Annotated in this window: 51 protein-coding genes (1 of these 51 running past the window's edge); 32 read left to right on the top strand and 19 right to left on the bottom strand. The window is 48.1% G+C overall.

What is annotated here, in order from left to right:
- Positions 1 to 112: 112 nt before the first annotated feature.
- Positions 113 to 511, bottom strand: coding sequence for a VOC family protein (locus tag ACYVEA_RS13870; protein WP_461114025.1), 399 nt, complete (start codon positions 509 to 511; stop codon positions 113 to 115).
- A gap of 224 nt (positions 512 to 735) precedes the next feature.
- Here ACYVEA_RS13870 and ACYVEA_RS13865 point away from each other — a divergent pair, with 224 nt between their 5' ends.
- Together ACYVEA_RS13865 and ACYVEA_RS13860 are read left to right on the top strand one after the other, a co-directional pair.
- Positions 736 to 1,095 (top strand): nuclear transport factor 2 family protein, encoded by a 360-nt coding sequence (locus ACYVEA_RS13865; protein WP_461114024.1) that lies wholly within the window; start codon positions 736 to 738, stop codon positions 1,093 to 1,095.
- 895 nt (positions 1,096 to 1,990) lie between these two features.
- The gene (locus ACYVEA_RS13860) at positions 1,991 to 2,146 is read left to right on the top strand and encodes a hypothetical protein (protein ID WP_461114023.1); all 156 of its coding nucleotides are present in this window, start codon (positions 1,991 to 1,993) and stop codon (positions 2,144 to 2,146) included.
- 152 nt (positions 2,147 to 2,298) lie between these two features.
- On the opposite strand, the gene ACYVEA_RS13855 is transcribed toward ACYVEA_RS13860, so the two are convergent.
- Entirely contained in the window at positions 2,299 to 2,559 is a 261-nt protein-coding gene (locus ACYVEA_RS13855) for a hypothetical protein (protein WP_461114022.1), read from the bottom strand.
- Positions 2,560 to 2,850: 291 nt separating this feature from the next.
- On the opposite strand from ACYVEA_RS13855, the gene ACYVEA_RS13850 reads away from it, so the two are divergent.
- Positions 2,851 to 3,090 carry a hypothetical protein gene (locus tag ACYVEA_RS13850; protein WP_461114021.1) on the top strand — a complete coding sequence of 80 codons (240 nt, stop codon included), beginning with the start codon at positions 2,851 to 2,853 and terminating at the stop codon, positions 3,088 to 3,090.
- A gap of 126 nt (positions 3,091 to 3,216) precedes the next feature.
- Here ACYVEA_RS13850 and hemF read toward each other — a convergent pair whose 3' ends face one another.
- The 3 genes from hemF to ACYVEA_RS13835 all read right to left on the bottom strand — a co-directional run bounded on the left by hemF (position 3,217) and on the right by ACYVEA_RS13835 (position 5,590).
- Positions 3,217 to 4,158: an oxygen-dependent coproporphyrinogen oxidase gene (gene hemF / locus ACYVEA_RS13845; protein ID WP_461114082.1), complete on the bottom strand. Its 942-nt coding sequence runs from the start codon at positions 4,156 to 4,158 to the stop codon at positions 3,217 to 3,219.
- Positions 4,159 to 4,251: 93 nt separating this feature from the next.
- Positions 4,252 to 4,878, bottom strand: coding sequence for an AlbA family DNA-binding domain-containing protein (locus tag ACYVEA_RS13840; protein ID WP_461114020.1), 627 nt, complete (start codon positions 4,876 to 4,878; stop codon positions 4,252 to 4,254).
- Positions 4,879 to 5,113: 235 nt separating this feature from the next.
- On the bottom strand, positions 5,114 to 5,590 hold the full coding sequence (locus tag ACYVEA_RS13835; RefSeq protein WP_461114019.1) for a hypothetical protein: 477 nt from the start codon (positions 5,588 to 5,590) through the stop codon (positions 5,114 to 5,116).
- 524 nt (positions 5,591 to 6,114) lie between these two features.
- On the opposite strand from ACYVEA_RS13835, the gene ACYVEA_RS13830 reads away from it, so the two are divergent.
- On the top strand, positions 6,115 to 7,131 hold the full coding sequence (locus ACYVEA_RS13830) for a bile acid:sodium symporter family protein (RefSeq protein ID WP_461114018.1): 1,017 nt from the start codon (positions 6,115 to 6,117) through the stop codon (positions 7,129 to 7,131).
- Positions 7,132 to 7,137: 6 nt separating this feature from the next.
- Here the strand turns inward: ACYVEA_RS13830 and ACYVEA_RS13825 are convergent, their stop codons facing one another.
- On the bottom strand, positions 7,138 to 8,838 hold the full coding sequence (locus tag ACYVEA_RS13825; RefSeq protein WP_461114017.1) for a glycosyltransferase family 39 protein: 1,701 nt from the start codon (positions 8,836 to 8,838) through the stop codon (positions 7,138 to 7,140).
- Positions 8,839 to 9,257: 419 nt separating this feature from the next.
- On the opposite strand from ACYVEA_RS13825, the gene ACYVEA_RS13820 reads away from it, so the two are divergent.
- The 4 genes from ACYVEA_RS13820 (at position 9,258) to ACYVEA_RS13805 (ending at position 12,311) form a co-directional block, all read left to right on the top strand.
- On the top strand, positions 9,258 to 9,662 hold the full coding sequence (locus ACYVEA_RS13820; RefSeq protein WP_461114016.1) for a hypothetical protein: 405 nt from the start codon (positions 9,258 to 9,260) through the stop codon (positions 9,660 to 9,662).
- Between the two features lie 110 nt (positions 9,663 to 9,772).
- Positions 9,773 to 11,197 carry a GH1 family beta-glucosidase gene (locus ACYVEA_RS13815; RefSeq protein WP_461114015.1) on the top strand — a complete coding sequence of 475 codons (1,425 nt, stop codon included), beginning with the start codon at positions 9,773 to 9,775 and terminating at the stop codon, positions 11,195 to 11,197.
- Between the two features lie 307 nt (positions 11,198 to 11,504).
- Positions 11,505 to 11,894, top strand: coding sequence for a hypothetical protein (locus tag ACYVEA_RS13810; RefSeq protein ID WP_461114014.1), 390 nt, complete (start codon positions 11,505 to 11,507; stop codon positions 11,892 to 11,894).
- Between the two features lie 210 nt (positions 11,895 to 12,104).
- The gene (locus tag ACYVEA_RS13805) at positions 12,105 to 12,311 is read left to right on the top strand and encodes a hypothetical protein (protein WP_461114013.1); all 207 of its coding nucleotides are present in this window, start codon (positions 12,105 to 12,107) and stop codon (positions 12,309 to 12,311) included.
- A 156-nt stretch (positions 12,312 to 12,467) separates the two neighbouring features.
- Here the strand turns inward: ACYVEA_RS13805 and ACYVEA_RS13800 are convergent, their stop codons facing one another.
- Positions 12,468 to 13,160 (bottom strand): hypothetical protein, encoded by a 693-nt coding sequence (locus ACYVEA_RS13800; protein WP_461114012.1) that lies wholly within the window; start codon positions 13,158 to 13,160, stop codon positions 12,468 to 12,470.
- 510 nt (positions 13,161 to 13,670) lie between these two features.
- On the opposite strand from ACYVEA_RS13800, the gene ACYVEA_RS13795 reads away from it, so the two are divergent.
- Positions 13,671 to 14,453: a carboxypeptidase-like regulatory domain-containing protein gene (locus ACYVEA_RS13795; RefSeq protein WP_461114011.1), complete on the top strand. Its 783-nt coding sequence runs from the start codon at positions 13,671 to 13,673 to the stop codon at positions 14,451 to 14,453.
- Between the two features lie 78 nt (positions 14,454 to 14,531).
- On the opposite strand, the gene ACYVEA_RS13790 is transcribed toward ACYVEA_RS13795, so the two are convergent.
- From ACYVEA_RS13790 to ACYVEA_RS13765, 6 genes are all read right to left on the bottom strand, one after another.
- A complete protein-coding gene (locus tag ACYVEA_RS13790) occupies positions 14,532 to 15,422 on the bottom strand; it encodes a sugar phosphate isomerase/epimerase family protein (protein ID WP_461114010.1) in 891 nt (296 codons plus the stop codon).
- Positions 15,423 to 15,514: 92 nt separating this feature from the next.
- Positions 15,515 to 16,243: a DUF72 domain-containing protein gene (locus ACYVEA_RS13785; protein WP_461114009.1), complete on the bottom strand. Its 729-nt coding sequence runs from the start codon at positions 16,241 to 16,243 to the stop codon at positions 15,515 to 15,517.
- Positions 16,244 to 16,274: 31 nt separating this feature from the next.
- Positions 16,275 to 17,219, bottom strand: a complete 945-nt coding sequence (locus tag ACYVEA_RS13780) for a DUF6624 domain-containing protein (protein ID WP_461114008.1) — start codon at positions 17,217 to 17,219, stop codon at positions 16,275 to 16,277.
- A gap of 318 nt (positions 17,220 to 17,537) precedes the next feature.
- Positions 17,538 to 18,839, bottom strand: coding sequence for a PQQ-dependent sugar dehydrogenase (locus ACYVEA_RS13775; protein ID WP_461114007.1), 1,302 nt, complete (start codon positions 18,837 to 18,839; stop codon positions 17,538 to 17,540).
- A gap of 172 nt (positions 18,840 to 19,011) precedes the next feature.
- On the bottom strand, positions 19,012 to 20,724 hold the full coding sequence (locus ACYVEA_RS13770) for a GMC oxidoreductase (protein ID WP_461114006.1): 1,713 nt from the start codon (positions 20,722 to 20,724) through the stop codon (positions 19,012 to 19,014).
- Between the two features lie 122 nt (positions 20,725 to 20,846).
- A complete protein-coding gene (locus ACYVEA_RS13765; RefSeq protein WP_461114081.1) occupies positions 20,847 to 21,362 on the bottom strand; it encodes a gluconate 2-dehydrogenase subunit 3 family protein in 516 nt (171 codons plus the stop codon).
- A 449-nt stretch (positions 21,363 to 21,811) separates the two neighbouring features.
- Between ACYVEA_RS13765 and ACYVEA_RS13760 the strand changes: the two genes are divergently transcribed.
- The 7 genes from ACYVEA_RS13760 to ACYVEA_RS13730 all read left to right on the top strand — a co-directional run bounded on the left by ACYVEA_RS13760 (position 21,812) and on the right by ACYVEA_RS13730 (position 30,220).
- A complete protein-coding gene (locus ACYVEA_RS13760) occupies positions 21,812 to 23,278 on the top strand; it encodes a S41 family peptidase (protein ID WP_461114005.1) in 1,467 nt (488 codons plus the stop codon).
- A 324-nt stretch (positions 23,279 to 23,602) separates the two neighbouring features.
- Complete coding sequence (locus ACYVEA_RS13755; protein ID WP_461114004.1) at positions 23,603 to 24,694, top strand: Kelch repeat-containing protein; 1,092 nt, start codon at positions 23,603 to 23,605, stop codon at positions 24,692 to 24,694.
- 2 nt (positions 24,695 to 24,696) lie between these two features.
- Positions 24,697 to 25,059 carry a DUF4907 domain-containing protein gene (locus ACYVEA_RS13750; protein WP_461114003.1) on the top strand — a complete coding sequence of 121 codons (363 nt, stop codon included), beginning with the start codon at positions 24,697 to 24,699 and terminating at the stop codon, positions 25,057 to 25,059.
- An 11-nt stretch (positions 25,060 to 25,070) separates the two neighbouring features.
- Positions 25,071 to 26,432, top strand: coding sequence for a DUF4270 family protein (locus ACYVEA_RS13745; protein WP_461114002.1), 1,362 nt, complete (start codon positions 25,071 to 25,073; stop codon positions 26,430 to 26,432).
- 348 nt (positions 26,433 to 26,780) lie between these two features.
- Positions 26,781 to 27,044 carry a hypothetical protein gene (locus ACYVEA_RS13740; protein WP_461114001.1) on the top strand — a complete coding sequence of 88 codons (264 nt, stop codon included), beginning with the start codon at positions 26,781 to 26,783 and terminating at the stop codon, positions 27,042 to 27,044.
- 21 nt (positions 27,045 to 27,065) lie between these two features.
- A complete protein-coding gene (locus ACYVEA_RS13735; protein ID WP_461114000.1) occupies positions 27,066 to 27,476 on the top strand; it encodes a hypothetical protein in 411 nt (136 codons plus the stop codon).
- 377 nt (positions 27,477 to 27,853) lie between these two features.
- Entirely contained in the window at positions 27,854 to 30,220 is a 2,367-nt protein-coding gene (locus tag ACYVEA_RS13730; protein ID WP_461113999.1) for a gliding motility-associated C-terminal domain-containing protein, read from the top strand.
- Between the two features lie 6 nt (positions 30,221 to 30,226).
- Here ACYVEA_RS13730 and ACYVEA_RS13725 read toward each other — a convergent pair whose 3' ends face one another.
- From ACYVEA_RS13725 to ACYVEA_RS13710, 4 genes are all read right to left on the bottom strand, one after another.
- Positions 30,227 to 30,826, bottom strand: coding sequence for an HD domain-containing protein (locus tag ACYVEA_RS13725; protein WP_461113998.1), 600 nt, complete (start codon positions 30,824 to 30,826; stop codon positions 30,227 to 30,229).
- 98 nt (positions 30,827 to 30,924) lie between these two features.
- A complete protein-coding gene (locus tag ACYVEA_RS13720; RefSeq protein WP_461113997.1) occupies positions 30,925 to 32,127 on the bottom strand; it encodes an efflux RND transporter periplasmic adaptor subunit in 1,203 nt (400 codons plus the stop codon).
- Between the two features lie 46 nt (positions 32,128 to 32,173).
- Positions 32,174 to 35,401 carry an efflux RND transporter permease subunit gene (locus ACYVEA_RS13715; protein ID WP_461113996.1) on the bottom strand — a complete coding sequence of 1,076 codons (3,228 nt, stop codon included), beginning with the start codon at positions 35,399 to 35,401 and terminating at the stop codon, positions 32,174 to 32,176.
- A 97-nt stretch (positions 35,402 to 35,498) separates the two neighbouring features.
- Positions 35,499 to 36,932, bottom strand: coding sequence for a TolC family protein (locus ACYVEA_RS13710; protein WP_461113995.1), 1,434 nt, complete (start codon positions 36,930 to 36,932; stop codon positions 35,499 to 35,501).
- A 417-nt stretch (positions 36,933 to 37,349) separates the two neighbouring features.
- Between ACYVEA_RS13710 and ACYVEA_RS13705 the strand changes: the two genes are divergently transcribed.
- From ACYVEA_RS13705 to ACYVEA_RS13670, 8 genes are all read left to right on the top strand, one after another.
- The gene (locus ACYVEA_RS13705) at positions 37,350 to 38,195 is read left to right on the top strand and encodes an Rpn family recombination-promoting nuclease/putative transposase (RefSeq protein WP_461113994.1); all 846 of its coding nucleotides are present in this window, start codon (positions 37,350 to 37,352) and stop codon (positions 38,193 to 38,195) included.
- Between the two features lie 66 nt (positions 38,196 to 38,261).
- Positions 38,262 to 38,564: a DUF1330 domain-containing protein gene (locus ACYVEA_RS13700; RefSeq protein ID WP_461113993.1), complete on the top strand. Its 303-nt coding sequence runs from the start codon at positions 38,262 to 38,264 to the stop codon at positions 38,562 to 38,564.
- A 65-nt stretch (positions 38,565 to 38,629) separates the two neighbouring features.
- Positions 38,630 to 39,625: a lipid A deacylase LpxR family protein gene (locus ACYVEA_RS13695; protein WP_461113992.1), complete on the top strand. Its 996-nt coding sequence runs from the start codon at positions 38,630 to 38,632 to the stop codon at positions 39,623 to 39,625.
- 84 nt (positions 39,626 to 39,709) lie between these two features.
- Entirely contained in the window at positions 39,710 to 40,291 is a 582-nt protein-coding gene (locus ACYVEA_RS13690; protein ID WP_461113991.1) for a hypothetical protein, read from the top strand.
- 444 nt (positions 40,292 to 40,735) lie between these two features.
- Positions 40,736 to 41,503, top strand: a complete 768-nt coding sequence (locus tag ACYVEA_RS13685; RefSeq protein WP_461113990.1) for a MerR family transcriptional regulator — start codon at positions 40,736 to 40,738, stop codon at positions 41,501 to 41,503.
- A 123-nt stretch (positions 41,504 to 41,626) separates the two neighbouring features.
- Complete coding sequence (locus tag ACYVEA_RS13680) at positions 41,627 to 42,220, top strand: hypothetical protein (protein ID WP_461113989.1); 594 nt, start codon at positions 41,627 to 41,629, stop codon at positions 42,218 to 42,220.
- Between the two features lie 166 nt (positions 42,221 to 42,386).
- Positions 42,387 to 43,064, top strand: coding sequence for a response regulator transcription factor (locus ACYVEA_RS13675; RefSeq protein WP_461113988.1), 678 nt, complete (start codon positions 42,387 to 42,389; stop codon positions 43,062 to 43,064).
- The gene (locus ACYVEA_RS13670; RefSeq protein WP_461113987.1) at positions 43,061 to 44,326 is read left to right on the top strand and encodes a sensor histidine kinase; all 1,266 of its coding nucleotides are present in this window, start codon (positions 43,061 to 43,063) and stop codon (positions 44,324 to 44,326) included. Before ACYVEA_RS13675 ends, ACYVEA_RS13670 begins: the two co-directional genes overlap by 4 nt.
- Positions 44,327 to 44,331: 5 nt before the next feature.
- Here ACYVEA_RS13670 and ACYVEA_RS13665 read toward each other — a convergent pair whose 3' ends face one another.
- The gene (locus ACYVEA_RS13665; protein ID WP_461113986.1) at positions 44,332 to 44,829 is read right to left on the bottom strand and encodes a DinB family protein; all 498 of its coding nucleotides are present in this window, start codon (positions 44,827 to 44,829) and stop codon (positions 44,332 to 44,334) included.
- A 202-nt stretch (positions 44,830 to 45,031) separates the two neighbouring features.
- Here ACYVEA_RS13665 and ACYVEA_RS13660 point away from each other — a divergent pair, with 202 nt between their 5' ends.
- Positions 45,032 to 46,000 (top strand): NAD(P)H-quinone oxidoreductase, encoded by a 969-nt coding sequence (locus ACYVEA_RS13660; RefSeq protein ID WP_461113985.1) that lies wholly within the window; start codon positions 45,032 to 45,034, stop codon positions 45,998 to 46,000.
- 14 nt (positions 46,001 to 46,014) lie between these two features.
- Here the strand turns inward: ACYVEA_RS13660 and ACYVEA_RS13655 are convergent, their stop codons facing one another.
- On the bottom strand, positions 46,015 to 46,338 hold the full coding sequence (locus tag ACYVEA_RS13655) for a hypothetical protein (protein WP_461113984.1): 324 nt from the start codon (positions 46,336 to 46,338) through the stop codon (positions 46,015 to 46,017).
- Between the two features lie 416 nt (positions 46,339 to 46,754).
- Here ACYVEA_RS13655 and ACYVEA_RS13650 point away from each other — a divergent pair, with 416 nt between their 5' ends.
- From ACYVEA_RS13650 to dgoD, 7 genes are all read left to right on the top strand, one after another.
- Complete coding sequence (locus ACYVEA_RS13650) at positions 46,755 to 47,198, top strand: cold-shock protein (RefSeq protein ID WP_461113983.1); 444 nt, start codon at positions 46,755 to 46,757, stop codon at positions 47,196 to 47,198.
- Between the two features lie 328 nt (positions 47,199 to 47,526).
- Positions 47,527 to 48,567, top strand: coding sequence for a LacI family DNA-binding transcriptional regulator (locus tag ACYVEA_RS13645; protein ID WP_461113982.1), 1,041 nt, complete (start codon positions 47,527 to 47,529; stop codon positions 48,565 to 48,567).
- 66 nt (positions 48,568 to 48,633) lie between these two features.
- Entirely contained in the window at positions 48,634 to 49,878 is a 1,245-nt protein-coding gene (locus ACYVEA_RS13640) for a mandelate racemase/muconate lactonizing enzyme family protein (protein WP_461113981.1), read from the top strand.
- A 197-nt stretch (positions 49,879 to 50,075) separates the two neighbouring features.
- On the top strand, positions 50,076 to 53,225 hold the full coding sequence (locus tag ACYVEA_RS13635; protein WP_461113980.1) for a SusC/RagA family TonB-linked outer membrane protein: 3,150 nt from the start codon (positions 50,076 to 50,078) through the stop codon (positions 53,223 to 53,225).
- Positions 53,226 to 53,315: 90 nt separating this feature from the next.
- Positions 53,316 to 54,851 (top strand): SusD/RagB family nutrient-binding outer membrane lipoprotein, encoded by a 1,536-nt coding sequence (locus ACYVEA_RS13630; RefSeq protein ID WP_461113979.1) that lies wholly within the window; start codon positions 53,316 to 53,318, stop codon positions 54,849 to 54,851.
- A gap of 143 nt (positions 54,852 to 54,994) precedes the next feature.
- Positions 54,995 to 56,350, top strand: coding sequence for an enolase C-terminal domain-like protein (locus tag ACYVEA_RS13625; protein WP_461113978.1), 1,356 nt, complete (start codon positions 54,995 to 54,997; stop codon positions 56,348 to 56,350).
- A 145-nt stretch (positions 56,351 to 56,495) separates the two neighbouring features.
- Positions 56,496 to 57,671, top strand: the 5' portion of a protein-coding gene (gene dgoD / locus ACYVEA_RS13620; protein WP_461113977.1) for a galactonate dehydratase. Its footprint extends 72 nt past the window's final position; the window shows 1,176 of its 1,248 coding nt (coding positions 1-1,176); it begins with the start codon at positions 56,496 to 56,498; its stop codon lies off the right edge, out of view.

Below are 57,671 nucleotides of genomic sequence, written 5' to 3'. Positions count from 1 at the left end.
AGGCCGTAGCATCCGCAGCAACAGGTCAGACACCTTTCTGTAGCACAGCTACTCAAAACTAAAGCGTCCGAATTCAAACCATGGATTCGGACGCTTTATATTTAGTTAAAGATTAACTGTTCTGTTCATTATTCTCAACTATTGACAAAATATTACCCGATGGGTCGGTGAACCAGGCGATGGTTGGCCCCTGTCCACGAACAATACCTTTTTCGTCGGTTTTAATTTCGCCGTCGTATTGCTCAAACGCAATGCCAAGTCCTATCAACTCATCGACCGTTTTGTCAACATCCGCTACCGGAAAATTAAGAACCGTAAACGAGGCTGGCGTATGGTCAGGCTTGGGATAGATCATAACAATACCGCCACCACTAATATGCAGGGTTAATAACGATGAACCCTGCATTGGTTCTTCGCTAACCTCCAGCCCAAGCGTCTGCTGATAAAACTCTTTTGCTTTTTGCAGATCATTTACCGCAAAACTGCTAAATGCTTGTGTGTTCTTAAACATACTATTATTGTTTATGTCGCTAATCAAATACCTGATCAGGCAAACAAATTTACTCGTATTACGTCGCTGGATAAGGGGGTAAATGCGGCAATATAAGGACGGAATGACGGCAACATAGCTACCGTTTTATCAAGCAAAACCTATATAATCTCAACTTTCGCCGACGCTAACTGTCGGATGATTCACCGTATTTTTGACTATATAAATAGATACTGATGTATAGTATGAATTACCGCGAACTACTTAACCGCGCCTATCATGCGTTCAACGCCAGAGATATTGATGCTGTGCTGGCGCTAATGCATTCCGACGTTGACTGGCCGAACGGCTGGGAGGGTGGTTACGAACACGGGCATGATGCAGTACGAACGTACTGGACACGACAATGGCAGCAACTCGATCCCTATGTTCTCCCAACTTCATTTCAACTGGGGCCTGACGGAAGAATCGAAGTTGTAGTTCATCAGGTTATCAAAGATCTGGCAGGGCAAATTCTGGCCGACACTCAGGTCAAACATATATATACGCTAAAAGGAGGAAAAATAGCGAGAATGGATATTGAACACATTGAAGACAATAGCTAAGCCATAAATAGACATAATAACTGTCGACTACGTTATTTAATTACGGCTTCTAACGTTCTATAAAAATGCGGGCATTATCCTGCCAATCGAAGCCCTGGAGCCACCTGTTATATCCTCACATTACCTCCGTTGGTGGCTTTACAATGGTCACGAACAAAATACCTCCCAAGTCACATAAGCCAACATTTCCCAAACATCGGCTTGATCATAGCCGTAGACTGATAGCAAGCAGACCATTGCAAATACCTCATTATCAAACTTTCACCTCCATACGCTTTCTTATTTAAGCTCAACTTGCTTTACTATTTTCAGAGAAGCATTAAGTTTAATAGAATTGGCAAACTGGGAGATCACCGTAAAGGGTAGGGCTTGGTATCCAGGCAAGCGAATGTATACGGTTAAAATAGGACTAGCTAATCATTTATATCATAAGTGATCTTATGCTGATCAAATGATCACTTCCCTCCTGCCCTACCTCACTTGTTACCAAATACTGATGAGTCGACTTGCTTGGATAGATTGTAAGTTGAACGTATTGGAACAAGTTGCACAACTTCTTTGATGCAGAAGGAGTCTTGTGAGATCAAAAATTAGACAGATAGTAGAAAACGACTCACAATTATCATTACTTTCTAATGCGTATATTGAATACAGTGAGTTAATGAAACTATCGAAATGAAATCTCAACAGGGTGATGGTATATACTATGTTCAGTCTGTCGAGTTGGCCTTTTCAGTATAATATTGCCTCTTAAGAGATTTTTTTAGCATTAGCGAACCAATTGAGCATCTTACCTACCAGTTTAGGAGTATGTATAACCGTTTATAGAAAAAGCCTGGATGATGATTCAAGCTTGCCGTACTTTTAAACTTAATCGCTATACGAACTACTACCGATGAGTAAACCTGTACTGATAACGCTGCTGGCGGCTTTAGCCATGCTACCTTTTTGTCTACTTGGTTACCTCAATTCGTTTGTGATGACACCAATGTGTTTATTCCTATTGTTGTGTCTGTTAGTACTGGAAGCCCAAAAAAAGCAGGGAAAATGAAAATTATTCCTCTATCATAAATGCGTTACTACTGTTGTTCGAAGGAAGCTTTATCACGCATCAACGCCATAGCTAAACTAGCAAGACGTCGAAATCTGCATCACAGTTGCAACTGTGATGCAGATTTCGACGAGCAAAACATATGCTGTTAGTTAAGCAAAGTCATACACTCTCACATCTTCCTTAGCAGACTCATCGTTTTTTTCGAGGATGTCAAGCACGGCATTGGCGAAGGCAACTTTATCCGACTTTCGGTACTGCTCAACTCGAACCGCACCAGAAGGTGCTTTGAAGTATCGGTTAACTTTTTGGCAGGCTGCCCACACTTCAGGGTGCAACTTGATTTTATACTGGCGGATAGGTGTGTCAGCACTGAACCAGAGATTCGCGATATTTTTTACTATCAGTTTCATTACATTACAGAGCCCTTTGTTCGCAGAGAAACGTTGAATTTCTTACAATGTTATAAAAAATATTTGGTATTAATCAAAGTTTAATCTTTTATATAGAAAGAAATAGGGCCCTAAAGCCGTTTTTTCACCCTAAATAAGTATCAAAAACAATGGAATAGTATCATTATCAGGCTCATACGAACTATGCCTTTTAACTATAGAAAAATCCTCGGTTTTCATTAATCTCGAGTGAATATATTCAGCAGATCAGTCGTATTTCCTACCTTTACCGACCCAACTTAATGCAGACACATGACTAACAACAAAAAGGAAATTGAACTAGCGAACGAGCTAACCCATAATGTTAACGATGCCTTGAACAGAAAAATTGAAGAGCGGTTCCGGGCAGCGCTGTTCCTGGCTGACCCCAGTTTAAACATGGATACGGTCGTCGTGATCAGCAATGTTGAGAACGATAATGAGCTAACCGTTGATGGTGTAGACGACGATACAATTGACAAGGCAATGGCTATTTTTGAAGCCGAACAGTAGTAAAAAAGGCCCGGCTCAAACGGCCGGGCCTTTATATAATCCCATAATATAGCTTACACCTAGTCTGTACGCCACGGTCAGAAACTACGTTGCAAAGAGAGAAGAAAAAGGTGTAGCGTGGATTAACTACGTCCACGTTACACCTTTTTTGAGCAAACCTATTGTTTGCTCTTCGTGACTACCGGGTTCAGGTCGGAAGTCGTATGCCCAGTTAGCCTGAGGAGGCATGCTCATCAGAATAGATTCAGTCCGACCGTTGGTTTCGAGGCCGAATTTGGTACCCCGGTCCCAAACTAAATTAAACTCAACGTAACGTCCCCGACGTAAAAACTGCCAGTTTTTTTCACGTTCACCAAACGGCAGACTACCATTTTTCTGTATAAAGTAGGTGTAGATGGGCGCGAAGGCGTTGCCTACATCCTGCACAAAAGCGAATAGATCTGCTTTATGCGCAGCATCAGTCGGCTTCAGGTAATCAAAGAAAATGCCCCCGATACCCCGTGTTTCCTGGCGGTGCGGAATGTAAAAATAATCATCAGCCCAAGCCTTGAATGTAGGGTAGTGAGCTGGATCGTGTCGATCACATACCATTTTAAGATATTGATGAAACCAGCGGGCATCTTCGTCTACGACGTAGTGGGGCGTTAAATCAATGCCACCACCAAACCAGCTTTGACCGGTGCTCATCTCAAAATACCGAACGTTCATGTGAATAATCGGCACCATCGGGTTTCGCGGATGCAATACAATCGAGACACCCGTTGCATAAAAGTGGGGTGTAGCCTCTCCCCGCTGATCCATCAGATTAAGCGAACGTAGCGTGGCTTCCGTGGCTTCACCCTGAACAGCCGAGAAGCCAACACCTCCCTTTTCGATAACGGTTCCATTGGTGAGGGTACGTGAGCGACCACCTCCCCCACCCGGACGTTCCCAGGCGTCCTCCCGAAATTGTACTGACTGCACTTCTCCCTGACCATCCGCCTTTTCTAATGCCTGACAGATGCGATCTTGCAGGTCCATAAAGAAAGCCGTGATTGTTTCTTTTGTAATGAGTTGTTCCGAAGTCATCATGGTGACAAATTTCGCAGTTTTTTATCAGGGTGATATAGAAAGCGCTTCTTAAATAGACCGAAAGGAGTCTTCACCGGACTATAAAACCAACTATTCTGTTAGCTTCAGTGCATAGCGCACGGGACGCGATTTGTCAATCAGGAGCAATAGGCCCTGTTCGGCAAGTTGACGCAGGAGCTTGCCAGCCCGGTAAGCAGAAATATTGATTAGCCTGGCAAATTTGTCAGCCGTAACATCGTCATTTTTCCGTAGGTACTGAATTAACGTACGCGCCATTGGTGATTTAACAAATTCGGCATTGGCTACTTCCGGCGCTATAATCAACTTGTTTGTGGGTACCGATTTATCTTTTGCCCGGACATAGATTGTTCGCTTTCCGGCTTCATTTACTACGTAGTGCGGCTTCTCATTGCTTTCCGAAACACTGACTACCAACACGGTTCGACCGTCGGGGGTTAGCGTTTCATAGCTAATCGAGAGGGCTGGTTCAATTAATCGGTCGGTTGCATCTTCAATCTTACCCACTTCTCGAAACTCCGATGGTACACCCACGATTTTCCCATCATCATTGACGCCGATAAGTATGGTTCCCCCTAACGTATTAGCAAAAGCAGCTAATGTCCTGGCAATACGGTGCGACGACGAAAGATGCCGTTTGAACTCTAATCGTATATTTTCTTTCTGAGCAATAAGTTCTTCGAGTTGATCGCGGGTCATAATCAGGTAACCGGAGCTTTAGCCATTTGTTGTCTTCAATTATAATTTTTAGACTAAAATATCCACAAAGATAACATGTGAGTTTTCACTATAAACAGATTAATGATGTCAAATTCAGTCGTATAAGATTACTATATACCGTGGAAAATAAAAAAGCGGACAACTCGTCCGCTTTTTTATTTTCCAAAATAGCTACAGCACAAAAAAATCTATATGTAGCTAGTAAATAGCTTTCTTATTCAACTATTTTAGGTTTGCGACCACGGGGCTTACCTGTATATTCAGTTTTTGGGCTTTCATTGGCTAATTTCAGTTCATATCCTGTTACGCCTGCGCTGTACTCAAAGGATTTGACCGTAAACGTATGCTTTGTATTTGCATAGTCGATACCCCCTTTTTGTAGAATATAAGGCAATGCAACACCATAGCTTTTAGCCGCTTTCTCCAGTTCAAATGTCTCTTCTTCGCCTTCGGTACCTGGAATTAGATAAAGGGATTTAATTTTCCGTTTTCCTTCCTGAGTACCTATTTTAAATTGATTGCTTTGCGGATCTAAACCTAATTGAGCGATCGTTTTATCGGGGAATACCAGCTTTCCCGTTGACGAGATATAACCAGTAGCGGGAGTTGTCTTAACCTCTTTTTCCTTTTTATTCTTCTTAGATTCGCTGTTCTCATTAGGCGAAAAGAACCGAATTTGCTTAGCTTTCATTCGTTAATTTATTTATTGTTCTTAAAGTATCTCAAGCGCAAATATAGTGAGTCTGATTACCAAAAAAACATTTTATAATACATAAGTTAAAATATGTCAAATTGAGACTCAGATTTCACTATTCTTCTCTATAAACAATACAGTTAACGTACATCATATCTATACCTGGAAAAAATTCCTATAGAGTTTCACTTTACTACACAGAAAGTTTATTTAATACTAGAAATTTCCTTATTTATTCGCTCCTGGTAATTCAGGTAGCTTATCGGTGCCAACAGACGATACATACTTTTAGTGGCGCATAACTACTAGACATAAGCACGGCATATTTCATTTCGAACGACCAATTTCTTACAATAGAAAACAACTTCCATTCTGGTTAGCAACCTGTTTCTTTACCAATCTCCCACTAATTGCAAATGACATCTAAACGATCAATGTTGAACGCGTCTTCGCTACTGTAGCCGTGCCGGATGGTTGCCAATAAGCTAAACGAAAGTCGATCAATGCCGGTTACTATTCATATGGCAAAAATTACGTTAAGCTCTTTACTGGCTCGGGTTGGACTGGATTGGTTTATAATCGCTCTGGTGAGCATGATTGGCCTGGCCAAACTCTGGCCCGGACCCGGGATTCAGGAAGGGCCATTTTCATTGTCGTCTCTGGCGAATTTTGGCGTAACGATGATCTTTTTTTTCTACGGCCTGAAGCTGAATTTTGCTCAGCTTCAGGCTGGTCTTCGTAATTACCGACTTCATTTAGTCATTCAACTTACTACGTTTATCATTTTCCCGGCTGTGGTGCTGGCTGCCAGAGCGTTGCTGATGACGCCCGACACTACGTTGCTCTGGTTGGGTATATTTTATGTAGCCGCATTGCCATCTACAGTTTCGTCATCCGTAGTGATGGTTTCAATCGCAGGCGGCAATATTCCAGCGGCCATTTTCAACGCCAGTATTTCCAGCCTGATCGGCGTTTTTGTTACACCTTTATGGATGAGTTTTTTACTGGCTAATACCAGTGGGCAATACGATGTTGCGGGCGTCATTGGCAAATTGACGATACAAGTCATTGTGCCGGTTATGTTGGGTCTCCTCCTCAATCGCAGACTGGGCTGGCTTGCTGAGCGAAACAAAGCATGGTTACGCTATTTCGATCAGCTCACCATTCTCGTTATTGTCTACACAGCCTTTTGTGAGTCCTTTTCACGCAATTTATTTGCGAAATATTCGGCAGGAGATTTACTGTGGCTAGCGGGTCTCCTGCTAGGTTTGTTTTTCCTCATGTTCGGCCTGATTACCTTATTCGGTAAGTGGCTTGATTTTGACAGAGAAGATCTGATAACTGCCTTATTTTGCGGTTCTAAAAAGTCGCTTATCCAGGGAACGGTTATGGCAAATATGTTATTTGCGGGCAGCATTGCCGGTGTCGTGCTACTACCCATTATGATCTATCATGCGCTCCAGCTTATTGTAGCCAGCATACTGGCGCAGGGAAGTTTAAAAAGCCCGGGTATTTTTCGAGATTATTCGAAGACCTGATATACACTAACTGGTCGATTTCAGGGGTGCTCGCCCGTTCTTCTTGCCGATAATAACATGCGTCATGCCCCAGGGAAGCCAGCTGTCGACTTTATGTTGCTGAAAAAGAGAATAACCGGGCAGCACGCTGGCCCCCACCACATACGTATCATCATGAACCCACCACCAGCTTTTGCCGGGGGCAGGCTTGAATCTACTCTCATATAAATACCACCCATTGAACTCAAATCCGCCGTCGATCTGAGTCGTTAATACGCCTTCCTTCATCAGATTACCCAGGGCTTGCCAGCGAACGCGGTTCCAGGCCAGGTAGTCATGCGTACCTGCGACACTGAACAGGGCATAACCGACAAATAGACTCATTGATAAATAAAGCGGCAAACGCCGTGGGCGATCCGTCTGATTTTCACCAAAATTTTGCTGGACAATGTGAACCAGCACGATTATTAATACGGGCAATAGCAATAGATAGCGATCAAACAAGCCCTGCAAACCCAGTGGAAAAAAGTAGACTCCACCAACCGAAACCATAAGAATTCCGATCGTACGTTGAGGTACACTAAAGGGCCAACGAGCTAAATACTTTACCGCTCGGATCATATAAAAAAGTAGACCAACGCTACCCAGTAAACTAAAGATTGTGACGCATACGGTTATAAAATAGAGTAGACTGGGGACCGGAAATCCATATAAACGAAAATAAATATCGCGCAACAAAACGGGTCCCAGGCCAAATGCACTTATCGTATTCCACCAGATCGGCATGTTCATACCATCGAAAAAATAATGCCAGAGACTAACAACGATACCTGCCAGTAAAAGCCAGAGGCCAATATTTTTTCGGAAAGCTGATTGACTGCTTTTTGTCAGGAGAAGCAAAAAGTATGGGAACATGAATAAACCCAAATACATCAGCGCAATGAATGTATTGTGGATGAAGCCCGAAATAAGTTGCAGTTTATAATAACTCAGGTGTAAAAAATTGTTCGCCTGTGCATTATATACGTGCCCCGTACCTTCAAGTACATGCTCAAGCCATTTCTGATAAACTGCCTGAACCAGTACCCCTGTAATCGCACTCCCAAAGGCCACTACCAGACTCTTGATCGAGAAATTCTTTCGGGCAACGTAGGCCACGCTAAATCCTACAAAAAGTATAATCCCAAACTGCCGGATTAATAGCGCAACAACGGCCAGCAGAAGACCAATAATCAATTGACGGGTCGAATCCTGTTTTAAGCCCGTTACCAGATAAGACAACGACCAGACAGTCAGCGCGTAAAACGGGACATCGGTCATAAACGTAGCCGATAAATTTAAATATAAGGGATTCACCAGTGTGAGAAGCGTACCGATGAAAGCGGTTTTCCGGCTGTCGGTTGCTTTATCAAGCAATTGATACGTACCCCACAATCCAAATAAACCGGCTACCAGTGTGGATATACGAAGGGCTGTAAAAGAAAAGCCGAAGGGCAAACAGAATAAAGCGCCCCACCCTATTTGAGCAATTAGATTGACAGCGGTCCAGCTTGAAAAGAAAAAAGTGCCTTTTTCAACCAACACTTTCACGGATTGAGCATACGCCCAGTCATCGTTGAAAGGGAATTCACCAACTGGATTTATTAATACCGCCAGAAGCGCCCATAGCAATGAAATAAATAGTAATTGTTGTTTTTTACTCGACAAAAAATTAAAAACACTTGTCATAAAATACTCGAATGAGTCTACGATTTTCGATAAACGTGGATCTGACTAAAAGCAAGGTTGTTGATACTCAACTTGATTAGTCTTTTTCAATTTCTTAATCGGGCAAGATAGACTGAGTTCCACAACCCACCTAATGACCGGGTATCCTAACTTGCGAAAGTAGACGCTACACGAAGGAGTTACAAACCTACTATTGGCGGCAAAGATAACTACTACGTATCCTTTGCTCTTTATTATTTGGCAAGTTTATGGTTTTACGATTTTCTGGACAGCATAAAAAAACGGCATTCGGTAACAGCTTACCCACGTTTAGCCAGCAAAAAACGGCATTCAGCAATAAGGGCCTATGCCCTTGTTAAACGCAGACGCCCCGTTTGTCTCTAACGATCAGTTAACCTTAAAAAAAACAACAACTGACCATGAAAAAGACAATCGCTGCCGCCCTGACTCTCTTCACCTTAGCAACTGGTGTAACCTTCGCACAGGGAGTCTATTCAAGACCTTTCGACAATCGTACCAATCAATATGGCGGTCAACGTAACGACCGTGATCAGTATCAGGATGAGGTGAAAATTGACCGTATCGATGCTATTGTTGGTCTGTCGCGCCGTCAGGAAAAACAACTACACAAGATCGAAGATAACTACGATCGTATTATGTCGACGTCCCGCATGACACCCGATGGCCTGCGTCAGCTTCAACTCCGTAAACGTCAGGATATGCTGGCCGTACTGACTTCGACGCAACGTGACCGATTATTCGCGGCTCAGCAAAGCGTGCCTTATAATAGAAACCAACCCGCTCCTTACGGCCGTCGTGGCTAGGTCCCTCTGAATCCTTTGCTTTCCCCAGTCCGGTATGTTAAATTATCGGGTTGGGGAATTTCCTTTTCAGCTATGCCTTACTTTTACGCGCTAGCCAGCCACGTAACGTAGTGACGAACTCCTCTCTCTCACCAACCAGCTTTCCGACGTTCAACCGCCATGATTTTGGTTCCGATTTTATCTGGGGCACCGCCACCGCTGCCTATCAGATTGAAGGAGCCGTCGACCGCGACGGGCGTACACCCTGTGTATGGGATACGTTCAGTCGGCAGAAAGGTAAAATCAAAACCGGCGAAACAGCCGACATTGCCTGCGAATTCTACGATCGGTACGAATCCGATCTCTTGATTCACAAAGAGTTAGGGTTAACCGCGTTTCGGTTCTCGCTGTCGTGGTCGCGTATTTTGCCCGATGGCGTCGGTCCGCAGACTGGGGGACGTATCAATGAAGCCGGTTTGGCGTTTTATGATCGGCTTATCGATCATTGCCTTGCGCTGGGCATTACGCCCTGGATCACCCTCTATCACTGGGACTTACCGCAGGCGCTCGAAAACAAAGGGGGCTGGCCGAACCCAAAAATTGTCGATTGGTTTGCTGACTTTGCCGACGTTTGCACCAAAGCTTTTGGTCATAAAGTACAGCACTGGATTATCCTGAACGAACCATTGGCCTTTTCCATCCTGGGTTATTTTACCGGCCAGCACGCACCCGGCCGGAGGAGTTTCCGAAACCTGCTTCCTGTCATTCACCATACCACGCTGGCGCAGGCAGAAGGGGGTCGGGTGGTTCGACGGAACGTCGCGAATGCACACGTAGGTACTACGTTCTCCTGTTCACCCGTTGATCCATTTACGCCCAGCGACCAGGCCGCAGCCAGCCGCGTTAATGCACTCATGAATCGGCTTTTCATTGAACCCGCCCTTGGATTGGGGTATCCGACCAAAGAACTGCCCTTTCTGGCTGGGATTGCCAAAAAAGTAGCCCGGCCCGGCGACATGGATCGATTAGCGTTCGACTTCGACTTCATTGGATTACAGCATTATTTCCGGGCGGTGGTCGAACAGTCTTATTTTATGCCTTATCTCTGGGCAAAAGATGTTTCGCCACTCCGGCGGAGCGTCCCTACAATTACCGAAATGGGTTGGGAAGTCTATCCCGAAAGCATGTATCGGGTTATTAAACAATTCGGCCAGTACGAAGGCATCAAAAAGATGTATATCACCGAAAGTGGGGCGGCCTTTTATGACACCGTTCAAGATGGTAGGGTGAATGATACGGCACGGGTTGACTATCATCAGAATTATCTGCAAAATGTCCTGCGGGCTAAACAGGAAGGTTTCCCGGTAGACGGATATTTCGCCTGGACGTTTCTGGATAATTTCGAATGGGCCGAAGGCTACAGACCTCGTTTTGGATTAGTATATGTTGATTTTCGCACGCAGCAACGTATCGTGAAAGCATCAGGCCGCTGGTTCCAGCAATTACTGACTGATCAGTCAATAGTTAGTTCAATAAGTAATTTATCGGGTCAATAAATCAGTTAGCGTTAGTTTTAAACCCTTAAGTCCATTTCAACTAATTACTAATTAGTTACAAGTAGGCTTATATGTTTATAATCGATATTTATATAAGTATTTACATCCGCTTGCGACCAGTCATTGCTAGTTTATAGCCATACTTTTGATTCATTCTATATAAACGAATACATCTTATTCTATTAAATTTTATCGTAGTTTCGAGCCAACTAACCTTTTGGTAAATAGTGCTTTACTTTCGGAGTTTTAAGTAAACTTCCCCAAAAGCATTAGGCACAAAAAGACGTTTCGTAACAAAAACTGGGCTATGACTAAATCTAAAATAGTTAACTCGCAACATGAAAATAATGAAACTGATCTTCAACGTATGATAAGTGATTGGGTTGATGCGATGAAGGCTTTTAATCAATGGAATGATAAACTGATTAGCCTACTTGAGGCTCATTCTCTGACGCATGAAGATGTAATTAACCCCCTCGGTAAAATCGGCAATCAACAGGCGATGACAGATCTCATGCAACTACGTCTGGCTTTAGTAGATGTACTGGAAAATCTTCTAATGGATGTAAGTAGTATAAGTGAAGAACATGAAACGGTATTAAAAATAAAAAAGCTTAAAAAGCAAACCCAAACCATTCAGCAATGGAACAAAAAGATTCGGCGGGCTCTTAAAATAAACTGCGGTGGGATAGCCTGAATTTTCCCTAAAAAAACAAGTATAGATCCACGAAACGTCAAAGCTTAGCGCGCATTTCTGCTGGTATCAGCGACGCTACTATTCTAATCATTAGCCCGATTTATAATTTTTTTTAATAAATAGAACGTTCCTATACTTATTTTTAAACAAATAGATTGAACAGTCGTTTGAAGCTGTGTTAAAATTTACTTTTCTATCTGGAGCCAAACGATGACCCAATCAAAGAAAAATGTCAATATTTTATTAGAACAATATGTATTTGAAGTTGCTGCCAGATTCATAGATGAGGCATCTCCAGAAGATCAAACCAGATTAATGAATCTCCTCAATACGATTGAAAAGTCCTCCCGAATTACAAACAGCCAGCTTGAAAGTTCGAAGGAAATGGGAGCTAATCGTCGTCCGAATCTTCAATGATACGTTTAATATTCTACTAAGTCGAGCCGATTGTTATTCATGTATCAGCCTTAAGTAGATGTGATATAAATGTAGTGCTTCTACAACTGTGGAACGGCTTTTAATAATTCCGTCCAGAACAACGTATTAGCCTGACACCCAAATAGGCAATCGACTCTATTTTTTTATTCTATATACGACACCAGCCCGCCAGAATTGAGAGTAAACTTTCGCATCCGTGTAGCGATTAGCTAAATAATTCGATAAGCCGTAAGAGTAACCCACACTTAATCCGAACGCCCGGTAATAGCCCGTCAGGTTCAGGCGTGGCCGAAAATCTACATCAGGTATTCGCTGGCTTGGCGCTGCCGGTGTTGGAAAGGATGAATTGTATGTATCCAGCGTCCAGGATTCCCGACTACGTAACCCAATAGCAGCGTCTAAACCAAGTGTTGCATCTACAGAAAACCGTGCATCACCAAATCGCTTTCCCACGAATGGACTCAGATTGACGTATTGATTCTGAAGACTACCGCGTCCATTAGTTGGGCTATTTGAAAAATCTCCGATTATTTTCGTTATGGCAACGCGGCTGGTTAGTTGTTCATAGCCCGCCTGAATTCCATAAATCAGCTTACGTTTCGTTACCGATTGAATTTGCCCGGACAAGCTGTAACTGGCCCCACTGGCACGACCATACGGATTACTGATAAAAGAATTGCCATTGGCGTTCAATCCCGTTTCATTGACCGAGTTTGGTCCCCGGTATGAAAATAAACCCGAACCCACCTGTATCGAAGCTTCAATACGTTGACCATAACTGGCAATACTAGCCGCTGCAAGTCCGATCAGGCATAAAATTTTTTTCATGTGTAATTTAGTTAAGGCGCTTGTTTTACAACAGACTGTTGCTAGCAGGAAAGAGTTGTAATCAGGCTTTTACTGAAGCTGTTTAAACGTTCGAATTTACCCTGCTAAACAGGAGTATTTTTTGTCCTGCTTCCTGCATCAGCAGGATAAAAAATACTCCTGTTTTAGCGAGTGTCTAAAGATATTCCTTTAGGCGTGTAAATCTTCTTTTCATCAGGCTGTTTGACCCCTAAATCCTCTAAAGGAGACTTTGCTCATCGTCAAGCAAAGTCTCCTTTAGAGGATTTAGGGGTCAAACAGCTTAAAAACTAATTTTTAGACAACCCTTTACACGTACAAAAAAATTAAAACAGCTTCACCAATAAAAACCAGAACGGCAGGCATTTTCGCGCTTAAGGAGTTGTGCGTAAAATTTAAAAAACCCAGTTAGTCACCTTTAAAAATCAATTGTAAATTTATTCATAATTTCACAGGGATAGTTTACTGGATTAGTGCTAAACTGGTTTAGATATGCAGAGCCTTACTATTCAGATTCCGCAGCCCTGCCACGAACGCTGGGACGATATGCAGCCGCATGAACAAGGCCGCTTTTGCGCAAACTGTCAGAAAATGGTAGTTGATTATACGGCCCTGTCTGATCGGGAACTGGTGAAGCTGCTGACCAAGCCTCTGACAACCAGTTGCGGGCGATTTCGTGATGAGCAACTAAACCGCCCATTACTAGTCGCGAACCCGGTTGCTACGTCTGTTTGGCGGCAATGGCTCGGGTTTCTTACACTGAGTTTATTTGGTTGGCAGACAGCACGTGCTCAGCAAAGCCAAACCGATCGTTCATCGCGGCCAGTCGCGGCACAACAGGCATCTATAAAAGTAGAAGCGGCTGTCAAGCCAATTCCTGTTCGAACCACAGTTGGCCCAGAAACAATGTCGGTTATTGCGGGAAAGGTCATAATGACAGATTCAAGTGGCAGCCCATTGCCTGCACCATATGCCCATGTATTTATTGACCAACCCGGCCATAAATGGCAAGCCTCCACAGATAGCACAGGTGCCTATAAACTCCTGCTACCAACCAGATTGCTAACGGGTCACTTAACTGTCTATGCCCGCACGCCCAACCGCTGGCAGGGCAACATTACATTTGATGTATTAACATCCGCACCAATAATCACCCTGAACGATCTTGTTATAGAGGAAAAACCAGTGCCTATCAAAGCTATAACCGGTGGTGGGATCTGCTTACTACAAACCCCTTCCCGCTGGCAAAAATTTAAGCGTAGACTATTTCACTGACTGGCCGGGTATTGAAAATACATAAGCCGCGGAGCATGAATGTATTTTTCATGCTCCGCGGCTTATGCGCTACGTCTGTTATACCGTCAGTTTCTCAATGTTCTTGTAGCTGATGGCGATAGACTCGAGTGGCGGAAGTTTGCAGACGTCCTGCTCCACAAAGTAGTGTGTCATGCCTGCGGTTTTCTTGGCATCGAAAATACGCTGGAAGTTAATCGAACCTGTCCCTACGGGAGCAAAAGCGCGTTGCGGTGTTTTTTCCATGTCTTTTACATGCCAGAGCGGGAACCGACCGGGATTCTTCTTGAACAGTGCAACGGGGTCCTGATTCGCGAAGGTTGCCCAGTACAAATCCAGTTCGAGTTTCACCAGATTCTTGTCGGTGTTGCCCAGCAGCACGTCGTACGGTACTTTCCCACTCAGTGGCTTGAATTCAAAATCGTGGTTATGGTAGCAGAATTGAATGCCAGCCGCTTTGCACACTTCCGCCGATTTGTTGAACAGGTCAGCAAAGCGCATGTAATCGTCCAGCTTGGTACGTTCTTCGGGGAACAGATAGGCGCAGACCATGTATTTCTGACCAATAGCAGCGGCATCATCAACGGCCCGTTTCCAGTCGTTGGTCAGGGTGCCTTTCATGTTAGGCATCGTTTTGCCCGTCGTGTAGTGGCCGCTGGGCGCTACCATGCCCAGTTCTTTCAGCAGTGCCGTAAACTCTTTTGGTGTTTTGCCGAAGAACTTCCCATCCGAGTAACCAAACGGCTCGACTTCTTTATAGCCAATCTTAGCTACCTGTTTAAGGGTGCCGACGGGATCTTTTGCCATCAGATCACGGAGGGTATACAATTGTAACCCGACTTTTTTGGTCGATGCGGCAAAAGCATCCAGTTGAGGCAGAAAAGCCGCCGACGCAGCTAACGCCCCCAATTTCAGAAATTGCTGGCGGGTAATTTTAGGAGACTGATTCATGAGACTGTAGAGCCGGTTAATCGACAACGGGCAGAATACCCGCGCTTGTAGTGGCTAAAGATAGAGAACGATTCGGTTTACTGTTTCCGTCTCTATTGACCAAGTATCCACCGTAGTGTTTCCGCATTCCGTACCGCATTGCCGCCACCATCGTTGTTGAAATACACAAACACCTCTTTCCCCATGCCTCCCCACTCCCGAATGCGATCGGCCCACCAACGCAGATCCGTATCGGAATATGAGCCCCCGTATAACCAGTCCGTGTCAGGTCCGTGCAGACGTACATATACGAAGGGAGCGGTTGTGCGCAGAATACACGGTAAGTGCGCTCCACTCATGATACAATAGGCGGCATTGTGCTGTTCCAGCAATGAAAAAATAGCGTCATTAGTCCAGCTCGGGTGCCGAAATTCGACTGCCACGCGCATCCAGTCGGGCACCTGATCCAGAAAATAGGCCAGCCGGTCGTAATCGCAGGCATGATTAGGCGATAGTTGCACCAGCAGAACCGCCCGTTTTTCCTGTAATTCATGCCAGCAGGTTTTAATACGTTCCATCCAGACTTCGGGCGCGTAGAGTTTTTTGGCGTGGGTCAGTCCGCGGGGTGCTTTAACGGTTAGCTGGAAACCGTCAGGCAACCGCTGTCGCCAACTGGCAAAGGTGGCTTGCTTTGGCCAGCGGTAGAAACTACTGTTCAGTTCGACGGTCTGAAAGCGCTGAACGTAGTAGCCCAGCCGATCATGAACGGGCGTATTGGGCGGGTACAGAACGCCCTGCCAGTGGTCGTAACTCCAGCCCGATGTGCCAATATGAATGCTCATGAAGTGATTACTCGATCAGCACCCGATTGGTTTATTTTTTCGGAAGAACATACTCTATGCCCCATTGCCGGGCGTAGTCTTTAATGGGCGGCAATCCTACGGCTGCCCGTCGCGTATCGACATTGAGTTCATCCTCAATCGGCTCGAACGAATTTTTGCCATCGGCTCCTAAGGCCACCTGAGAACCATAGAGTTGCTTTTGGCCTTTATGTACCCGGATACGGTCTATTAAAAGTGCCAGATTTGATTTTCCCAACTCGCCCTGCTCGGCGGCTTTCTGGATCATAGGCAGGTACTTCTCCTGAATAGCCAGTGGCGAATGTTGGATTACCAGCCAGGCTGTGATGTCCTGTTTCTCTCCTACTAGATGTTTACCAGGGTAACCATATTGCTGAAGTATCCGCTCTACTTTTACCAGGTTGATCGAATCAGTCCGGCGCATTCCCTCCCAAATCGGTTTAGCCTGTGGCGAATTGTAACCGTACTGCCTGGCAATCGTATCGATGCGTAATCGGGGTTGATTATCCGCCCGAAAAATCTCTTTCAGTTCACGCTCAAGAACTGGGTTTCGGCCTTCTGCTATTTTTTGTTTATCAATACCATTCTGAAAATCCGCCGATAAAGGGCTTGTTCGCAAGACGTCAAACTCTGGATACGCTTTGCGATTTTCCCAAATATCTTCACTAACCCAGAAATCTATCGACGTAGCTTTGCTTATAAATTCACGTGCCTGTTCAGTTTGTTGACACTGGTATGCACAAACGGCCGCACGCAGTGTACTCATAGCACTCTTTTGAGAAATCGCAAAGGCTCGTTGGTATTGCGTCAGGCAGGTCTGGCAATTACCCTGCTTAAGGGAAGCAAATGCTTGCTCAACAGCCTGAACATAAGCAGTGTCCTGAACGGCATAGGTCGTTTGCGCCCTAGACGGCCGGGCCAGACATCCAACCAGAGCAAGTATAAGTATGTACCTCATTTCAAATGATTAACCTATGTATAGTTACAAACTTTTACACCAAGCTGTTTAGGATTATTCTTTCTAGTCTGCTTTACCCCTAAATCCCCTAAAGGGGACTTGGTACGTGCCTGAATAAAGTCCCCTTTAGGGGATTTAGGGGTAAAGCAGACTAGAAAGAATAATCCTAAACAGCTTCACCATTAAAGATTCGTTATCAATTGGGTATCTCCAAGTTAATGTTTGTTAAAAGCCTGATCGTCAACCGATACGTGCAAACAAAATGACCGATGAGTATCGCTCACCGGTCAGTCTATTCATGAAGTATGGCGAAGATGCTTATTTTTTCACTGACACCGTCGCCTTTCCAGCATAACTAATTTTGAAAAGCGTTCCGTTCAAATCATCCGTTACGTATAACGAGCCATCCGGGCCCTGTGCGAGACCGCAGGGGCGGTGCTGAACGGGGCCAGTTGGTTTAGCCAGGTCAGTACCGGCAAAATTATCAGCAAAAATTTCCCAGGGGCCCGATGGCTTGCCATTTTTGAACGGCACAAAACCAACCATATACCCTTTGTACAAAACCGATGACTGGGCGTGAAAGGCAATAAATGCGCCATTTCGGTAACGCTCGGGGAAGGCGGTTCCCGTATAGAACAGCAACGCATTGGGCCCCATGTGGGCCGGAAAAGCCATCAACGGATTGATCGCTTTCGGAGCGCCTGTTTTCTTACCATCACCGCCATATTCGGGGGCCATAATTTTCTTTTTCTGAACGTAGTCAAAGTAAATGTACGGCCAGCCGGCATCGTCGCCCTGATGCAGTTCATAGAGGGTTTCAGAAGGCAGCTCGGCACTTTGCTGGGGCGTGTAATATTGCGGGTAAAAATCGTCGAATTTGCCCCGCCCGTGCTGCGTGACAAAAAGTGAGTTGGTTTTATCATTCCAATCCAGCCCCACTACGTTTTTCAGGCCCGTTGCATAATGGACACCATCAGCCGTGGTCTGGTTCGGTACATTGGCCTTAAAGCGCCAGATACCCACCGAATCCAGCAGCGGACAGGGCATAATACCTTTCCCGGTTCCGGCCTCGCGGCAGGCATCATTGTCGGACGCTACGTTCACATAAATATTATTTTGATTATCAATGGCAATTGACTTCGATTTATCACGATCTTTTTCCCGCAATCCCGACACTAATTTTTCGGGCTGATCGGGATTAATGACCTCCTGATTATCATTGAGTTTGTACCTGTAAATAGCACTATTGGAAGACGCGTACAAATAACCATTTTTGATTACGATACCCGTGCCCGGATAATCACCGAAGCCAGTCTGCTCATCAATGACGCCATCTTTGTTGGTATCCCGCAGGCGATAAATCCCCTTCCCATCTTTCAGTTTGGCGAGTTTCACATAGATATCGCCCGTTTTGCTGATGGCAATGTGCCGGGTGGAACCCAGATCTTTCGCAACGATAGTGCCCGAAAATCCTGCCGGAAGTTTCAGGCTCGCCGTGGGATTTTCGTTTTTTACGGTACGTGTGGGGGTGGGCTTTTTGCCGGTACTGGTGTCGCCCAGGCAATGCATCGCCACCAGCGAAGCGAACAGGCAGGTAAGACCGAGAAAAGGTTTATTCATGGATTTGATAAAATTGGGTACGTTTTTGTCAAAAGCTATTTTGCACACGTACATACTGAGGTTACCTGTTTTGACTGATGAGCTGTAAGTATAGATGACCAGCTTTAAAGCACAATGGGGCCGGGTTTGCAAACCCGGCCCCATTGTGCTTTAAAGCTGCAATCGAACGCATTTATAACAACCCTTTTTTCATCTCTTTCACGGCATAATCGACAGCTCGGGCGGAGAAAGCCATGTAGGTAAGGGATGGATTTTGCGTTGACGTTGAGGTCATGCTGGCGCCGTCCGTCACAAATACGTTTTTGCAGGCATGAAGCTGGTGCCACTTGTTCAACATCGACGTTTTGGGGTCTTTGCCCATCCGCACACCGCCCATCTCGTGAATATCGAGGCCTGGGTTGCGGTGGTCATCACGCACGCGAATGTTTTTGAAACCCGCTTCGGTAAACATCTCCGTCATCTGCTCCTGATAATCCTTCACCATTTTATCGTCGTTATCGTCATAGACGATGGCTATTTTTAGTTGCGGTATGCCATACGGATCTTTCAGCGAAGGATCGAGTGCTACGTAGTTTGTTTCTTTCGGAATGGTTTCGCCCATCATGTGCGAGCCAACATACCAGCCGCCGAGTTTGGGATTCAGCAGACTTTGTTTCAGATCAGCTCCTACCCCGCTCTGGTCGGAGTTCGATGAGCGACCCGCCGAGAAACCAGCGGCATAGCCTCGTAAAAAGCCCGTTTCCTGTTTCAATACGTTCCGGAAGCGTGGAATGTACGGACTGTTTGGCCGACGTCCGTCAGTCGTGGTGTCGAGGTCGCCATCGTACTCCCCTGAGATGCCCGCCCGGTAGTTGTGAAAGGCGACATATTTTCCTAACACACCACTGTCATTACCCAGGCCATTTGGAAAACGGTTCGAGGTGGAATTCAGCAGCACCAGGTTTGAGTTTAACGCGGCCGCATTCAGGAAGATAATGCGGGCATAATACTCCGTCATTTTCTTCGTGTTGGTATCAATAACCCGAACGCCGGTTGCCTTGCCTTTCTTCTCGTCGTAGATAATGGAATGAACGACCGAGTTAGGACGTAGCGTCATTTTTCCCGTTTTAGCGGCCCAGGGAATCGTCGTCGAATTACTGCTGAAGTACCCACCAAATGGACAACCCCGCTCGCAGATAGTGCGGTGCTGGCACTGCGCCCGTCCCTGATCGAAGTGAATCTGTTTGGGTTGCGTCAGGTGAGCCGCCCGACCCATAATCACGTGGCGGTCCTTATAACGGGCGGCTATTTTTTGCTGAAAATGTTTCTCCACACAATTCCACTCGTGCGGGGGTAAAAACTCCCCGTCGGGCAGGGTGGCAATACCGTCTTTATTGCCTGTAATACCGGCAAACTTCTCGACGTAGCTATACCAGGGCGCAATGTCAGCGTAGCGAATCGGCCAATCGACAGCGAATCCATCCCGGGCAGGCCCTTCGAAATCAAAGTCGCTCCACCGCTGGGTCTGGCGTGCCCACATGAGCGATTTTCCGCCCACCTGGTAGCCCCGAATCCAGTCAAACGGTTTGTCCTGAACATAAGGGTGTTCGGCATCTTTCACGAAAAACTGTTCGGTGCCTTCATAGAAGGCATAACATTTGCTAATGATCGGGTTTGCTTCCCGTACCTCCTGCCGGAGCTGATTACGGTGTTCAAACTCCCACGGCTGCATGTTGGTCGTCGGGTAATCGGTCACGTGGCGCACATCGCGACCGCGCTCAAGAACGAGCGTCCGGAGACCTTTGCCCGTAAGTTCTTTGGCCGACCAGCCTCCACTGATACCGGAGCCAATGACGATAGCGTCGTAGGTATTAAGGGCCTGAGCGTCGATATTTAAGTAAGACATAATGTAGGGTATTCGGTTTATGGTACTCAGTTTACGGTGATCCGCCGTTACGGCCTTTCTGGATAACGCATCAGCATTCTTGCGTCAGCCTACCGGATACCATAAACCGAATACCAAATACCTTATTTTGGTTGAGTAACCGCTTTTGCCTGAACCGGCACGCAGCCGTAATAATGACCGGGAATAAATTGATAGTGCGTCAGCTTCGTCATGACGTACTCCGAACTCATATAGCCTCGGATCGTCAATCCCTTGACTAACGAATAGAAGTTTTTTTGTGCTGGATCGGTCGATTGGCCGAGCTGGGTTAACAAGGCAGTACGTTGCGCTACGTCTCCTTCGGCAAAAGGTTTCGAAAATGCTTTCTGGGCCAGTCCATCCAAAGACGCGAGGCCCGTGCGGAAGGTTTCCTGCGCTGGCTTCGCGTAGCAGTCTGCCACCATTTTCTGCACAAACTGATGAACGTTGAGGGCTTTGGCGCCGGGCGTGTCTGTCACCGGAATGATCGTCTCGACCATCTCGGCCAGCAAGTCAACCTGGCCACGAGAGAGAATCTGGCGAGATGAACGGACGGTTTCAGCCGTCCAGCTGTTGGCCCAGGCAGGCAGGCTGATAAACCCTCCAACGGCCCCGGCCATCGTTTTTAACGCATTACGTCTTTCCACAGGATACTTGATTGGATTCTGTTTATTCTCTCAAAGATACAAAACAACTCACATTGGTGGATGCTGCTTCAGCCTGTTTTTTGGGCCTGTAGCCTCATTTTTAGGGATTACCCTAGTGAGTACAACGGGAAAAATTATAAATCTATTAAATCTATAAATTTTATTGATTACTAATCGTTATCTACGAACACAGAGCTTCACTCGATTGTTCTTACTATACGCTGATACACGTTTATTGGTCTCAAACATGGCGTCTATTTTCGTTTTATCCCGAGCTGTCTCTGTCGATTCAATTCGTCATTATGTCGGTGAACTTCATTAAACTGTCGTTAAATCCAATTATCTATTAATCCGTTGTGCAACAATGGGCTTTTCCTTGTCGTAAAGTCGATAAGTAAAGCAATCTATTTGTAGACAATCACATGAAAAAATACGTTGTGAACACGTTCAACTATCAACTTCCAAAGCGCGTATGGTCGCTGAACTGGCTATTAATTGCTGGATTTATTGTTTCCCTGTCAGCCTGTAAAAAGACCACCGACGACGTCACCCCACAGCTCAGTACGTCATCCGGTGCGAGTCAGTCAGTAGATGGCTGGATTCTGGACGAGATGCGGTACTTGTATTACTGGAATGACAAGATTCCGGCGAACCCTGATACAACGCTGGCCCCTGACAAATTCTTTTCGTCGATTCTGAACACCTACAACGCCACGACCAACCCCACGGGCGACCGTTTTTCGTGGATTGAAGATGACGGCAATACGTTAAAATCCGAACTGAGTGGACAATCGACTACAACCGGGATGAATTTCACCTTATATCTTCGGTCATCGGGCTCAACCGACGTAATCGCCCAGGTGCTGTACGTATTACCCAATTCACCAGCCGCCAAAGCGGGTCTGAAACGGGGTGATATTATTTCGAAAGTAGGCGGCACCTCACTCAACACCACGAACTACTCGGATCTGTTGTTCACGGGTACTACATTCACCTATGGGCTGGCCGCAGTGAGCGGGCAATCGCTGGTGGATACCGATAAAACAGTAACCGTAACGGCTACGGTCTTCCAGGAGAATCCGGTATTCATGGACTCTGTCTATACGATTGGTAACAAAAAGGTTGGGTATTTTGTCTATAACCAGTTCATTACGGGTCCCTCTGGCTCGGATGATCACACATATGACAATCAGGTTGACGCTATTTTCAACAACTTCAAAGCACAGGGCGTTAATGAACTAGTCCTTGACCTGCGTTATAACCCAGGTGGTTATACGTCATCATCAGCTAACCTGGCCAGCCTTATCGGTAAAGGCATTAGTTCGAGCAATTTATATTTCCGCGAAGAATGGAACGCCACTATTACACCCGACTTGCAGAAAGAATACGGCAGCAGCTTTTTCATTCAGAACTTCCTGGATAAATCGCAGAGCATTGGCAACAACCTCTCGCGGGTATTTGTACTGACAACGGACAATACAGCGTCGGCCAGTGAACTGATCATCAATGGATTACGCCCTTATATGACGGTGACGACCATTGGCACAACCACTTACGGCAAAAACGTCGGTTCCATTACTGTCACCGACGACAGCGGCAAAATTAAATGGGGCATGCAGCCCATTGTGTTCAAATCATTCAACAGTGCCGGAAAATCTGATTATTCAACCGGCTTTACACCTAACATAGAAGTAGAAGAACCTATTAATCTATTACCGCTGGGCGATACGAAAGAAGCATTATTGAGCACAGCTCTGGCGCAGATTTCAGGTAGTGCCAGCACGCGTTCGGGTGTTACCACCAATCCGCTGAAATCCCTGGGGTCGTCTATCCAACGAAAGGCAGGTGGCCAGTCAATGGTTAAAGTGTTCAAAACGTTTAAATTATAAGTCCAGTCTTTCAACTGTCATTCCAACGATTACGTCACAAAGGGGGTCTTTGTGACGTAATCGTTTTGTTTTTTAGCAAAGGTTTGGTGTATATGGCAACAATTAAGAATTTTTATGAAAGCCTCACGTTGCTAAGTAATAAGTGTTTGGCGTAATTTTGTCAAACCTACTTATTCTCTATATCAGCGACGAAGCAATGTCCTGTGGTAACGCCCAATGGCTTCGCTCCAGATTGATTCAGGCTGATCCGGGCGGCAAAATCGCCGTTCTTAACTCAAATTGATATAACTTTACATTTTAGTCCGTTCGTTTACGCTCGTTTTCATGATTCATTTACCATTTCGATTTCTTTCGGCAACCGACTCTCGGTCACAATCCGTAGCTTCTGAGACTCTTTCCGCTCTTGTAACTAAGAAAACAAAAAAACAGCAACGCATCAACTGGGCGTTGGGCGTTCTTTGCCTCGGCTGGACCGGCTTCCTGGTCGGTTGCAGTGGCTCCAGCACAGTAGCGACCCTGGGTGACTGGACAGTTAAATCGGAATTTGAAGGCGTAGCCCGCACAGGAGCCTCCAGTTTCGTTATTAACAACATCGCCTACATGGGCACCGGGCTCGATAACAAAAGCCAGCGCCTGCAGGATTTCTGGGCCTACGATCCCGCCAAAAATGCCTGGACACAAAAGGCTAACTACATTGGCGCAGCCCGTAATTTCGGGGTAGGCTTTGCCACCAGCAACAATAAAGGATACATTGGCACGGGTATTAACATAAATGGCGATCTGCTGAAAGACTTTTATGAGTATGACCCAGCTGCCAACACCTGGAAAAAGGTAGCCGATTTTGGTGGAACAGCCCGCTACCAAGCCGTAGCGTTTGCCATTGGGGCGAAAGGCTATGTGGGAACCGGCAACGACGGTAACTACCTGAAAGACATCTGGTCCTACGAGCCAACGTCCAACACCTGGGCAAAGGTCGCGAGCTACGGTGGTGCCAAACGCGTAGGCGCTGTTTCGTTCGTCATCAACAATATGGCCTACGTCGGTACGGGAAACAACAACTCAACTCAGCAGAAAGACTGGTACGTGTATGATCCAGCTACGGATGTCTGGACACAGAAGCTAGACTTCACCACCGATCAGGCATCTATTGCCCGCAGCTATGGCGTTGGTTTTGCTGTGGGTGGCAAAGGGTACGTCACGTTGGGCAGTGGTACGTCGACCGGCACCACGGTGTGGCAGTATGATCCTGCCACGGATCTTTGGACCTCACTGGGTGCATTCGAAGGCGCACCCCGCGCGTATGCCATTGGGTTTGCCATTGGCAACAAGGGCTATGTTACCACCGGTGGCAGCAGTCTTTCAGCGCCTTATGATGATTTGTGGGATTTTGACCCAACTATAGAACAAGTACTGTAAGCGTGCAAAACGCCATCAATACGAATAAAAATCGACCGTCTCGAACCCGCCTGATTCGACTGGGATTGATCCTGATCCTAATTGCTTTAGCTGGTCTGACAGGTTATCAAGTCTACCGCCGGCAGAATCCCTATCAGGTTCAGGCGTTTTCAACGCCAGCGGGCTGGGGGTATGATATTCTGACCAACGGTAAACTATTCATTCATCAACCAACCATACCGGGTCAGTCCGGTATGGTTGGTTTTTCCAGCCAGGAACAGGCCCAGCGGGTCGGTGAGCGGGTGGTTGAGAAAATACAACAGACGAAGGCGTTGCCTACGCTGACCAACGAAGAGTTACGTCAACTAGGCGTAAAAATTCCCTGAATTCATTGCTTATGCGTACTTTATGGTACGCCGGTTTGCTCTTGCTGACCGGTATATTGCTGTTTGCCTGTCAATCGGGTGATCTTAACGTCGGTCAATCGGTCATCAACCCACAGGAGTTGACAATACAATCTATTGACACGATCACGGTTCGGTCATCGACGGTGATGAGGCCTGATTCGTTTGTTACGTCGGCCGATCCTGAGAATAACGTTTTGGTCGGGCGCTGGAGCGACCCACAAACGGGTCTGTTAAGCATGCGCGCTTTTGCCGAGCTTGACTATACAGCCAACACGCTCTCCACCCAAACGAATCTGGTTTTAGATTCATTGGTGCTGGAAATGAACTATTCATTTGTGTACGGCGATACTACGTCTGCTTATAGTATCAATGTGCACCGCCTGACGAAGCCACTCGTTCCTCAGTTATACTACAATACGAGTTCGGTTCCATACGAAGCGACTCCATTTATACAAAAAACGGTACTGCCTCAGCCACAAAGTCGCGGCAAGCAGATACGACTGCGGACGTCTGATGCGCTGGCTCAATCGTTTTATTCGCAACTGATAAGTGGACAGATCAATGATGCGGTGTCCCTGGAGAAATTTCTGCCTGGCTTTGCGTTCATTAGTACGTCGACGAATAATACGATTGCAGGCTTTTCAGCGGCTGCCGGGGCAAGCGGGCTAAGGCTCTATTACCATACGGTCGATGATGCGCAAACAGCGGTCAGCCTATTGTTTCCGATTGCATCACTCCATTTTACTAAATTCATAACCGATTTCAGTGGTACCCCACTGAGTGCGTTAAAAAGTCGTTCAGCCGCTGTTGATAGTCGCCTAACGGACAACACGACGTTTATAGCCCTGGGCGCTGGTCTCCAAACCCGAATTGAATTCCCCTATATCACTCAGTTTGACAGGCCCCTAAATTTTGCTGACATCAACAAAGCGTTATTAGTCATTAGCCCCGTTCGGCGTAGCTTACGAGATAACACTCCACCTCCCGGCCAAGCGCTGCTTCCGGGTCAAACCCCGGATCCGGTAGAGCTTTATGTAACCAACAATCAAAACCAGGTGATTGCAACGGTGCCGGGAGGGACGAATCCCTTAGCAGCGGTGGCGGCAACAACCTATTACAGCTACGATGCGAATTCGCCGTTAATTTCCGATTCGTACACGTTTGACCTAACGTATTATCTGGGTCAGATTCTAAAACAGAAATCGCTGCCTCAACCCCTGATCCTCACCGTTCCAACGCCTAACACCGGTTATTTCAGCATGAAATCATTGGTTCAGCGGGTGGTGCTTGGGAATCAGCAACGGCCGAACGACCAGATGCAGGTAAAACTGTTCATTACGTCGGGCACGTAGTACTTTATTGTATCAGAACAAGAGTTATTAAAAAAAGCCGGATCGTTACGACGATCCGGCTTTTTCTTTGCCCATGGCGACTTATATCCGCAACGGACCTCGCCCATTCCACGTATCCATATATACAGCCAGGAAACATAGGTGTTTCCCCTACTATCAGACTTAAAAGCGTTTCTGCGGTATTAACAGACAGCCCCTTAAAGCCATAAGACTGATCTATCAATCGTTAAAAGAATATAAAAAAGGGTGTTAAGACGCCTGGTTGCCCATTAATCCAATATCAGATGCCGGACCTATACGTTACCTTCTTAAACCGTGAAACAGCGGTCAACCTGAATAGCCCAGCAGATGACGCGTACAGCCATGCCAACCGCACCAACCCCTTCGGACACTACGTCCCAGCCTACCTTACAGGTTTTGTTATCCCAGTCAGAAGATGAGTTTTATGGAAGTCTGCAACGTATCTGGAACAACGTTGTACAACTCGAAGACATGGGGATTATCCAGCAGGAAAACGATAAGTTCGTCTATGCTTACCGCCTGGCTGAGGGTGAGTTACACCGGGCCTATTCAGAAAAAGCATTCGCGACATTGACTGCGCGGGTATCGTAAACCGTTGCTGTTGTGCACCTAATGAAAACGTATCATAACGAACACGTCACGGTAGTAACGGAGTGCAGTGTGCATCTGTTGCAGCAAACATGGGTGGGCATTCCCTCCAGCGAAAATTTCAGAGATGGATCACTGGCTACGATCGCTTTAGCCAGGCGGCATCAGATCAAACGGTGGCAGATCGACCTGCGACAGTTACGCGTGTTCAATCCGGTTGATTTGCACTGGTTTATTAAACATTGTCTTAACCAAAGCCAGTCTGGTTGGCCCAGGAAGGCACGAATAGCCATTATCCTGAATGATCTTAATCAATTTGGAAAGCTAGGGTCCGATCTGATCATCAGAGCGATAATGGCTGAAAACAATGAGCTGGCCTGCCGGTATTTCCTCGACAATGACGACACGTACCCCTGGCTGATGCTGGATGAATGAGACATCTGACACGCTGTCGGTAGGTCCGGCCCGTTTCATAGTACTTCGTGAAGATGGCTGTGCAACGGGCCGGACCTGTTTTACGTATTGCTTAATAGTATCCGGTTTTCTGGGAGCATCATGCTGATCCGTTTAGAGTATTCGGACTTGTGGCATGCCAGATCAGCTAATTCAGGACCGCATCCAGTGTTCGGCAGATGCGTATAAATACGGATAATTTTTCTTTATAGTAAAAAGATCGGCGGACTGGCATCATGTGCAAATTAGCGGTAACTTGTTTGTTCGTTGTTCAGTAACAGACTCCCATTTCTATAAAGAGGTACTAATTAACACAGTCGTAATTACATAGTAAGCAGGAGATTTAGAACGACTTGTTTATGCGCATTTTTACCTTCCCGTTTTTAATCTGGCTCCTGGTATTGAGCATCTCTATGCCTGCGCTGGCTACCCATCAGGTAGGCGGGCAGATCGAAATGCGCTACCTGGGCGACGTACAGGGCCATTACCAGATAACGGTCACTCAATATATTGAAGACGGAACGCGTGGAGCGGCCACCCAGGCTACGTCTGGAATGCTTGGAATTTTTCGCAAAAGCGACAATAGGCAAATGACCACATTCGTCGTCAATCAAGCCGGTTCCAAGCAACCAGTCGTTTATGCAAATGAATTTTGCGCGGCACAACGTAACCTCAGGTTCGTTGTCATTACGTATCTAGCCACCATTCAGCTGGCTCCGGCTACTTACAACGATCCACAAGGTTACTACATTTCCTACCAGACGCGTAACCGTAACGCGGGAATCAACAATATCAGCAACCCCGATCAAACAGGATTCACCTTTTACCTTGAATTTCCGGCCCTTCAGCAAAACGGGCAATATTTCACGAATTCGTCACCTCATTTTGGCACAATCAACGGCGAGTATGTCTGCATAGGCGATCCGTTCAAGTTTCCGTTTGGTGGCACTGACCCCGATGGCGACGAACTGCGGTATTCTATGGTGACACCCCTCAACCAGAAAGGTACGAATCAGAATGCGGTTTCGGCAGGACCTTATCCAGATGTCAGCTGGCTTTCGGGCTTTAGTGCTTCCAATGCCATGCCCGGTAGCCCCACCCTGAACGTAAATGCCAGAACCGGCCAGTTAACGGTGACAGCGACTGAATTGGGTTTGTTTGTCTTTGCCGTAAAAGTGGAAGAATACCGCGGTGGTGTCAAGATTGGTGAAGTACGGCGTGACTTCCAGCTACTGGTCGTTGAGTGCCCACCCCAAACGACACCCGAGCCCACTGTCCAGATCATGGACCGGCCCAAGGTCACAACAACGACGATTTGTACGGGCGAGTCGACCGTTCTGGTAGCGACGGTCAATCTTGACTGGAATTACCAGTGGCGCCGGGATGGTACCAATATAGTGGGCGCTACCAATGCAACGCTCACGGTTCGTGATGAAGGTCAATATACGTTACTCGTCTCTCAGAAAGCCGTTTGCAGCAAGTCGGGCGACTCCGATACGTTAACGGTTAAACAAATCAGTGCCAAAGCGAAAATCAGTACCCTCGGTCATTTGTGCGCCACAACAGGTTTCGCCATCTTAACCGCCGTGGGCGATACGGGTCTGGCCTATCAATGGTATCGGGAGAATCAGGCGTTACCTGGTCAGACAACTGACACGCTTTTTACGACCGAGCCAGGTCGTTACTTCGCGGCACTGACACAAAAAACGGTAGGCTGTAAAGCGAGCAGCGACACCACTTCGCTCGAACGTTCGGCGGCCGTGCAGGCAGTTATCAAATCGGCGTCGGGCCAGAACCGAATTTGCCCAAACGACTCACTAGCGCTGAATGCCAGCGGTGGCGAAGCGTATAGATGGCAAAAAGATGGGACAAAAGTTGGCAGCAATGGGGGCCAGTATACGACCCGAACAGCCGGAATTTTTAGCGTGACGGCTACCGATTCCTACGGGTGTGATGGTACGTCTCCCCCACTTACGATAACCCAGCTCGCGCCTGTTCTTGTCACGCTTGATTCGATTCCGGGGGTGTGCGGCCCCAACAATCCTGTGTATACGCTGGTGGGTAGTCCGCCGGGGGGCGAGTTTGCCGGCGACGGAGTAACGGGGAATCAGTTTAGTCCAGAATCAGCGGATATTGGCGACCATAAACTAACGTACACCGTCAAAGCGGCTCCCGAATGTGCTGGAACGGTGGCCACCCGAGTAGCCGTTGTGGCCCCTATTCCAACGATTAAACTAATTGATTCGCTGACGACCTACAAAGGCAATACGTTTACGTTAGATCCTGTCTATACTGGCAACCCGAATCAGTTCCAGTGGACACCCGCTACGTATCTGGACAATCCGAGCCTGGGCAACCCCTCGATTATGTCGATTGATAATGACATCACCTATATGCTTGAGGTAAAAAACAGTACAGGTTGTGCCGCCAAAGACACGATTCATATTACCGTTTATAACGGTGTCTGGATACCGGATGCCTTCTCGCCGAATGGTGACGGCCTGAACGACGTATGGGATTTACCGGGCATCGAAGCCTTTCCCGATGCAGAAGTCACTATTTTCAACCGCTGGGGCGAAGTGATTTATTCGTCTGCCAGGGGGTACCCAAACCCATTCGATGGTACATTGAATGGAACCAGCCTGCCCGTTGGCATTTATACGTATACACTACGTACTACACCCACCAGGCCCGTAAGAAAGGGACGTCTGGTATTGGTACGCTAAGTGATTCTAGTAAATTGTTTTCTTCAGAATACCATGCGCTACGCTATCGTTCAGTACTTGTTCTGCGTATTCCCAAATGGCTGTAGATCCGTGTTTGATCACCTGTTTCTTTTCGTAAACTTTAGCATAGTCAACATCGAACTCCTGCCACGTGCCACCATTGTTGGAGGCATTCTGAAGGAGTGGTTCCAATCGATCCATCGACCGGGCAAACTTCGCTTCGTTGGTTTGACTCTCCTCAAATTCCTCCCAGATAGCAATGTACTCGGCGGCCTGCTCGGCAGGCAGTATACCGAAAATACGTTCAGCAGCCAGCCGCTCTTCATTGGTGTTGGTATGGCTTTTCTGCGTATCATAAATGAACGTATCCCCCGCATCAATCTCCACAATGTCATGGATCAGAAGCATTTTCAGTACTTTCAGCAGGTCGATTTCAGTATTGGCATGTTGAGCCAGAATTATGGCCATCATGGCCAGATGCCAGCTATGTTCGGCATCGTTTTCGCGTCTTTCACTGTTAAAAAGCTTCGTCCGACGCTGGATATATTTTAATTTATCGATCTCTTTAAGAAATTCAATTTGCTTCACTAATTGATGAGGCTGCATGTTTTGGGTGATTTTTGGCTTGCTAAATGTCTATATATGACAACAGGCCGAAAGTTATAAACTTTCGGCCTGTCCGTTAATCATATAGTCGATTAGAATTACTTCTTCGCTACGGCTTTGACTTCCTGACCATCCCGAATTTCTTCGGAGGCTTTTTTGACGATTGTCGTACCTGCCTGCAAATCGCCGAATACTTCCACCAGACTATCCACAACGTTGCCTTTCTGGACCGATACCCATTGCGCCCGGTTGTCGTTCACCTTGATCACGAACATCTTTTCGCTCGAACTCACCACCGACGTTGTGGGAACGAACATCGTTTTCCCCGTTCGTTCGATTGGCATCAATACGTCGGCATACATCCCAGCTTTCAATTCATGGCTGGGGTTTGCTACGTCGAACTCAGCCATCATTGCCCGGTTGGCCTCTACCAGACTTTGGGCCGAACGAGCCAGTTTCGCATTGAAATGACGGTTGGGCATGGCGTTGACCGTAAACGAAACAGCACTCTTTGTTTTAAGTTGATTGGCAAACGTTTCCGGAATCGCCACGGTCAGCCGTAGCGTCCGGCTGTCTTCCAGCACGAACAGGGGCTTACCGCTGTCGCCCGCTCCAACCAATGCGCCGGGACTGATGTTCCGTTCGATCACCATCCCATCGAACGGGGCCGTGATGATAAGGTACTGCCGGAGTTCGGTTTTGGCCTGATAATTCGAGCGGGCTGCCTGCACGGTGCCCTTCGCTACGGCTACCATCGCGCTGTCGGCCTGCATTTTAGCCTGCGCCTGGTCGATCTCGTTCAACGAAACCGCACCTTCCATTTTTGCCGTTTGCAGCAGCCGCTGATACGTTAGCCGGCTGGCACGGGCACGCGTCGTTTGTTCGACCAGCGTGGCCTCCTGCGCCTGTAGCTGTGCCTGCGCCTGACTCAGTTCCGAGATCACTTCGGGGGCGTCGAGCCGGGCGAGCACCTGCCCCTTATGAACCTGCGTGCCCCGATCGACTGAAATATCCCGCACGAAGCCCTTCACTTTGGCATACATATTTACCCGGTTCCAGGGCTTCAGTTCGCCCGGAAGCGTGACCTGCTTGCTAGGTTGTAATGCCTGAACAGTTGATACGTCAACCTGCTGGATTTCAGGCGCTTTTTCGGCGAGTTTGTTATCGCTACTGGCCGTCGAACAGGCTGCCATGCCAACGGCAAGAGAGGCCGACCCGATTAGGTTGAAAAACGGTTTCTTCCGGCACAAAACGTGGAAGCGCGAAAGCGTGAAAGCGCGAATAATTAGTTGGGAAGTCATGGTTGTTTCCGTTGAAAGTTGACGAGGAACAATGGGTGAGAGCCGTCTAAACACTGGGGCTCATTTCCGGATGATAGTATTTGCTTTCCGGATCTTCCGGGTCGAGCGATACGGATTGAATGGCGGCTTTCGCCTGAAGCTGCGTGAAGATGCAGGGCAGAATCAATAGCGATGCCAGCGTTGAGGCAATCAATCCACCAATTACAGCCTGGCCCAGCGGGGCAATCTGATCGCCCCCCTCGCCAAGGCCCGATGCCATGGGCACCATCCCGGCAATCATCGCGATACTGGTCATCAGGATCGGGCGAATCCGGCTGTTGGCCGCCAGAACCACCGCCTTTCGCGTATCCCCGATTTCGAGTCGCAGGTTTTCCGCATTGGTAACCATCAGAATGGCGTTGGCCACCGACACGCCCACCGACATAATCAGCCCCATGTAGGATTGCAGATTCAACGTAGCACCGCAGGCCAGCAGCATCAAGAGTGCTCCGGCAACCACCGCTGGAATCGCAGCCAGAATCACCAGTGATAACTTAAACGACTGATAGTTAGCCGCCAGCAGCAGGAAGATAATGATAATAGCCACCAGCAGCCCCGTTTGCAAACTACTGAGCGTATCAGTTAATAGGTTCGTCTGGCCGCCCATTTCAACGAGTACACCCCGTGGCGGTTCGCCCGCTTCTTTAATGGCATTCTCTACGGCTTTCTGCGCCGTACCCAGGTCTTTTTTCTGCAAATTAGCCGTAATCGTTACCAGCCGATTCGGGCCGGCGCGGTCGTATTCACCTGGCGCCGTACCTTCCGAGAAGGTCGCTACGTCCGAGAGTAGCGGGTGCATTTCACCGCTTTTGAGCGGGATATTACCGATGTCACTGGCGCTGCCCATTTGGTATTCCGGAATTTGCACCTGCACCTGATACGCCAATCCTTTCGACTCATCGAGCCATAGATTTTTGTCGGTAAAGCGGCTGGACGAGGTAGCAGCCACCATCGACCGGGCTACCTGCGTCGACGTAACGCCCAGTTGTCCGGCGCGTTCGCGGTTCATCGTTACGTTCAGAACCGGGTACGCCAATGGCTGCGCAATCTGCACGTCGCGCAGGAAATCAATCTTCGCCATGCGCTCCCGGATCTTGTTGGCAAACCGTCCCGCTTCAGCGATGTCTTTGGCCGCTACGGTCACTTCAATTGGCGTGGATGCCCCCTGGCTCATGATCTTTTCGGTCAGCTCAATGGGCTCAAACGAGATGCTGGCCGTTGGCATTTCTTTGGCGATACGTTGCCGAAGTTCTTCTTTCAGATCGTCCATCTTCACGGGGTGATCTTCCTTCAGCGACACCTGCAATACAGCCTCGTGCGGCCCACTGTTGAACACGAAGATGTTGGACGTACCGTAGCTGGACGGTACTGTACCGACATAGGCCGACGAAATTTCAACGTTGTCTTTGCCAACCGTTTCTTTCAGAATATCCAGCACTTTCAACGTAGCGGTTTCGGTACGTTCAACCCGCGTTCCATCGGGAATACGAAGGCGCATCTGAAACTGGTGGCTATTGCCATGCGGCAGAATATCCGTTCCGATCGACAGGAAGCAGACGATAATAATTGCCAGACTGCCAATCAGATAGCCACCAACAACCACGCCCCGGACATTTAGAAGCCGTTCGAGCAAGCCCGAATAACGCTGTTTGAACTTATCGAAACCCGTGGCATTCTTGACGGGATGAGCGCCTTCATTCTCAATCATATGTCGTTCATTCGCATCGAGTGCCAGTGTTGGTGCTTCGTGGGGAGGATGGCTTTTCAGGAGCCAGTTGGCCATCACGGGCACGAATGTCTGCGAGAGCAGGAACGACGCAATCATGGCGAAACCCACGGAAAGCGACAGCGGCAGGAACATGGACCTCGGTACGCCACTCATCACGAACGCGGGCGCAAAGACGGCCAGGATCGACAGCAGAATCAGGAATTCGGGGAACACAATTTCTTTACAGGCATCCCAGATGGCCACGGCTTTGGGTTTCCCCATTTCCAGATGCTGGTGAATATTCTCAATCGACACCGTAGCCTGGTCGACCAGAATTCCGATGGCCAGGGCCAGCCCCGACAGCGTCATGATATTGATCGTCTGGCCGGCCAGATTGAGCATGATCACCGCCGACAGAATCGAAATCGGGATGGTCAGTACCACAATGATCACACTACGCCAGTCGCGCAGGAAGAGCAGCACCATCAGACCCGTTAACACCGCACCGAGAATACCTTCTGTCACCAGACTCTTGAGCGAGTTCGTTACGTAAACGGACTGGTCAAATTCGTAAGACAGTTTGACATCTTCCGGCACGGCAGCCTGAAGCTCTGGCAGGGCTTTGCGGATGTTGTTCACGACGTCGAGCGTGGACGCATCTGATTTTTTCACCACCGGAATGTACACGGCCCGACGACCATTTACCAGGGCATAGCCCACCGTTACGTCGGCCCCATCTTCGACCGTGGCAATATCGCGCACGAACACGGTGGGTCCCGATCCAACGCGAATGGGAATATTCAGGAAATCTTCAGGCCGTTTCACCAGTGAGTTCACCGGTGTCATCAGGGTTTTCTCACCGATGCGAATGTTACCCGCTGGTGATGGCTGGTTGTTGGCGACGATCGACTTAATAACTTCCTCCGGCGTTAGCTGATAGCTACGTACCGATTGTGGATTTACCTTGATGATTACGGTCCGCTGGTTCCCCCCAAACGGCGGAGGGCTGGATACGCCCGCAATCCGGGAGAACATCGGCCGCACCCGCGACGACGCATAGTCCTGAATTTCGTTCAGCGACCGACTCGGGCTTTCGAACACCAACTGCCCCACTGGCACCGAACTGGCATCGAACCGGACCACCTGGGGCGGCACAGTGCCCTCCGGCATATACGCTTTGGCGCGTGATACGTTGTTCGCAACTTCAGCCGCGGCCTGGGCCATGTCGGTGCCGGGATAGAACGAGAGTTTGATCAGCGACAGCCCCTGAATGGTTTTTACGTCGATGTCGCGGATACCCGATACGTACAGAAAGTGATCCTGATAGCGGGTTGCAATGAAGCCGTCCATCTGGTCGGGCGCCATCCCGCCGTAGGGCTGCACGACGTAGATCGTGGGCAAGTCGAGGTTCGGAAAAATGTCGACCGGAATGGTAAACAGCGACATGACCGAAAAAAACAGGAGTCCCATAACAGCCACGACCACCGAAATAGGTTTTCGCAACGCAGAACGAATGATGTTGTACATGATTAATTAGTTTTCAGTTTACGGTTTTCAGTTGCTGACGCGCCAGCATTGTATGCGCCAGCAACTGAAAACCGTAAACAGTGAACTGTAAACCCATTTATTTTACCTGATTCATGAATAGCGATAAATCCCCCTCAGCAGCAGATTTCAGGAGCAGATAGCGCCAGACGTTGCTGGTCGCTACGTAGCCATCGACTTCAGCGCGGTTCAGTGTAACGACCGTTTGAAGCAGCGTTATCAGATCGGCCAGTCCACTTTCGTAGCGCGACTTTGCCTGATTATACGCTTGCCGGGCGGCCCGTAACTGAATCGGTGCCTGCCTGGCCTGTTCGAGCGCTACCTGGTATTGGGTTTCGGCTTCCTGATACTGGCGGGTGATCTGTAGCCGTTGCGTGTTGAACAACTGCCGCGACCGTTCGACCTGAAAAAGATCGGCGTGGTAATCCTGCCGACTACGTAGCATGTTGGTCAGATTCCACCGGGCCACTACGCCCACGAGGTAGTTTGATACCTGATAGCCAAGCCCGTTGATCTGGTTGCTCTGGAAAATATCGCCCTGATTGGAAAAGCCCGATCCACGCGCATTGCCCACCCCAACCAGCGAGATCGTCGGCATACCCGCCCGCTGCGTGGCCAGACTCCGGGCCGCCGACAGATTGATCTGCGACTGGAATAACCGCAACGTTGGATTTTTCGGAGACAGCGAGTCGGACAGGAACGTACCGTTTGGAAGACTCGTGTAAAACTGCATGCTATCGACCTGCATGTTTGTCTGAAGCTGACCCGTCAGTTCCGACAGTCGCAACCGCTGCACCTGTTCCTGCTGCTGACTTTCGAGCAGTAGCAGCCGGGCACGAACGGCTTCGGCAGTAGCCAGCGAGCTATCGACCCCGGCCTTCATGCCCGACCGGACACCCGAATCGACCACGCGTTTGAATGTCTGCGCCCGCTCCAGATTGCTCCGTTGAATCTGAACCAGTTTCTGATTGATAAGGAGTTGTAAATACGCATCAATGGTGCGGACCTGGTGCTGGAAAATCTCGTTTTCGTAGTCGACCCGGCTGCGTTGAAGATCAGCATTGGCCACTGCTACGTTGGCTTTTACCCGTCCGAACGTAATGGCCCGCCACTCGATGGAGGCACTGGTAAAACTGCCAAAGCTGGCCTGCGATACGTTGGTCGCACGAACGCCCCCGGATGTAGAAATATTCGTGCCTTCATTCGGAAAAAACGAGCCGTTCAGGCTGTTACTGGTGGCATAATTATATTGATCCTGCACAATCATGTTTGGCAGAAATTCCGTCCGGCTGGCGGCCACCCGTCGTTCAGCGCTGCTGATTTCGGCCTGTTTAGCTTTCAGAAACGGATATTGCCGAACACTCTGCTCAACAACCTGATTGAGGTTGAGTGATTGCCCCGATGCCTGAAACGTGAGTAGCCCCGTTCCGAGCAGTAACCAGACTGTTTTTCTTCGGAATACAGAATCGGCAGGCGGCCGTTGTGCGTAACAACGAAAATGTGCGTTTTTCATCCACAACAACTTGACCGCGCTAAGATTGACTCCCGATCAAGTGCCTACAAAACACGATCTCAATGTTGGAAACATTTGGGAAAACGGACGTTTGGCAGAGACATTCAGCTGTTTTTTGCCGGTTAATCCACATTTACCAGTGCCTCTCAAAGGCTATTTACCTTGACAAGATTCTTTGAAAAGTAAATATGAGCGCGTTTGACGCGGGTAAGCTTCCGGCGAAGAGAAGCCCCTCTTATGGGAGAGTTGTTAGTTCAACTTAGGGATATAAAGGTTGAACTAACGTATTGAAATAAAGTCACATACAATTAGCCTTATAATCTTCTTCTGGGAGTTTAGTATGTGGATCAGTATTCCAACAAGAGAAGGTTTTAAAGCATAGAAAGTATGTCTCCAATGTTTAGTTAACTTTACTAAATGGAGACAAGTGTTTATATTCCTATTATTTCAGATTATGGTTTTAAAGCCACCTTTGGCAATGAAGCCGACAATTTATTCTTACGAACAGCATTACAGGCTCTTATTCGTTCGGACATACCCATCCGAGAGATTCAGTTTGACAAAAATGCGTTTGAGGCTTTAACGATTGATAGTCGAAGTGGAATCTTTGACTTGTCCTGCACTGATGAAAATGACACTCAGTTTATTGTAGAAATGCAGTTGGGCTATGCCCCTTACTTTGTGCAGCGCATGAAATTCTATGCATTGCACAAGTTTAATACATTGGTTGAGCGGGGCGAATTTGATTATGTGAACTTGCCCAAACTCTATGCGATTGCCTTTTTAGCCAAAAGTATTTTACCTACGCCGTCTTTTCATACCATCGCCAATTTACGCAGTGAGCAAGGTGAAATCATTGATAGGCAAATGACGTTTATTACGGTAGAATTAGCTAAATTTAACAAGCAAGTCGCTGAAATTGAGACAGACCTAGACAAATTGGTTTACACAATGAAAACGCTGCATACAACCGAACCCACGCAATATCCAGCCTTTTGGAATGAGGAATGGTTAAAACGGGCTATTGATGAGTTGGATACCCGAAAGATGACACCTGAAGAACGGGCGTATTTCGCGCGTGTGACAGCGGCTAATGCTGAGGCAGTGAAGGCCGAGAAGCAGAAAATTGAAGAAGCAAAAGAGGCCGTAAAAACAGAAACAGTAAAAAGAATGCTGACTGGCAGTCAGCTATCAGTAGAAGATATTGCAAACTTCAGTAGCACGTCTGTGGATTTTGTTTTGTCCATAAAACAAAATCTTTAAGTCGACAAGTAGCTGATAATTGGATTTGCCGGGGACAAATGAATTGATTAAGGGTAGTGCAAAAATATGATTTACTTCACCCAATTAATTTACATCAACGAAGGGCAGGAAGATGTCTTCCACCAATTTGAGGACGTTGCCATTCCGCTCATCGAGAAATATAATGGGCGGCTTCTGCTACGTATACGACCCACCGACGACGCGTATATTGAACACCAGATTGACAAACCCTACGAAATTCACCTGGTCGAATTTGACAACGAGGCAGACTTTCACGCGTTCAGCCGCGACGAAAGCCGGAAGCAGTTTTTGCATTTAAAGGACCAGTCGGTCAAGTCATCAATGCTGATTCAAGGGGTAAAACTTTAGTGGGCAGTAAGCGCTCTCATGCGCAAATCAATCCGCAGCTACAGGATAGGCGTAGATAGCTTATCATGCAGAAATTCAAAACCTATTTAGCTTTTTTCGGGTGGTTGGTTCCCGTATTGAGTATAGCGCAACGTATCGATAACACGGCTTCGTTTCGGCAAATGAACCAGGATAGCTACGTCCGCCTGCACTACGACAATGACTATTTCACCGCGACTGACTATTACTATACCCAGGGGTACAATGTTGAAGTCGTCAATCCGGCGCTCCGAAAAAATCCGCTTACGAAGCTGCTCATTAAAGCCACAGGCAATCAGGTTCAATACGGGCTGGCGTTCGAGCATTTTGGTTTTACCCCGACTATTATCCAGAGCGATGCTATTCTGGTGGGTGATCGCCCGTTTGCGGGTTGTATTCTGCTCAAAACATTCAGTATATCAACCGATACGGTACGCCGGATCAGGGTAGCGTCGGTGCTGAGTACGGGAATGATTGGGCCGGTTGCGTTTGCAGGCGACATGCAGGCGGCCATTCATCGGCTCATCAACGGGGTTGAACCACACGGCTGGCAGTACCAGATTCGTAACGATGTGATACTGAATTATGCTCTCAATTTTGAAAAACAACTCTATGCCTATCGCCATGCGCTGTCCATAAGTGCCAATGCGCAGGCGCAGGTTGGTACGTTCGCCGATCGGTTGCAAACGGGGTTTGTGGTGATGGCAGGCCGGTTCGATTCACCGTTTAGACGTACTCCGGCCAATCGGCGGTTGCCTTTTCAACTATATGCATACGCTCAACCGTTGATCAGTTTAGTCGGTTATGACGCTAGCCTGCAAGGCGGTCTGTTCAATCGAAGCAGCCCCTACGTCATTTCGGCCAACCAACTGACGCGCACTACGTTACAGGCGAATATTGGCGCCGTTTTCCGCTACAGAAACCTGTATCTTGAATATTACCAGTCGTTGCTTACCCGGGAATTTGACACGGGCATGCCACACCGCTGGGGTGGCGTGAAAATCGGCGTATCCTTCGGTACGTTTGCCAAAGCCGTAAAGTAACAGGAGCCCGCAATCATTTAGATTTCAGCTTATTAGGCCGTAAATTACGTCGCAAACAATTCTACTATCAACGAATCTCAGCCCATGACTACATCAGCCAAACTCCTGAACGTACTGGATTGGACGGTTCAGGCAATCCGCTTTTTCAAAAATCACTTTCTAATTATTTTCGGTTTAGGGCTGGTCGCGGCCATAGGACGGGCTGTTCAGCTCCGGGCGTTTGGCCCCGTCAGCCCGCTGGCGCACACCTTGCTCGAAATCGTGATCGAGAGTGCCCGCATCCTGCTATTTTTCTATGCGCTGGGACTGACTAACGTAAGAACTGGCGCCAACCGGCTTATTCAGCTTGTCACCAATAAACAGGGACGTAAACAAAGCTGGCGCGTAGCGATTCAAAAAGTGAAGCAGAAGTGGTTCGCGATGCTGATCAATTTTGTCCTGTTCTCGGTTATCGCTTTTCTGTTCAATGTGCTGATCAATCACATTGCCTACGAAACCTGCCTCTACATTACGTTGAAATCCCGCCAGCTCATTTCTGACCAGACTTCCGAATGGGCGATCATTCTGTTTTTCAAGAACATTTCGGTTATTCCTTTCACCTTGATTTTCAACGCGCTGTTTCTGCTCTGGCTCGTCAATCGTTTGCCAAAATCAGTGGTTTACTGATACGTAGCACTAAAAAAATAGTCGTGCCTCGATTTGGTCTGGGGCACGACTATCTACGAACGTTTATAGGTAGTGATGGTGGAATAGGAGTATTATCCGTGCTTATTTATGAAGTTGATTCGCTGCGGCAATGGTCTTATTCTGCGCTTTTATACTGAAAGATAGCAGGGTACCGATTAGCAAAGACGAAAAAAAGACACTAAGCAGTAAACAGTGTTTGAATTTCATGGTATACGTAGTTCCAGGTGGAAGGATGATACAAAAATGGTGTATAGCCGACCGCCATGCTATGACAAATTGATCAACCGTCGATTTTGTGTGATAAAGTGTTCTAAAACGGCGATGAATCCCATCAGGCCTTTTTGAAAAAAGTGCAATTTTCTCTTGACTCTCCCCTTACGTCATAGCCTACATTTGGTTCGTCAATCAGAACAGGCAGCGTTTATGCGATACTATTCAGTCAATAATCTGGCGAAACTGGCCGGTGTTAGTGTGCGCACACTGCACCACTATGATCGTCTGGGTCTGTTGAAACCATCCGTCCGTACCGAGGCCAGGTACCGGCTGTATGGCGAAAACGAGCTGATCCGCCTACAGCAGATTCTCTTTTACAAGGAACTGGACTTCTCGCTCAGCGAAATTTCCAGCATCCTTAAAGACCCGGATTTCAATCCGATCACTGCGCTGGAAAGCCATAAACTGGCGCTTCAGGCTCGACAATACAGGATCACTACGTTGCTGGCTACGATTGACAAAACTATTTCAACTTTAAAAGGAGAACGAGTTATGTTAACGAACGAAGAACTATACGAAGGCTTTCCTACGGGACAGACGTATCGCCGGGAAGCAATAGAGAAATACAGTGCAAAGGAAGTGGAAGCCAGTGAGCAAAACCTGCGTCAACGGGGAAAAGCGGGCTTTGAGCAGTTGAAAGCGGATCAACAGGCTATTGCGAAAATGCTGGCAAGCATGACGCAGCCAGACCCAATCAGCGACGTAGTACAGCAACAGATAGCGCGCCATTATGCCAACATTCGCGGGTTCTGGGGCGAAGACGTTTGCCGGGACAAAAATATGGCCGAAGCCTACAAAGGATTAGCGCAGCTATACGTAGATGATCCGCGCTTTACGAGCCATAACGGACAGGAAAATCCTGAATATGCTGTCTTTTTGAAAAAGGCAATGACTTATTTTGCCGACACACAATTATAAAATAGTTTAACCACAGAGTTACGGAGATTACACCGAGAACACAGAGTTAAAAAATAAACATCCTGACTCCGTGTTCTTGGTGTAATCTCCGTAACTCTGTGGTTAAACTATTTCCAACCTGGCATGAAAGAAGCCTTTTATCTCCTTACCCTTATTATTCTTTTCGGTTGTTCGAATGAGAAAAAATCAAGCCAGTCGGCAAAGGGCGATACAGTTCAAACGAACGTAGCAACCAGCTCTCCCCAGCCAACCAAAGCCCCGCCAGCAAAACCGGCCATTCAACGAGAAACCTCGCCCCAGGTTACTACGTGGACGTACGAAAACAAATCCGATAAAATCGGGGGAACGGTTTCCAGAGCGTCAATCACTTCGCCCGATTCGCTAAAATTTGGTTTCCCCTACGAAGCCGGATCAACCGCTACGTTAACAATCCGGAAACGAGACGATAACACCACCTTGTTCCTGCGGGTGTCGAATGGACAGTTTAACCGGAGTTTCCAGGGAGGCAATGCCCGCATTCGATTTGACAATGAACCAGCCGCTACGTATACCTTCTCGGCTGCCGAAAACGGGAGTGCCAATGTCATCTTTTTCGACGCCGTCCAGAAGTTAATCAGGAAAATAAAAGCGTCGAAGAAAATGGTCATTGACGTTGAATTTTACGCCCAGGGTACCAGGCAGATTGAGTTCAGGACGGCCGGGTTGACATGGAAGTAAACGTATATCTCGTTCTCGCCGGGTTGAAACCAGCGCAAGTTATTACACTCACGTATACATTGCATCGAGTTTCAACCCGATGTAGTGGCAAAAAGTGATGCCAGGACATCCCAAATTTTTCCAACATTGACCGCTACTTTAGCGACACATTAGCGCGAGAAATACCATGAAAGTACTGGTCGTAGAGGATGAGAAAGGGCTGGCCGAGAGTATAACCGACTACATGGTGCAGGATGGGTACATCTGCGAAACGGCTACTACGTTCGGGGAGGCCGAGGAAAAAATACACTTGTACAATTACGACTGTATCATTGTCGATTTGACGCTGCCCGATGGTAACGGATTCCAGATTATTGAGACCCTTAAACGCCTGACAGCAACGACAGGTGTTATTATCATATCGGCCCGTAATGCGCTGGAAGACAAGTTAAAGGGCCTGGAAATTGGCTCCGATGATTACCTGACCAAGCCGTTCCACTTGTCAGAACTGAATGCCCGGGTTAAGTCGCTGCTACGTCGGCGTCAGTTTGGCGGACATACCGAAATTCGGTTTCAGGAGATTCGGGTCGTGCCGCACACCCGCAACGTATTCGTGAATGGCCAAGCCACGACCCTGTCGCGCAAGGAGTATGACTTACTGCTCTATTTTCTGTCCAACATCGACGTAGCACTAACCAAAGCCTCCATTGCCGAGCATCTTTGGGGCGACAACATCGACTCCGTCGATTCGTTCGATATTGTGTATTCGCATATCAAAAACCTGCGTCGAAAGTTGCTGGAAAAAGGTGCCGCCGACTACGTTCAATCCATCTACGGCATCGGCTATAAATTCAGTATGCCTTGAAACTGCTCACCAAAACCAACCGGATTTACCTGGCATTCTCGCTGGTAATCTATCTGTTAACGGCCGTGTCGTTTTACCAGATTATCCGCATGGTCATTTACGACGAAGTCGAAAACCGGTTACGGGTCGAAAAGCGGGATTTTGAAGAATACGTACGGACGCACAACGCCTGGTCGACCATTCCTTATTTTGTTGAAAACAAGATTGTAGTCGTGCCGGCACGGGGCCGTAAATTCCAGCGGGAAGTTTTCACCGACACATTGATTCAGAATCGGTACGATAACGAACTGGCGCCCTTTCGCCAATTAACTTTTTATGAACCTATCGAGGGCGTCATGCACCGGGTGTCGATCCGTAAATCGCTGATTCAGACGTATCGGCTAATCGAAGTTATTACGGTTGTTATGGTCGTTTTTCTGGGCTTGCTGCTGCTGGGTTCATTCTGGTTTCAGGGAAAACTTTCGGGTCGGCTCTGGCACCCTTTCTACAATACGCTGGCCCGGCTTAAATTCTTCGATCTGACCAGTGACAAACCGCTGGAACTGGATAAATCTGAAATTACGGAGTTCATGGAGTTGAATGAAGTACTTCAGAAAATGGCTGACAAAATGCGGCAGGACTACAGCAGCCTGAAAGAGTTCACCGAAAACGCGTCGCACGAAATGCAGACACCCCTGGCGTTGATAAATGCCAAAGTCGAGCAACTCATTCAAACGAAACAGCTAACAGAAGTTCAGATGAACTGGATCGACAGCATCTACCAGGCTTCCCGCCGTATTGCCCGGTTAAATCAGGGGTTACTGCTATTAGCGAAGATTGAAAACCGGCAATTTAACGACGTCCACCAGATCAATTTCACGCAGCTCTTGATCGAGAAGTTACAGGACATGGAGGAAGTCCTCACCCACAAACACCTGACCGTGAGCGAGCAACTAACAGCGCCATTCGACGTATTATTGCCCGCATCGCTGGCCGATAGTTTAGTTACGAATCTGGTTAGCAACGCCATCAAGCATAATCAGGCGGGTGGACAAATAAAGCTGACCTCGACGAACAATCAACTCAGTTTAAGCAATACGGGTGGGCTGTTAACATCGGACCCGGAACGGCTTTTTGAGCGATTCAAAAAGGAAAGTACCGGGCCCGATTCTGTTGGGCTGGGGTTAGCCATTGTCAAGCAGATCTGCGACAGCTACAACATCGGGGTTTCGTACCACTACGTTGATAATATGCACACGATTTCCCTGACGGCTTCCCGGTAAAGCTATCAATTCCAGGCATCCAGCAATCGCCGGATGATGATGATTTCTCCAACGTGGTAGGCGGTATGATCGGCCACCAGCAGGATTTCCCGAAGCAGGTTTTGTCCATCGCCATGCGCAAAAGGTGTATAAAAGTCAGGCTCGGGATCATTGATTAGCGCCACAACGGCCTCACGATCTTCCCGAATCTGTTTCAGCGCCTGCTGCCAGTCCTCTTCCGTCGGTGCTACGTTCTTGGTCCAATAGCTGTCTGGCCAGGGCCGCGACTGATAATTCGGGTTGCGGGAAAAATCGAGGATATCCTCTTGAACGATACGAATATGGTCAACAATTTGCCAGATGCTATACGGCAGTTTATCCGGCTTCACACCCCGTAATTCGGTTGGCAAATCCTTAACAGCCGCATCAAACGATTTATGCGCATTGCTTCCGGTCAGTAAAGAGATCAGTTGCTTACGTAGTGCGGAGGTTGTATCGGCGACAGGTTGATTGGATTCGGTCATGATTTATATGGTTTACCCTTGTTTATAAACTACCAATTTTCAGCCAAAAAAGTTATAGGACTTTCGCTTAGAGCCGTGCCACGGTTCCTGACAACACTTGGTGAACCGTGGCACGGCTCTAAGCGAAAGTCCTAATTTATTCGCCCGGCGCTACGTTCCTTTATTTTTCTGACAAAACCCAGGTATCGTTGGTTATCAAGGTATGAAAGCCATAATTATCAGTCGCCCCGGCGACGGGTCTGTTCTACAACTTCAGGAGTGCCCTACGCCACACCCTCAGGCAGGGCAAGTTCTTATACGGGTTCACGCGGCTGGCGTGAACCGCAGCGATATTCACCAGCGGCAGGGCGGTTACGGAACCGATCCAACGGGCCAGATTCCGGGTCTTGAAGTAGCCGGTATTATCGAAAAATGCGGGGCCAATGTTAGTCGCTGGCAGGTGGGCGATGCAGTCTGTGCCTTACTCACAGGCGGGGGCTATGCGGAATACGTAGCAGTCGATGAACGCCATTGTTTGCCTTTACCCACAAACCTCTCGTTTGTCGAAGCAGCTTCTCTACCCGAAACCATATTGACTGTCTGGTCAACGGTTTTTCAGTGGGGGCGTTTGAAGCAGGGGGAAAATTTTCTGGTGCACGGTGGGAGCAGTGGCATTGGTATTACAGCGATTCAGTTAGCGAAAGCCTTTGGCGCCCATGCCTATGCCACAGCGGGCAGCGATGAAAAATGTGCGGCCTGCGAACAGCTTGGTGCAATCAGATGCATCAACTACAAAAAAGAGGACTTTGAAAAGGCACTTTCCAGTACGGAAATTAACGTCATTCTGGATATGGTCGGGGGTACGTACACACCTAAAAACCTACGCCTGATGGCCCAGGATGGCCGGTTGATGTTTATCAACTCCATGCAGGGAGCCGATAGCCAGATTCATATTCCAACCCTTATGCGAAAGCGAATTACCATCAGTGGTAGTATGCTCAAGCCCCGTGATGACGATTTTAAAGCCGCTTTGACTGCCGATGTCGAAAAGCAGGTGTGGCCCCTACTGACCGATGGTCAACTGAAACCCCTTGTTTACCGTACCTTTCCCCTAGCTGAAGCAAGTCAGGCACAAACGTTAATGGAAAGCAGTGAGCATACCGGCAAAATTATCCTTGACCTTGACACTTAACCCGAAAAAATCAATCAATAACCTTCATCCGTAACCAGATAATAGCTTTTGCTCTGGATTTGCTGATCTGGTGCGGCAATGGTAAAGGTCAGCCATTCGACATGCGTGTATTCGTCGAAAGGAGCGCTGTGGCTGTCGGTCACTTCCTGACTTTGCCCTGCTAACTGGTCTTTGATGAAGTCAATAGCCTCTTCCCGCGAATCGAAACTGCCCAGCAAATCACCGAAGTCGAGCGTAGGTTCTTCGTTGGGCAGTTCGCCCTGAGTATTTGAAATGGGGGATCCAGGGTGCCCGGATTGATTGGCTTTTGCAGGGGCGTCATACAGTTCTATGGTCATAGGAACACTAGGTTAGGCTGAAAAAGCAGCTATTCACTGATAACTGCCCGAATAGACAACTCAATAAACGGGTAAGTGTTGGTGATGGACTGCTTTTACGTAGCCGTCTGTAGCGACTTTCTTCTCTTTATAAAGCAACGTGATTTCAGGGAATATATGTTACCGGTAAAAGTAGTTACGTAGCTTCAGTTATGACGCCAGAAAACTGAAGAAAAGCAATGAAATTGTCCATTGCGAAATGAAATTTGAAAAGTTTACGTCAGTAGACAACTTATATCAGTTACCTATGGTTCATTAAGTAAGGATCTGATTTTTCACTATATAAATTAGATTGCTCAGTAGTACCAGGGCCTCCTTCTCGATATAAAGTCATGACGCTTTCAGCCATGATACGCCCACGAGAATAAACACAACCAATGGAAACATTTAATAAAAAGGAAAAAGAAAAGTTAAGACAGAAAAAGAGAAAAGATAAGCAGGAGAAGAAAGAAGATCGGAAAGCGAATGCCCAAAAGGGCCAGTCGCTTGATGAGATGTTGGCTTATGTGGACGAAAATGGCAACATTACGAACACCCCTCCTGATCCCCGACGAAAGAGACAAATAAACGAGGAAGATATCCAGCTTGGTGCCGCCAAAGTGGAAAGTGGTCCGGCTCAGGATGTGATCCACCAGGGTGTAGTGACCTTCTTTAATGCCTCGAAGGGGTATGGCTTTATTAAAGACCTGCAGACGCAGGCAAGCATATTCGTGCACATTAATGCCCTGACTGAGCCAATCAATGAGCAGGATAAAGTAACATTTAGCCTTACCTCAACCCCCAAAGGGCCTAATGCGATTGACGTAAAGAAAGTCGCGTAACCTTCCTGCTAACAGCGATATTCGTTCCTCTTATTACAACCAACATAGGGTAATAAGAGGCATACAGCCCCAGCTAGCTATCATGGCCAGTTGGGGCTGTATGTCTTTTTGGCGTATTCGTATAAAGTTCTTCTCTCCCTAAAGCTTCTTTACGCTTCCCATCCCCTTCATTGCTGCCTGACTTAGTGCGTCTAATCATCTTACCAGCAAAGTCTAAAGGTAACCATTCCTGAAAATTGTATTATTTGTTAAAAAAACATTAAAAAAATTTATCAAATTCTTTTTTGTTTAAAGGATTAAGCATAGATTTGGGCGCAATAATTAATGGATGAGTGCTAAAAAAACTTCGTTAAAGGATATAGCGCAACGAGCAGGCGTTTCTATGGCGCTCGTGTCTTATGTCCTGAATGGGAAAGAAAAGGAAAGTCGGGTTGGACAGGAAATTGCGGCTAAAATCAAGCAAATAGCAAATGAATTAGGCTACCAGCCGAATCATCTGGCAAAAAGTTTACGCAGCGGTAAGACGCATACCATCGGGTTAATTATCGCCGATATTTCAAACCCGTTTTTTGCGAACATCGCCCGGGTCGTAGAAGATGAAGCAAAGCGACATGGATATACCGTGATTATTGGGAGTTCAGACGAAAACGCCGAAAAATCGCGGGATTTATTGAACGTATTGATTAACCGACAGGTCGATGGGTTTATCATTGTTTCGGCCGAAGATTCACATGAGCAGGTTCAGGAGCTAAAAGACAAGAAAATACCCTTCGTTTTATTAGATCGGTATTTTCCAGCTATACAAACCGATTTCGTATCCACCAATCATTATAAAGCGGCCTATAATGCGGGCATACACCTAGTTAAAAACGGATATAAACGCATTGGGATGATTGCCTACGATTCGCAGCTTTTCCACATGCAGGAGCGGATAAGAGGCTATGTAGAAGCGTTGACGGATAATCATATTCCGTTTCAGGAGCATTGGTTAAAAAAGGTGCGTATCAGCACCATCGAACAGGGGGTGAAAGCAGCCATTGATGAAATGCTGGCGTCTGAACAACCGATAGATGCGCTGATGTTTGCTACGTATAGCCTGGCGATTAATGGATTGAAATATATCAATGAAGTACGTTTACATGTTCCGGGCGATTTGGCCATTGTTAGTTTCGGACAGGCAGAAGCCTTTGATCTTTACTATTGTCCGATAACGTATTTAAAACAGCCAATTGGACTTTTGGGCCAAACAGCGGTTGAATTGCTAGTCAAAAAATTAAAAGATCCTCAGGCCGAAACGTCCCAGATACTTATGGAAGCAGAATTGATCATACGCGCTTCTTCAAAAACAAAACATATTGTAAAAAGCTAGTTTTATCCATTTGCTTAAACGATTAAGCTGAACGTTAACTTGACTATTCCTTACCCTTAACCCTACATGCAACGCAGAAACTTTCTTAAATCCGCTTTAGTCAGTTCGACCGCCGTCTGGGCTGGTTTGCCCATCGTGCAAGCTCTTGCTGCGGCACCCAAGCTAAAAATCACCAAGATCAGGTATTATGCAGCTCCCGGCTATAACAAACCGCTGTTTAACCAGGCGCGCGGAATAGTCGAAATTGAAACCGACGGCGGCATCATCGGCATTGGCGAGGGTGGCTCAAAAGATATGATCGAGCAATGTGCGCAGATGATTATTGGTGAAGATCCCTTTCGGGTCGAACACCTCTGGCAGAATGTGTACCGGGGCATGTTTTATCCACCGGGCCGGGAAAAACTCCACGCCCTGGGGGCTTTGGAAATGGCCCTCTGGGACATCAAGGGAAAAGCATTGGGCGTACCAGTCTACGACTTGCTGGGGGGCGCCACCCGCGACTACGTGGAATGTTACGCTACGGGCTTCCGGGCGTCGAAGGCCAAAAACGAGGAAGATCGGGCCCGGGATTGCATCGAAGCCGGTTTACGGGCCTATCGGATTGGTCCAACCGGCGGCAATGGTGATCAGCCATTTGACTTCTACGATAACGCTAAAAAGACGATCGAATTCTGCAAACGCATCGACTTAGCCGTAGGCGGGGGTGGCAAATGGGCCCTTGACCTGCACACGCGCTTCGATCTGACGGAGGGCATCAAAATCTGCAAGGCATTAGAGAATATGGAGCCTTATTTCGTCGAGGATATCGTTCGGTCTGAAAATCCGGCAGTCTACAAAACGGTACGTCAGATGACAAATGTGCCTATCGCGGTTGGCGAGCAATTCGGTGATCGGTGGGACATTAATGAGTTCATTGAGCAACGCCTAATTGATTATACGCGCATTACGTTACCGAACACGGGCGGCATTGGTGAATTTAAAAAGATAGCTTCCTTGTGCGAAACGCACTACGTTGGCATGATTCCGCACTTTACGGGTCCCCTATCGACGGCGGCACTGGTGCATGTGCTGGGTTCCAGCAGCCCCAACCGCTGCCTGATGGAGCTGGGCGGTGGCGAACCTGAGCGACCAGCCTACTTCAACGAGGATTTTATTAACTTCAAAAATGGCAAGTTATACCTGAATCCAAGTCCGGGGCTGGGTGTGAAGTTCGATCCCAAGAAGGCCACATTCGTGATGGAAGTAACGGCTAAAACGCAGTTCCCGCACCCGATTTTGAAAAGCCCGGACGGCGCTATTCATAACTGGTAAACCTACCAACTGAAGCTGGTGGCTACCTGCATCAGTTGGCAACCTTAATGACAGAGCTAATCCGTTACTAATCAACCGCTTCCGCTGGTTAGGCAAGCTGTTTTCATACCCTTCCTAAAATTAAACTATATCAACATTAATCATTACTATATATAGATGGATTTGCCTTTTCCTAGAACCCTTAATCAATTTTTTCCATGAATAAAGCTCTAATTCTTCTTCTATTTTATCCCTTTTTATGCTGTTGCCTGGCGTTTGGGCAGAGCAGTAAGGTGACCGGCAAAGTAACCGGAAGAGATAATCAGGGTCTTCCGGGCGTGAACGTCGTTGTGGGTGGCACGTCGACGGGTACGGCTACCGATGCGGAAGGAAATTATTCAATTAACGTACCCACAACTGGCTCACTGGTCTTTTCGTACATCAGCTACGTGACTCAGACAGTTCCGGTGAATAATCGCTCCATCATCAATGTGACACTGGCCGAAGATGCCAAAATCCTTGACGAATATGTTATAACAGCCCTCGGTATCAAGCGGGAAGCCAAAACACTGGGGTACGCGACGGCCACGGTCAATGCTGACCAGATTTCGACCAACCGCACGCCCAATTTTGTGAGTGGATTACAGGGTAAAATGGCGGGCGTAAATATTACCACGATGGGAACGGGACCTGCCGGAACAGCCAAGATTCGGATTCGCGGACAGTCGTCATTCAGTGGGCAAAACAATCCGCTGATTGTTGTGAATGGTGTACCGATCGACAATACGAACAGCTCTCTCGGTGGCGATTATAGTGCCCGTAGCACGACGGGTCTCCCCGTCAACAGTTCGGACGGGGGCGATGGGTTGAGCAGCATCAACCCCGACGATATTGAAACCATGACCGTCCTGAAAGGAGGCACCGCAGCCGCCCTCTACGGATCCCGCGCCAAAGACGGGGTGGTGATGATTACCACCAAAAACCGGGGTGCAGGCAAAGGGTTTGGCGTGACGTATAACGCCAATTTAACCACCGACACACCGCTGGACTTCACGGATTTTCAGTACGAATATGGTCAGGGTGAGGGTGGTGTACGACCAACGGCCCCTTTTCCCTCTTCGGGAGTATGGAGTTTTGGGGAGAAGTTTCAGCCGGGTATGACGCAGATGCTGTTCGACGGTAAGACTTTCCCATATGAGCCAGTCTACAACCGGGTGAAGCAGTTTTACCGCGTGGGAACCAACTTTACCAACACCGTAACTGTAGCGAATAATGGGACAAATGGTGGTTTCAGCCTGTCGTTTGGCAACACCGACAACCGGGGGATCATGGAGAATAATACCTTCAACCGCAAAGTGATCAACCTGGGATTCACCCAGAATATCAACAGCAAACTGACTGCATCGGGAAATATCAACTACTCGAAAGAGAATAACGTCAATCCTCCGCAGGTAAACGCCCAGGATTTTTCAGTATCGACGGTGGTGTTCACCCTGGCAAACTCAATGCCTTTCCAGGCACTGCGGGACAATCAGACCTACCCCAATGGCGATGAACTTTCGATCGCCCGCTTTCTGGTACGTAATAACCCGTACTATTCCATGAGCCATCACTTTGAGAACATCAAACGCGACCGGCTTTTTGGCAACGTTGCCCTCAAATACCAGTTCACCGACTGGCTGTATCTGCAGGGACGTATCGCGCAGGACTTTTATATCCGCAATCAGGATTACAACATCCCTAACGGTTACGCACCAATTGCCAAAGCCCCGGTTGGCTACGTAAACGGTTCCTACACCCAGGACGTACGTCAGAATACCGAACGGAATATCGACTTTATTCTGGGCGGGAACAGAACCTTTGGGAAGATCGGGGTAGACGTCACGCTGGGGGGCAACGCACGGTACGCTCGCATTGACTACAACAGCGTGACGGTACAGGATTTTATACAGCCAGGCCTGTATACAGTTGCCAATGGCCGGATTAAAAACCCGATCTATGCGCTGTCGGAGAAGAAAATTAACTCGCTGTATGGGTCCGCCACGATTTCCTATCGGGATTTCCTGTTCCTGACCGCAACGGCCCGTAACGACTGGTTCTCGACACTGGCTCCGTCTAACCGCAGTATTCTGTACCCATCCGTCACCGGCAGTTTCGTATTCTCGCAAGCGTTTGAAGGGTTACCTGCCTGGCTGTCGTTCGGGAAGTTACGGGCGGCTTATGCGCAGGTCGGGTCGGATAACGTAGATCCATATTCGAACGCGCTCTACTACCAGGTCGATAACAACTCGTTCCCCAATCCGTCGGGACAGCTCGTGCCGGTGGGCGGCATAAACGCGTCGCAGGTTCCGAACAAAAACCTGCGTCCGCTTCGTATCCAGGAAGCCGAAGTTGGTCTGGAACTGAAGCTGTTCAACAACAAAGTAGGCTTTGATTTCACCTATTACCACAAAACGACGGAAGACCAGATTCTGGCCGCCCAGATTTCGGATGCCTCTTCGTATACCAGCAAGCTGATCAACGTTGGCCGGAGTATGAACCAGGGGTTGGAGGTATTACTGACATTCTCGCCCGTTGTTACGCCAAAATTCCGCTGGGATGTGAGTGCCAATGCGTCCTACAATACGTCCAAAGTGCTTCAATTAGGGCTGTCGCCAAACGATACCGTCATTACGGTAAGCGGTGGCAGCGGTCGGGTACTGAATCAGGTAGTGGGCAAACCCATCGGCCAGTTGTACACTTTCAAGTATCTGCGGGATGCCCAGGGACGGCAGGTATTCGACGCCAATAGTGGGATGCCACTACGTAATAACACGCTCGTGGACGTGGGCAATGCCCTGCCAAAATACTTCGGCGGCATCACCAATACGATCACGTATCAGGGTCTGTCGTTATCCTTCCTGATTGACTTCAAGTTGGGCCACAAAATGATCACTGGTCGAAATATCAACTACATGCGCCACGGTCTGTCGAAGCGGACGCTGCCGGGCCGGGATGTAGGGTACGTGATCGGGAACGGTGTCAATCCGAATGGGGAGATCAACACGACAAAAGCGGCCGTGCAACCCTTCTACGAATCTATTAACCCACTGGGTATCAACGAAGATTTCGTAAATAACGCTGGATTCTGGAAACTACGGCAAATTTCACTAGGCTATGACTTCACCAAATTACTTCCCCAGAACCTGTTCATCAAAGGATTAAGGTTAAATGCCATTGCCAACAACGTTCTGGTCATCAAGAAATGGACCGAAAATATGGACCCGGAAGAAGCGCTGGTTTCCTCAGACAATAGCGTAGGACTGGATTTCTGGCCTGGGCTTCCCCCAACCCGCAGTATCGGCTTTAACCTGAATGTTCGATTTTGATCAGTATTCGGTTTGAAGTTTTCGGTAGCTGACGCAAGACCGCTATGCGTAACAGAAAACCGGAAACCGAATACCATAAACCAAAAAATCATGAAACTAACGATAAAACATACCCTTAGCCTGCTCCTCTCGCTGAGTCTGCTTACGGGCTGCGATCAGGGCTTTGACGAGATAAATACCAACAAGGTAGACCCAACGTCGCTGGCCGCGCCAATGGTGCTTAACAAGGCCATTATTAACACAAACTACCTCGACGGGTTTGGCACGCTGGGCATGCTGACCTACAATTTTGGCATTGTACAGCAGATTATTACGCCCTACGGCAGCTCGTTGTCGGGAGCCAATTACGACCAGGTCAACAGTAGCAATACGCCCCTGGTCTGGCAGAATTTCTACCGCAATGTGCTCAAACAACTCGTGTCGGTGCTGGACCAAACCAAGAACGACCCGCTACAGGTAAATACCTACCAGGCGGCCCGCATCTGGAAAGCCTACGTCTTCATGATTCTGACTGACACCTATGGGGACATCCCCTACACGGAAGCGGGTCAGGGGTATACCACGGAGATTATAACGCCCAAATACGACGCACAGCAGGATATTTACAAAGACATTCTGAAAGAACTCGATGAAGCCTCAGTTGGTCTGACTACCACGCAATCGCCGGTTGTTACGGACATACTGTACGGTGGTGACGTAGCAAAGTGGAAAAGGCTGGGGTATTCGTTCATGCTGCGGGCGGCTATGCGGCTCACCAAGGTTGATCCGGCGATGGCTGAAACGTACGTAAAGAAAGCCGTGGCAGGTGGTGTGTTGCAATCCAACGCCGACAACTCAACCCTCCGACACACGGCCATTTATAACAACTACATCGCCAATCACTTACAGGCTCGCGAAAAAACCAACTTCTACCTGGCAGCCCCTTTTGTTGATTATTTGAAAGCAAATAATGATCCTCGTCTGCCCATTTTTGCCGTGCGTTACGTGGGTGCCAAAGGCGGTCAGGAGCAGGTGGCCGCGCGGGCTTCGTCTGATCCGGCGGTACAAATCGGTATGCCGATGGGCTACAACGACGTATCGATCAATACGGTACTGGCGCAGAACAAGGTGGTCAGCCTGTGGGATTTCACGCAGGTGAATCTCACGACAGTATTGAAACTGGATGCGCCCGAATTTCATGTGACCTATGCTCAGACTCAGTTGCTACTCGCTGAAGCTGCCGTCCGCGGCTGGGTAACGGGTACGGCAGCTGACTATTACGCAAAAGGCATCCGGGCTAACCTGGAGCAGATGGCGTCGTACGGGTCGACCATTCCGGAAGCGAGCATCAAGGCGTATCTGGATGCCCACCCACTGGATGCCTCCAAGGCACTGGACCAGATCAACACTCAGTACTGGGTCGCATCCTTCCTGGACGGCAACGAATCGTGGGCCAACTTCCGACGTAGTGGTTTCCCAGCCCTAAAGAAAAACCCGTACCCTGGCTCCGAAGTGAAAGGCGATTTCATCCGGCGTATGCCTTACCCTGACAGCGAGATCGTTGTCAACTCAGGCAAGCTGAATGAAGCGATCACACGGCAAGGCCCCAACACGCTCGATACGCGGGTATGGTGGGATAAGAAGTAAGAATCCTCATTTTCTTTTTGTCGTTCTGACGAAGAAAGAATCTTCGCTACTTGTATAAAATCAGACATAACCGAATATTCTTCCTTCGTCAGAACGACAAAACAAATCAATTCCAATTTTCTCAACCCTTTTCCTTTTTTCTCATGAACCAACCTGATCAAAGCCGCCGTGACACGTTAAAAATGCTGGGTTTCGGCTCGACAGCCGGCGTACTGGGCCTCTTTGGCGGCATGTCTACCGCTGAAGCCCGTGAACAACAAGGCAAACCCCAATACGCTGTCGGAGCACCACCCGTCAAAATCAAAAGTGTTAAAGCCATTGCCACCGCTCCGCAGGGGTCCAACCTGATCGTGGTAAAAGTCGAAACGACAGAGCCCGGTTTATACGGACTGGGCTGTGCTACGTTTACCCAACGGGCGGCTACCGTCATTGTCGCCATCAATACGTATCTGAATGAGTTTTGCGTCGGCAAGGATGTCGACAACATCGAAGACATGTGGCAGTCAGCTTACGTTAGCTCCTACTGGCGCAATGGGCCTGTGCTCAATAACGCCCTATCGGGATTGGACCAGGCTCTTTGGGACATCAAAGGCAAGCGGGCCAAAATGCCTGTTTACCAGTTGCTGGGTGGTAAGGTTCGGTTTGCCATTCCCTGTTACACCCATGCCGGTGGCAACACCCCCGAAGCGACGGCCGATAGTGTCAAGAAATTTATGGAGCAGGGCTTCAAGTACATCCGCATTCAGCAGGGCGGCTACGGTGGCGTTGGCAGCAATGTCGATAAGCCCGATTTTAAAACGGCGGGTTTTGGCTACGAAGGCGATGCATACATGAACGTAATGGGTTACCTCAAGTCGGTACCCAAAATGTTTAACGTGGTGCGGAAAGAGTGCGGGGAAGAGATTGAACTGCTCCACGATGTCCACGAACGGGTGCAGCCCATGGAAGCCATCAACATGATCAAGCAGGTGGAAGAGTATCGCCCGTTCTTTATCGAAGATCCCTTCTCACCCGAAAACATGAAGTGGTTCGCGCAACTACGCCAGACCACAACGGTGCCGATTGCGATGGGTGAGCTGTTCAACAACATCAATGAATTTAAGGAGCCGATGGCCAATCAGTGGTTCGACTACATCCGGATACACGTCTCGCAGATTGGGGGCATCACGCCCGCTATGAAGGTAGCCCGGTTGGGGGAATGGTTCAACGTCCGGACGGCCTGGCACGGACCAGGGGACGTATCGCCCGTAGGTCATGCAGCTCACGCTCACATTGATCTGGCCGTCTGGAACTTCGGCATTCAGGAAGCGGTGGCCTTTTCGGACAAGATGAAAGAGGTTTTCAGTGGCTGCCCCACGATGGACAAAGGGTATATGTCAGTTAATGAAGTACCGGGTTTAGGTGTAGACATCAACGAGAAAGAAGCGGCCAAGTATCCGATCACCACCAAATCGAACTGGCAGGTGCGCAAAATGGACGGGACGATTATCCGGCCATAAGTCGGTTTACAGTATTCGGTTTACGGTGGTTGAAGCTCGTATAGCTTACAGAAGAGCCACCGTAAACTAAATACCGTAAACTTAAATCTCCTTTTTTTTATGCCTTGCTTAAACGATTAACAACCTACTTTTTAACTAAACCCGAATGAAATCTCCAGTTAAAAAATCCGGCATGTCGCGCCGTTCAGCTATTCAGTCCGTGTTAGGCGTGGCCGGAATGGGCACAATGGTGTTACCCCAAACATCGTATGCCGCCAGCCCCGGCCACTTTGCCGATTACAGCAAGGTGAAGATTACCAAACTCGAAACTTTTCTGGTGAAGCCCCGGTGGATTTTCCTGAAAATTCATACGGATGTTGGTGTATACGGTCTGGGGGAACCGTTGCTTGAAGGGCGGGCGCTGACCATTCAGACCGCCATCAAAGAAGTAGAACCGTATCTGATTGGTAAAGACCCGCGGCATGTGGTGCATCATTGGCAGGCCATTTATCGACACGCCTTTTACCGGGGTGGCCCGATTCTGACGAGCGCCTTGAGCGGCATCGACCATGCATTGTGGGACATTAAAGGCAAGTTGTTGAACGTACCGGTTTATGAGCTGCTGGGCGGCCCTACCCGCGACCGTGTCCGGATTTACGGTCGGGCCAGCAATGCGGAGGATATGAAAAAACGGAAGGCCGAAGGATACACGGTTATCAAAACGGGTGTTGCCCATAAGAACCCGGCCAACATTGTCGAAAATCCGCAATTCATCAAATACGCCGTCGACAATTTTGCGTCACTGCGCGAAGCCGGTGGTCCCGACATGGACATTGCTATCGATTTTCACGGTAATATTTCGCCCCAAACAGCCAAGGTGCTCATTAAGCAGTTGGAACCCTTTCAACCTATGTTTATCGAGGAACCCTGTCAGGCACAGAACGTGGACATTATGGCCGACATCGCACGGGGAACACATCTGCCGATCGCAGCTGGCGAACGTATTTTCACCAAATGGGGCTTCCGTGAACTACTGGAAAAGAAAGCGGTCAGCATCGTTCAGCCCGACCTGTGTCATGCCGGTGGCATTACCGAAGGCCGCCTGATTGCGGGCATGGCCGAAGCCTACTACGTTCCCGTGGCTCCTCACAATCCGATGGGGCCTATCTCTCTGGCCGTAGGTCTGCATCTGGCGGCTAGTATCCCCAATTTTCTGGTACAGGAGCAAGTCTCGCTGGGCGAAGGCTATATAAAAAAACCGTTCAAGCTGCAATCTGACGGCACCGTTATGATCCCCAATGGTCCGGGCCTGGGTATCGAGTTGGACGAAGCTCTGATGAAA

This window comes from Spirosoma jeollabukense (genome assembly GCF_054777855.1).
This window is presented reverse-complemented; position numbering and strand designations above follow the sequence as displayed.

Coding starts and splice junctions, on each gene's coding strand:
- ACYVEA_RS13870 (WP_461114025.1), bottom strand. CDS start 511: ATGTTTAAGAACACACAAGCATTTAGCAGTTTTGCGGTAAATGATCTG.
- ACYVEA_RS13865 (WP_461114024.1), top strand. CDS start 736: ATGAATTACCGCGAACTACTTAACCGCGCCTATCATGCGTTCAACGCC.
- ACYVEA_RS13860 (WP_461114023.1), top strand. CDS start 1,991: ATGAGTAAACCTGTACTGATAACGCTGCTGGCGGCTTTAGCCATGCTA.
- ACYVEA_RS13855 (WP_461114022.1), bottom strand. CDS start 2,559: ATGAAACTGATAGTAAAAAATATCGCGAATCTCTGGTTCAGTGCTGAC.
- ACYVEA_RS13850 (WP_461114021.1), top strand. CDS start 2,851: ATGACTAACAACAAAAAGGAAATTGAACTAGCGAACGAGCTAACCCAT.
- hemF (WP_461114082.1), bottom strand. CDS start 4,158: ATGACTTCGGAACAACTCATTACAAAAGAAACAATCACGGCTTTCTTT.
- ACYVEA_RS13840 (WP_461114020.1), bottom strand. CDS start 4,878: ATGACCCGCGATCAACTCGAAGAACTTATTGCTCAGAAAGAAAATATA.
- ACYVEA_RS13835 (WP_461114019.1), bottom strand. CDS start 5,590: ATGAAAGCTAAGCAAATTCGGTTCTTTTCGCCTAATGAGAACAGCGAA.
- ACYVEA_RS13830 (WP_461114018.1), top strand. CDS start 6,115: ATGGCAAAAATTACGTTAAGCTCTTTACTGGCTCGGGTTGGACTGGAT.
- ACYVEA_RS13825 (WP_461114017.1), bottom strand. CDS start 8,838: ATGACAAGTGTTTTTAATTTTTTGTCGAGTAAAAAACAACAATTACTA.
- ACYVEA_RS13820 (WP_461114016.1), top strand. CDS start 9,258: ATGAAAAAGACAATCGCTGCCGCCCTGACTCTCTTCACCTTAGCAACT.
- ACYVEA_RS13810 (WP_461114014.1), top strand. CDS start 11,505: ATGACTAAATCTAAAATAGTTAACTCGCAACATGAAAATAATGAAACT.
- ACYVEA_RS13805 (WP_461114013.1), top strand. CDS start 12,105: ATGACCCAATCAAAGAAAAATGTCAATATTTTATTAGAACAATATGTA.
- ACYVEA_RS13800 (WP_461114012.1), bottom strand. CDS start 13,160: ATGAAAAAAATTTTATGCCTGATCGGACTTGCAGCGGCTAGTATTGCC.
- ACYVEA_RS13795 (WP_461114011.1), top strand. CDS start 13,671: ATGCAGAGCCTTACTATTCAGATTCCGCAGCCCTGCCACGAACGCTGG.
- ACYVEA_RS13790 (WP_461114010.1), bottom strand. CDS start 15,422: ATGAATCAGTCTCCTAAAATTACCCGCCAGCAATTTCTGAAATTGGGG.
- ACYVEA_RS13785 (WP_461114009.1), bottom strand. CDS start 16,243: ATGAGCATTCATATTGGCACATCGGGCTGGAGTTACGACCACTGGCAG.
- ACYVEA_RS13780 (WP_461114008.1), bottom strand. CDS start 17,219: ATGAGGTACATACTTATACTTGCTCTGGTTGGATGTCTGGCCCGGCCG.
- ACYVEA_RS13775 (WP_461114007.1), bottom strand. CDS start 18,839: ATGAATAAACCTTTTCTCGGTCTTACCTGCCTGTTCGCTTCGCTGGTG.
- ACYVEA_RS13770 (WP_461114006.1), bottom strand. CDS start 20,724: ATGTCTTACTTAAATATCGACGCTCAGGCCCTTAATACCTACGACGCT.
- ACYVEA_RS13765 (WP_461114081.1), bottom strand. CDS start 21,362: ATGGCCGGGGCCGTTGGAGGGTTTATCAGCCTGCCTGCCTGGGCCAAC.
- ACYVEA_RS13760 (WP_461114005.1), top strand. CDS start 21,812: ATGAAAAAATACGTTGTGAACACGTTCAACTATCAACTTCCAAAGCGC.
- ACYVEA_RS13755 (WP_461114004.1), top strand. CDS start 23,603: ATGATTCATTTACCATTTCGATTTCTTTCGGCAACCGACTCTCGGTCA.
- ACYVEA_RS13745 (WP_461114002.1), top strand. CDS start 25,071: ATGCGTACTTTATGGTACGCCGGTTTGCTCTTGCTGACCGGTATATTG.
- ACYVEA_RS13740 (WP_461114001.1), top strand. CDS start 26,781: ATGACGCGTACAGCCATGCCAACCGCACCAACCCCTTCGGACACTACG.
- ACYVEA_RS13735 (WP_461114000.1), top strand. CDS start 27,066: ATGAAAACGTATCATAACGAACACGTCACGGTAGTAACGGAGTGCAGT.
- ACYVEA_RS13730 (WP_461113999.1), top strand. CDS start 27,854: ATGCGCATTTTTACCTTCCCGTTTTTAATCTGGCTCCTGGTATTGAGC.
- ACYVEA_RS13725 (WP_461113998.1), bottom strand. CDS start 30,826: ATGCAGCCTCATCAATTAGTGAAGCAAATTGAATTTCTTAAAGAGATC.
- ACYVEA_RS13720 (WP_461113997.1), bottom strand. CDS start 32,127: ATGACTTCCCAACTAATTATTCGCGCTTTCACGCTTTCGCGCTTCCAC.
- ACYVEA_RS13715 (WP_461113996.1), bottom strand. CDS start 35,401: ATGTACAACATCATTCGTTCTGCGTTGCGAAAACCTATTTCGGTGGTC.
- ACYVEA_RS13710 (WP_461113995.1), bottom strand. CDS start 36,932: ATGAAAAACGCACATTTTCGTTGTTACGCACAACGGCCGCCTGCCGAT.
- ACYVEA_RS13705 (WP_461113994.1), top strand. CDS start 37,350: ATGGAGACAAGTGTTTATATTCCTATTATTTCAGATTATGGTTTTAAA.
- ACYVEA_RS13700 (WP_461113993.1), top strand. CDS start 38,262: ATGATTTACTTCACCCAATTAATTTACATCAACGAAGGGCAGGAAGAT.
- ACYVEA_RS13695 (WP_461113992.1), top strand. CDS start 38,630: ATGCAGAAATTCAAAACCTATTTAGCTTTTTTCGGGTGGTTGGTTCCC.
- ACYVEA_RS13690 (WP_461113991.1), top strand. CDS start 39,710: ATGACTACATCAGCCAAACTCCTGAACGTACTGGATTGGACGGTTCAG.
- ACYVEA_RS13685 (WP_461113990.1), top strand. CDS start 40,736: ATGCGATACTATTCAGTCAATAATCTGGCGAAACTGGCCGGTGTTAGT.
- ACYVEA_RS13680 (WP_461113989.1), top strand. CDS start 41,627: ATGAAAGAAGCCTTTTATCTCCTTACCCTTATTATTCTTTTCGGTTGT.
- ACYVEA_RS13675 (WP_461113988.1), top strand. CDS start 42,387: ATGAAAGTACTGGTCGTAGAGGATGAGAAAGGGCTGGCCGAGAGTATA.
- ACYVEA_RS13665 (WP_461113986.1), bottom strand. CDS start 44,829: ATGACCGAATCCAATCAACCTGTCGCCGATACAACCTCCGCACTACGT.
- ACYVEA_RS13660 (WP_461113985.1), top strand. CDS start 45,032: ATGAAAGCCATAATTATCAGTCGCCCCGGCGACGGGTCTGTTCTACAA.
- ACYVEA_RS13655 (WP_461113984.1), bottom strand. CDS start 46,338: ATGACCATAGAACTGTATGACGCCCCTGCAAAAGCCAATCAATCCGGG.
- ACYVEA_RS13650 (WP_461113983.1), top strand. CDS start 46,755: ATGGAAACATTTAATAAAAAGGAAAAAGAAAAGTTAAGACAGAAAAAG.
- ACYVEA_RS13645 (WP_461113982.1), top strand. CDS start 47,527: ATGAGTGCTAAAAAAACTTCGTTAAAGGATATAGCGCAACGAGCAGGC.
- ACYVEA_RS13640 (WP_461113981.1), top strand. CDS start 48,634: ATGCAACGCAGAAACTTTCTTAAATCCGCTTTAGTCAGTTCGACCGCC.
- ACYVEA_RS13635 (WP_461113980.1), top strand. CDS start 50,076: ATGAATAAAGCTCTAATTCTTCTTCTATTTTATCCCTTTTTATGCTGT.
- ACYVEA_RS13630 (WP_461113979.1), top strand. CDS start 53,316: ATGAAACTAACGATAAAACATACCCTTAGCCTGCTCCTCTCGCTGAGT.
- ACYVEA_RS13625 (WP_461113978.1), top strand. CDS start 54,995: ATGAACCAACCTGATCAAAGCCGCCGTGACACGTTAAAAATGCTGGGT.